The organism is Burkholderia sp. MSMB1498, from assembly GCF_001526245.1.
Classification (GTDB): Bacteria; Pseudomonadota; Gammaproteobacteria; order Burkholderiales; family Burkholderiaceae; genus Burkholderia; species Burkholderia savannae.
On the sequence record NZ_LOYJ01000107.1, the window covers coordinates 1 to 56097 of the forward strand.

56 protein-coding genes and 2 pseudogenes (1 of these 58 only partly in view) are annotated in these 56097 nt (G+C 65.2%); 40 read left to right on the forward strand and 18 right to left on the reverse strand.

Features of this window, described 5'->3' with window-relative positions:
* Positions 1 to 38 precede the first annotated feature (38 nt).
* Complete coding sequence (locus WS91_RS24185) at positions 39 to 1058, reverse strand: replication initiation factor domain-containing protein (protein ID WP_231752084.1); 1020 nt, start codon at positions 1056 to 1058, stop codon at positions 39 to 41.
* A 14-nt stretch (positions 1059 to 1072) separates the two neighbouring features.
* Positions 1073 to 1294, reverse strand: coding sequence for a hypothetical protein (locus WS91_RS36250; RefSeq protein ID WP_011852025.1), 222 nt, complete (start codon positions 1292 to 1294; stop codon positions 1073 to 1075).
* 314 nt (positions 1295 to 1608) lie between these two features.
* On the opposite strand from WS91_RS36250, the gene WS91_RS37585 reads away from it, so the two are divergent.
* Positions 1609 to 2316: a helix-turn-helix domain-containing protein gene (locus WS91_RS37585; protein WP_059671186.1), complete on the forward strand. Its 708-nt coding sequence runs from the start codon at positions 1609 to 1611 to the stop codon at positions 2314 to 2316.
* 29 nt (positions 2317 to 2345) lie between these two features.
* Here the strand turns inward: WS91_RS37585 and WS91_RS36260 are convergent, their stop codons facing one another.
* Together WS91_RS36260 and WS91_RS36265 are read right to left on the reverse strand one after the other, a co-directional pair.
* Positions 2346 to 2573: a hypothetical protein gene (locus WS91_RS36260; RefSeq protein ID WP_156432460.1), complete on the reverse strand. Its 228-nt coding sequence runs from the start codon at positions 2571 to 2573 to the stop codon at positions 2346 to 2348.
* Positions 2574 to 2613: 40 nt separating this feature from the next.
* On the reverse strand, positions 2614 to 3036 hold the full coding sequence (locus WS91_RS36265) for a hypothetical protein (protein ID WP_152611655.1): 423 nt from the start codon (positions 3034 to 3036) through the stop codon (positions 2614 to 2616).
* A 182-nt stretch (positions 3037 to 3218) separates the two neighbouring features.
* Between WS91_RS36265 and WS91_RS24195 the strand changes: the two genes are divergently transcribed.
* From WS91_RS24195 to WS91_RS24220, 6 genes are all read left to right on the forward strand, one after another.
* Positions 3219 to 3581 carry a hypothetical protein gene (locus WS91_RS24195; protein WP_038745704.1) on the forward strand — a complete coding sequence of 121 codons (363 nt, stop codon included), beginning with the start codon at positions 3219 to 3221 and terminating at the stop codon, positions 3579 to 3581.
* Between the two features lie 286 nt (positions 3582 to 3867).
* Positions 3868 to 4680 carry a GNAT family N-acetyltransferase gene (locus WS91_RS24200; protein WP_442854959.1) on the forward strand — a complete coding sequence of 271 codons (813 nt, stop codon included), beginning with the start codon at positions 3868 to 3870 and terminating at the stop codon, positions 4678 to 4680.
* A gap of 153 nt (positions 4681 to 4833) precedes the next feature.
* On the forward strand, positions 4834 to 5646 hold the full coding sequence (minC, locus tag WS91_RS24205; RefSeq protein WP_059671187.1) for a septum site-determining protein MinC: 813 nt from the start codon (positions 4834 to 4836) through the stop codon (positions 5644 to 5646).
* Between the two features lie 58 nt (positions 5647 to 5704).
* Positions 5705 to 6520, forward strand: coding sequence for a septum site-determining protein MinD (gene minD, locus WS91_RS24210; RefSeq protein WP_038745698.1), 816 nt, complete (start codon positions 5705 to 5707; stop codon positions 6518 to 6520).
* Positions 6521 to 6532: 12 nt separating this feature from the next.
* Positions 6533 to 6787 carry a cell division topological specificity factor MinE gene (gene minE, locus WS91_RS24215; RefSeq protein WP_004186076.1) on the forward strand — a complete coding sequence of 85 codons (255 nt, stop codon included), beginning with the start codon at positions 6533 to 6535 and terminating at the stop codon, positions 6785 to 6787.
* Between the two features lie 167 nt (positions 6788 to 6954).
* On the forward strand, positions 6955 to 7329 hold the full coding sequence (locus WS91_RS24220) for a YXWGXW repeat-containing protein (RefSeq protein WP_059584444.1): 375 nt from the start codon (positions 6955 to 6957) through the stop codon (positions 7327 to 7329).
* Positions 7330 to 7446: 117 nt separating this feature from the next.
* Here WS91_RS24220 and WS91_RS24225 read toward each other — a convergent pair whose 3' ends face one another.
* The gene (locus WS91_RS24225; protein WP_059584446.1) at positions 7447 to 9108 is read right to left on the reverse strand and encodes a chloride channel protein; all 1662 of its coding nucleotides are present in this window, start codon (positions 9106 to 9108) and stop codon (positions 7447 to 7449) included.
* A 151-nt stretch (positions 9109 to 9259) separates the two neighbouring features.
* Here WS91_RS24225 and waaC point away from each other — a divergent pair, with 151 nt between their 5' ends.
* On the forward strand, positions 9260 to 10282 hold the full coding sequence (waaC, locus tag WS91_RS24230; protein ID WP_038745690.1) for a lipopolysaccharide heptosyltransferase I: 1023 nt from the start codon (positions 9260 to 9262) through the stop codon (positions 10280 to 10282).
* Positions 10283 to 10325: 43 nt separating this feature from the next.
* Here the strand turns inward: waaC and WS91_RS24235 are convergent, their stop codons facing one another.
* The 4 genes from WS91_RS24235 to WS91_RS36965 form a co-directional block, all read right to left on the reverse strand.
* The gene (locus WS91_RS24235; protein ID WP_038745688.1) at positions 10326 to 10508 is read right to left on the reverse strand and encodes a hypothetical protein; all 183 of its coding nucleotides are present in this window, start codon (positions 10506 to 10508) and stop codon (positions 10326 to 10328) included.
* Between the two features lie 178 nt (positions 10509 to 10686).
* The gene (locus tag WS91_RS24240; protein ID WP_059671209.1) at positions 10687 to 12000 is read right to left on the reverse strand and encodes an MFS transporter; all 1314 of its coding nucleotides are present in this window, start codon (positions 11998 to 12000) and stop codon (positions 10687 to 10689) included.
* Between the two features lie 353 nt (positions 12001 to 12353).
* Positions 12354 to 12848: a TonB family protein gene (locus WS91_RS24245; RefSeq protein WP_038745686.1), complete on the reverse strand. Its 495-nt coding sequence runs from the start codon at positions 12846 to 12848 to the stop codon at positions 12354 to 12356.
* Positions 12849 to 13129: 281 nt separating this feature from the next.
* Positions 13130 to 13483 (reverse strand): hypothetical protein, encoded by a 354-nt coding sequence (locus tag WS91_RS36965; protein WP_197422275.1) that lies wholly within the window; start codon positions 13481 to 13483, stop codon positions 13130 to 13132.
* 30 nt (positions 13484 to 13513) lie between these two features.
* Here WS91_RS36965 and WS91_RS24255 point away from each other — a divergent pair, with 30 nt between their 5' ends.
* Complete coding sequence (locus WS91_RS24255) at positions 13514 to 13984, forward strand: GFA family protein (protein WP_038745682.1); 471 nt, start codon at positions 13514 to 13516, stop codon at positions 13982 to 13984.
* A gap of 527 nt (positions 13985 to 14511) precedes the next feature.
* On the opposite strand, the gene WS91_RS24260 is transcribed toward WS91_RS24255, so the two are convergent.
* Entirely contained in the window at positions 14512 to 14886 is a 375-nt protein-coding gene (locus WS91_RS24260; protein WP_038745680.1) for a hypothetical protein, read from the reverse strand.
* A gap of 135 nt (positions 14887 to 15021) precedes the next feature.
* The gene (locus tag WS91_RS24265; RefSeq protein WP_038745822.1) at positions 15022 to 15297 is read right to left on the reverse strand and encodes a hypothetical protein; all 276 of its coding nucleotides are present in this window, start codon (positions 15295 to 15297) and stop codon (positions 15022 to 15024) included.
* A gap of 1445 nt (positions 15298 to 16742) precedes the next feature.
* On the opposite strand from WS91_RS24265, the gene WS91_RS36970 reads away from it, so the two are divergent.
* The 17 genes from WS91_RS36970 to WS91_RS24345 all read left to right on the forward strand — a co-directional run bounded on the left by WS91_RS36970 (position 16743) and on the right by WS91_RS24345 (position 39364).
* Positions 16743 to 16847 carry a potassium ABC transporter ATPase gene (locus tag WS91_RS36970; protein ID WP_197419483.1) on the forward strand — a complete coding sequence of 35 codons (105 nt, stop codon included), beginning with the start codon at positions 16743 to 16745 and terminating at the stop codon, positions 16845 to 16847.
* Positions 16844 to 16939 carry a K(+)-transporting ATPase subunit F gene (kdpF, locus tag WS91_RS24270; protein WP_038745678.1) on the forward strand — a complete coding sequence of 32 codons (96 nt, stop codon included), beginning with the start codon at positions 16844 to 16846 and terminating at the stop codon, positions 16937 to 16939. Before WS91_RS36970 ends, kdpF begins: the two co-directional genes overlap by 4 nt.
* The gene (gene kdpA, locus WS91_RS24275) at positions 16936 to 18744 is read left to right on the forward strand and encodes a potassium-transporting ATPase subunit KdpA (protein WP_059644937.1); all 1809 of its coding nucleotides are present in this window, start codon (positions 16936 to 16938) and stop codon (positions 18742 to 18744) included. Before kdpF ends, kdpA begins: the two co-directional genes overlap by 4 nt.
* Positions 18745 to 18838: 94 nt before the next feature.
* Positions 18839 to 20923 (forward strand): potassium-transporting ATPase subunit KdpB, encoded by a 2085-nt coding sequence (gene kdpB / locus WS91_RS24280; RefSeq protein ID WP_059584640.1) that lies wholly within the window; start codon positions 18839 to 18841, stop codon positions 20921 to 20923.
* Between the two features lie 15 nt (positions 20924 to 20938).
* Positions 20939 to 21520, forward strand: a complete 582-nt coding sequence (kdpC, locus tag WS91_RS24285) for a potassium-transporting ATPase subunit KdpC (RefSeq protein ID WP_038750976.1) — start codon at positions 20939 to 20941, stop codon at positions 21518 to 21520.
* Positions 21521 to 21792: 272 nt separating this feature from the next.
* Entirely contained in the window at positions 21793 to 22491 is a 699-nt protein-coding gene (locus WS91_RS24290) for a response regulator (RefSeq protein WP_059671189.1), read from the forward strand.
* Between the two features lie 86 nt (positions 22492 to 22577).
* On the forward strand, positions 22578 to 23015 hold the full coding sequence (locus tag WS91_RS36270) for a hypothetical protein (RefSeq protein ID WP_145986740.1): 438 nt from the start codon (positions 22578 to 22580) through the stop codon (positions 23013 to 23015).
* 267 nt (positions 23016 to 23282) lie between these two features.
* Complete coding sequence (gene bcsB, locus WS91_RS24295) at positions 23283 to 25532, forward strand: cellulose biosynthesis cyclic di-GMP-binding regulatory protein BcsB (RefSeq protein WP_059671210.1); 2250 nt, start codon at positions 23283 to 23285, stop codon at positions 25530 to 25532.
* Between the two features lie 3 nt (positions 25533 to 25535).
* A complete protein-coding gene (bcsZ, locus tag WS91_RS24300; protein WP_082754466.1) occupies positions 25536 to 26771 on the forward strand; it encodes a cellulose synthase complex periplasmic endoglucanase BcsZ in 1236 nt (411 codons plus the stop codon).
* Entirely contained in the window at positions 26741 to 30622 is a 3882-nt protein-coding gene (locus tag WS91_RS24305; RefSeq protein ID WP_082758316.1) for a cellulose synthase subunit BcsC-related outer membrane protein, read from the forward strand. Before bcsZ ends, WS91_RS24305 begins: the two co-directional genes overlap by 31 nt.
* 22 nt (positions 30623 to 30644) lie before the next feature.
* Entirely contained in the window at positions 30645 to 32534 is a 1890-nt protein-coding gene (gene bcsE / locus WS91_RS24310; protein WP_059671190.1) for a cellulose biosynthesis protein BcsE, read from the forward strand.
* On the forward strand, positions 32531 to 32743 hold the full coding sequence (locus tag WS91_RS24315; RefSeq protein WP_038750974.1) for a hypothetical protein: 213 nt from the start codon (positions 32531 to 32533) through the stop codon (positions 32741 to 32743). Before bcsE ends, WS91_RS24315 begins: the two co-directional genes overlap by 4 nt.
* On the forward strand, positions 32740 to 33525 hold the full coding sequence (gene bcsQ, locus WS91_RS24320) for a cellulose biosynthesis protein BcsQ (protein ID WP_059671191.1): 786 nt from the start codon (positions 32740 to 32742) through the stop codon (positions 33523 to 33525). Before WS91_RS24315 ends, bcsQ begins: the two co-directional genes overlap by 4 nt.
* Positions 33522 to 36029, forward strand: coding sequence for a UDP-forming cellulose synthase catalytic subunit (gene bcsA, locus WS91_RS24325; RefSeq protein ID WP_059671192.1), 2508 nt, complete (start codon positions 33522 to 33524; stop codon positions 36027 to 36029). The genes bcsQ and bcsA overlap by 4 nt, the downstream gene beginning before the upstream one ends.
* Before the next feature lie 30 nt (positions 36030 to 36059).
* On the forward strand, positions 36060 to 37610 hold the full coding sequence (gene bcsG, locus WS91_RS24330) for a cellulose biosynthesis protein BcsG (RefSeq protein WP_059644885.1): 1551 nt from the start codon (positions 36060 to 36062) through the stop codon (positions 37608 to 37610).
* Between the two features lie 991 nt (positions 37611 to 38601).
* The gene (locus WS91_RS24340) at positions 38602 to 38925 is read left to right on the forward strand and encodes a type II toxin-antitoxin system MqsR family toxin (protein WP_038750970.1); all 324 of its coding nucleotides are present in this window, start codon (positions 38602 to 38604) and stop codon (positions 38923 to 38925) included.
* Position 38926: 1 nt separating this feature from the next.
* Positions 38927 to 39364, forward strand: coding sequence for a type II toxin-antitoxin system MqsA family antitoxin (locus WS91_RS24345; protein WP_082717735.1), 438 nt, complete (start codon positions 38927 to 38929; stop codon positions 39362 to 39364).
* Between the two features lie 511 nt (positions 39365 to 39875).
* Here WS91_RS24345 and WS91_RS24350 read toward each other — a convergent pair.
* On the reverse strand, positions 39876 to 40955 hold the full coding sequence (locus tag WS91_RS24350) for a TadG family pilus assembly protein (protein ID WP_059671194.1): 1080 nt from the start codon (positions 40953 to 40955) through the stop codon (positions 39876 to 39878).
* 28 nt (positions 40956 to 40983) lie between these two features.
* Positions 40984 to 41439, reverse strand: coding sequence for a TadE/TadG family type IV pilus assembly protein (locus WS91_RS34410; RefSeq protein ID WP_231752085.1), 456 nt, complete (start codon positions 41437 to 41439; stop codon positions 40984 to 40986).
* Positions 41440 to 42769: 1330 nt separating this feature from the next.
* Between WS91_RS34410 and WS91_RS24355 the strand changes: the two genes are divergently transcribed.
* From WS91_RS24355 to WS91_RS24365, 5 genes are all read left to right on the forward strand, one after another.
* Positions 42770 to 43123 carry a hypothetical protein gene (locus tag WS91_RS24355; RefSeq protein ID WP_059671195.1) on the forward strand — a complete coding sequence of 118 codons (354 nt, stop codon included), beginning with the start codon at positions 42770 to 42772 and terminating at the stop codon, positions 43121 to 43123.
* A gap of 118 nt (positions 43124 to 43241) precedes the next feature.
* The gene (locus WS91_RS34415; RefSeq protein ID WP_082717736.1) at positions 43242 to 43829 is read left to right on the forward strand and encodes a hypothetical protein; all 588 of its coding nucleotides are present in this window, start codon (positions 43242 to 43244) and stop codon (positions 43827 to 43829) included.
* Between the two features lie 74 nt (positions 43830 to 43903).
* Entirely contained in the window at positions 43904 to 44167 is a 264-nt protein-coding gene (locus tag WS91_RS34420; protein ID WP_082717737.1) for a hypothetical protein, read from the forward strand.
* Positions 44168 to 44234: 67 nt separating this feature from the next.
* The gene (locus WS91_RS34425; protein WP_082758318.1) at positions 44235 to 45734 is read left to right on the forward strand and encodes a hypothetical protein; all 1500 of its coding nucleotides are present in this window, start codon (positions 44235 to 44237) and stop codon (positions 45732 to 45734) included.
* A 167-nt stretch (positions 45735 to 45901) separates the two neighbouring features.
* A complete protein-coding gene (locus WS91_RS24365) occupies positions 45902 to 46483 on the forward strand; it encodes a hypothetical protein (protein WP_063889492.1) in 582 nt (193 codons plus the stop codon).
* Positions 46484 to 46789: 306 nt separating this feature from the next.
* Here the strand turns inward: WS91_RS24365 and WS91_RS36275 are convergent, their stop codons facing one another.
* On the reverse strand, positions 46790 to 46933 hold the full coding sequence (locus WS91_RS36275; protein WP_156432469.1) for a hypothetical protein: 144 nt from the start codon (positions 46931 to 46933) through the stop codon (positions 46790 to 46792).
* Between WS91_RS36275 and tnpA the strand changes: the two genes are divergently transcribed.
* From tnpA to tnpC, 3 genes are read left to right on the forward strand one after another with little or no spacing between them, the layout of a single operon-like run.
* Complete coding sequence (gene tnpA, locus WS91_RS24370) at positions 46920 to 47360, forward strand: IS66-like element accessory protein TnpA (RefSeq protein ID WP_082717739.1); 441 nt, start codon at positions 46920 to 46922, stop codon at positions 47358 to 47360. The genes WS91_RS36275 and tnpA overlap by 14 nt on opposite strands.
* Complete coding sequence (gene tnpB, locus WS91_RS24375; protein WP_059584471.1) at positions 47357 to 47701, forward strand: IS66 family insertion sequence element accessory protein TnpB; 345 nt, start codon at positions 47357 to 47359, stop codon at positions 47699 to 47701. The genes tnpA and tnpB overlap by 4 nt, the downstream gene beginning before the upstream one ends.
* Before the next feature lie 30 nt (positions 47702 to 47731).
* The gene (gene tnpC / locus WS91_RS24380) at positions 47732 to 49282 is read left to right on the forward strand and encodes an IS66 family transposase (protein ID WP_059584473.1); all 1551 of its coding nucleotides are present in this window, start codon (positions 47732 to 47734) and stop codon (positions 49280 to 49282) included.
* A 158-nt stretch (positions 49283 to 49440) separates the two neighbouring features.
* Here tnpC and WS91_RS36280 read toward each other — a convergent pair.
* The 4 genes and pseudogenes from WS91_RS36280 to WS91_RS34440 form a co-directional block, all read right to left on the reverse strand.
* Positions 49441 to 49518, reverse strand: a pseudogene (locus WS91_RS36280) (IS66 family transposase); the annotation flags it as partial.
* A 27-nt stretch (positions 49519 to 49545) separates the two neighbouring features.
* Positions 49546 to 50526: a TadG family pilus assembly protein gene (locus WS91_RS24385; protein WP_226377204.1), complete on the reverse strand. Its 981-nt coding sequence runs from the start codon at positions 50524 to 50526 to the stop codon at positions 49546 to 49548.
* A gap of 1070 nt (positions 50527 to 51596) precedes the next feature.
* The gene (locus tag WS91_RS34435) at positions 51597 to 51920 is read right to left on the reverse strand and encodes a type II toxin-antitoxin system RelE/ParE family toxin (RefSeq protein ID WP_082717742.1); all 324 of its coding nucleotides are present in this window, start codon (positions 51918 to 51920) and stop codon (positions 51597 to 51599) included.
* Positions 51917 to 52153, reverse strand: a complete 237-nt coding sequence (locus WS91_RS34440; RefSeq protein WP_066574974.1) for a ribbon-helix-helix domain-containing protein — start codon at positions 52151 to 52153, stop codon at positions 51917 to 51919. Before WS91_RS34440 ends, WS91_RS34435 begins: the two co-directional genes overlap by 4 nt.
* A gap of 818 nt (positions 52154 to 52971) precedes the next feature.
* Between WS91_RS34440 and WS91_RS24390 the strand changes: the two genes are divergently transcribed.
* The 6 genes and pseudogenes from WS91_RS24390 to WS91_RS24415 all read left to right on the forward strand — a co-directional run.
* Entirely contained in the window at positions 52972 to 54024 is a 1053-nt protein-coding gene (locus WS91_RS24390) for a hypothetical protein (RefSeq protein WP_226377205.1), read from the forward strand.
* A gap of 92 nt (positions 54025 to 54116) precedes the next feature.
* Positions 54117 to 54335, forward strand: coding sequence for a helix-turn-helix transcriptional regulator (locus WS91_RS24395; protein ID WP_059584475.1), 219 nt, complete (start codon positions 54117 to 54119; stop codon positions 54333 to 54335).
* A gap of 2 nt (positions 54336 to 54337) precedes the next feature.
* Positions 54338 to 54794 (forward strand): annotated as a pseudogene (locus tag WS91_RS38025) (hypothetical protein).
* A 539-nt stretch (positions 54795 to 55333) separates the two neighbouring features.
* A complete protein-coding gene (locus tag WS91_RS24405; RefSeq protein ID WP_059584478.1) occupies positions 55334 to 55591 on the forward strand; it encodes a hypothetical protein in 258 nt (85 codons plus the stop codon).
* Positions 55588 to 55929 carry a hypothetical protein gene (locus WS91_RS24410; protein ID WP_059584481.1) on the forward strand — a complete coding sequence of 114 codons (342 nt, stop codon included), beginning with the start codon at positions 55588 to 55590 and terminating at the stop codon, positions 55927 to 55929. Before WS91_RS24405 ends, WS91_RS24410 begins: the two co-directional genes overlap by 4 nt.
* A gap of 140 nt (positions 55930 to 56069) precedes the next feature.
* Positions 56070 to 56097, forward strand: partial view of a DUF927 domain-containing protein gene (locus WS91_RS24415; protein ID WP_059584482.1) — the 5' end (the start) only. 2825 nt of this gene lie beyond the right edge of the window; only the first 28 of its 2853 coding nucleotides appear in the window; it begins with the start codon at positions 56070 to 56072; its stop codon lies beyond the right edge, outside the window.

Consider the following 56097-nt stretch of genomic DNA (forward strand, 5'->3'; position numbering starts at 1 on the left):
CGGTCATTCGTGTCCTTCGACGGACATCATGACATTCGTCATCGAACGCTCCTAGACGGTACTGGTCTCGCGCTTACCTTGATCTCAATCTTTTCCGGCGTACGTGATGCATCGAGTAGCCGCAGGCATGGATACGCACCCACGAAGTAGCTCGAAGGATCAAGCAGCACGTCGAGCGGGATAACCCGCTTGTTGTTACGAAATTCAACCTCGATGCGCAGCCATTCGGAATTCGCGTCACCTTGCTCGCGGCCCTTCTCATAGGCACGGCACAACTTTCCGTTTCGGCGCAAGCCGATGTACACGCTACGACCCTTGCCGTTCGGCTTCTTCCAGTCGCCCTTGTGCTCATGATGCGGGGCGTTCACCGAGCACGTGAACAGACCATCGTCATACCAGTTGTCGACCTGATCGACCGTGTACTCGCCTTGCATGCAGTCATGCGCGAGGTCAACGCGCGTGATCGTCGGCCGAACGGCTGTATCGACAAGGAAATCGTGGAGGCGTGACTCCCAACCGGCTTTGGCTGCAATGCAGCCCTGACCGCTCAGGTTGATGAGCATCGTTCCGCGCTGGCTCGCGCCACCAAAGGCGACGTGACCAAAGTTCTCACCGAGTTCCCACGCATTCGTATAGAAGTCGCGACTCTTCTTCAGGTCGCGCGTGACGCCGAAGCCGAAAATCTTAGTAAGGTGCTTGCTCGCTTCGAAGATAAACGCCTCATCGGCAACAAGCTGAATGCCGGCCGTCCGGTTCCATGTTTCCTCGCCGACCGTGAAACGAAGCGTGTCGACCATTGCGACCTGTTCGTTGGTCGGTCGACGGACGAGGATCGTTTTCAATTCGCCGGTATCCGTCATGACGAGCTGTAGCTCTTGCACCGTCGCGATCGCCGGCCGTTCCGTTCCCCCCCTGTTAGTCCGGGGGGGGCAAAAAGCAGCGGCGGTGCCGCTGCTGTCCTCGCTGCCGCTGCGGGCAGGAGCGGCACCGCCGCTGCGCGAGTCGGATTTAGGAGTGCGAATGGCCCCGGACTGAAGTGCGTTCTTCAACTTGCCCATGCTCGACCTCAGGCTTACTTGACTTGGGACGGCGGCAGGCCGCAGACGCTGCAACCGCGCTCGTCCGCGCCACACCACTCGCAGGAATTTTCGTTACGCATAACGGGAATCAGGCGACGGCGGGCGCGGAAGTTCGCCGCGCGCTGAGCACCGGTCATCGCATTGGGCTTCGCCGGACGCCCCGGTCGGTTGCCGAACATGTCGGCCGTGTACTTGTCAAGCCCTTGCTTCGCCATGAAGGCCCCCGAGACGTTGTAGTTTTCCCGCCGCGTGGGCGGACCGCTTCAAAAAGGGCGGGGGCCAAAAGGCCGCCCGCCAAAACCGTGCACTCCGTGGGGCCGAAAGAGCACGGCTAACGAGGCATAACCGAACACCGAAACGCGCCCCACGAGCCACGCAGACCACCTCAACCCGACCGCCGCCCCGGGCGGGTTTACCTTTCCGCCCAAGCTGATAGACTGCTGGCCGTGACAGATGGGAAAATTTTTTCCCATCTGTGCAAACGAGACGAATTATTTGGACAGTTGGGAAAATTGTCAAGGATATCCGTATGACGATTGGCGAACTACTCGACGCTGCAAAGCGCAAGCACGGCTCGCTCGGCGCAGTTGCCGAGCAAATGGGCATCGAGCAATCGCGCCTCTCCAAGTGGCGGTCGGGCGACCGCAAGCCGGATGCGGGCGAAATTCTGCTGCTGGCCGAACTAGCTGGACTTCCCCCGCTGGAAACCCTCGCAGAGGTGGAGCAAGGCATGGACTCGAAGCACGCGCCAGCGTGGGCACGAGCATTGGGAAACCTGCGCGCGGCGGGGGTCACCGCGTCCGTGACACTCGCACTCGCGACCTCTTTGATGACCTCGACTGACGCGAAAGCCGCAACCGTCACGGCGAACAGCGGCAGCGATCAGTCGCGCGCCGTCGACGCGTCGACCGAAAGCGGCGTTGCGGCAGCACTGGCGGGCATCCTGTCGATTGGCGGCTTTGGGTTCGTAATCCACCCTTTCCGCCAGATGAGAGAGCAATCTCGGATTGCTCTTAAGGAAGCGCCGGATTCTATGGAAGAATCCGGCGTTTTTTTATGCCATACGAGCATCGATTACGCCGGAGTTTCCGCTCAAGAACAGGAAACGCGTGCGCGGATCGAAGCGTCGGCGAAGACCGGCGTCGACGCATTCCACAAGAAAAACGGCTCCGCGCAACGCTGCGACGACCCGTTCCAGACACGCTCCCCAGAAATCTCAAGCGCGGCGACACGCTAGCCGTCTACCAGCTCGACCGCATTGCGCGGTCAAACACATGCTGAGCAGCATCGATGGGATGCAGGAACGCGGCGTGGGATTTTGAGAGCCTGGCCGGGCGCATCGACACCAGTTCCCCCGCCGATGAGTACCGCGTCGCCATCCTTCACGCTGAGCGACGATTCGAACTCGCGCGTGTTCTTCGTCGGCGAATTACTGACGCCGGTCGTCGTGCGCACGAAATCGTTTATCTCCTTTGTCACAGTCAAGCCGATCATGCTCGCCTGAGCGGTTGGCTGAACCGGGAAGATCGCGTCTTCATTCCGATACTTCAGGCTCCATGCCGGCGCGCGCCGTCGCGCCGGGATACGGCGCGGCACCACGATCGGCGCCGATTGCTCGACGTTTCAACATGTCAACGCATACCTGCCTCGATCGCACGCGCAGATTCGGCGAAGTCACAACCTTGAGTCGCGAATCGCGATTCAATGCCGCAATCGCGGCTTCGAACCTACCCGCAAGCAGCCGTGTCACGTTCGAATCATCGCCGACGCGGCCCGCGCCGACGAGGCGCGAGCCCCCGACGCATCCACCCAAGAGACTCAGCGCAAACCGGAACGCGGAGTCGTGATTCGCTTGCTCAGTAACCTCATGCGCCCGCGGCTTTGCCGTCGTCGTTGTAACGTCGCGCGTCGACGAAGCGCCCGGCTTTGCACCGCGCCGGCGCCACGAGTTTTCCATGCGACAGAGCGATGATGCAGGGGCGACTTTCGGTCTCCCTATCATTTCTGGTAGTTGCACCGCCAATTCGATTGCGAGCCCAATGAGAAGAGAGGGCGATGCGTCGGCGATGCGACTGGCCGACGCTTGTCGCCCTCACCAGAGGTTCTAAATGTACGTGTACTCGGTAAAAGGAGAATCACATGAACATCAATGGAACTTATAAATCCCAGGACGGCGCTTTCACGTTGACGATCGCCAACGCAAACGAAGGGAACGGGACATTCGGCGGAAGCTACGTTTCGAAATACACGCCGCAGGGGCAGCAGACCTTCGGCGTGCTCGCCGGAATCTGGAACTACGTGGGCAACGTGACCACGCCCAACAGCATCGCGTTCATCGCGAATATTCGGCCTGCCAACTGGCCTTATTGCATTCAGGACACGTGGAGCGGCGTCATGACTCAGCAAGGGCAGATTTTGCTGAACGGCGTTCGCTCATATCTGAACGCAGACGGCACGTACGTGCTGTCCTCGTTGGGAACGATGCCCTTTAGCGCCCAATAGGGCGGGGCGTGCGCCCGACGCAACGCGAGGTGGCGGTTCGCCCGTGCGCCGCAGCTGTTGGTTCCGGGCGGAAACCGGCCCGCCGCAAGCCGACTGCGCACGCGGCCTCCTGCGTTGCAAGTGGAAAGCCCGCGACGTTGCGGGCTTTTTCATACGCTACGCGGCTTTGCGCCTTCGGGAACCACCGGATTTCCGTGCCGCAGCCGCTCGATGCCCCTGCATCCATGGGGCAGGGCGCTTCGGGCCCGGACGGATGCGCGTCGTTTCGTTCCGCGTCGGCCCGCCGATGAGCGCGGCGTTGCCGTTACCGACACGGCTCGCCTGTTCGGGCATTCGGCGCGGACGTGCGCGGCCGTGCGCATGGTCGCCCTCGTGTCGGCGGACCGGTGAGGCGACGTCCGCGCCCGTGCGACGCGACAGCCGGCAGATCGGTTCATCGCATATTGCTGCGCTGCCGCATAAGCGCGAAATTGCGCGCGATATCGTGCTTATCGACGACATTTCGCAGCCATTCGGAAATTACGATTTGACTCATGCCCCGCTTTCGGTTGAAGCTAACGGCTTGCTGTCCGAAGGGGGCTGTGCCTGCATGAGTTCGACCTTGACTGTTCGTCGTATTGCCGCGGATCAAGGCGGCGTGTATCGCGAACTGCGCGCCGCCTCGCTGCGCGAGCCCTATGCGAGCGGCGAGACGCCGGAAGCCGAGCTGGCCGTCGACGCCGCGAGAGCGGCGGCGATCGCGCAGCAGCGCGCGACGTCCGACGAATCGACCACGTTCGTGTTGTACACCGAAGGCCATCCGGCCGGCATGATCGGCGCGTATTTCGACAGCACGCCCGCGCGTCGCGCGTTCGTGAGCGAGCTGTGGGTCGCGCACGCGGTGCGTCACCTGCGCGGCGGCGTGCTGCTCGTCGACACGGCGCGCTCGTGGCTCGCGTCGCGCGGCGCCGTCGAGATCTGCGCGTGGATCGCCGACCAGAACCGCAGCGCGATCCGTTTCTACGAGCACGTCGGCTTCGCCGACACCGGCGAGCGGGCGCCTATCACCCGCGTGCCCGGCGCGATGAAATCGCTGTTTGTCTGGCGCGAGCACGCGTAAGCGGCGTGCGAACCGATCCCGTTCCCTCCTTGCCGCGCCCGGACCGGGCGTCGCGGGCGGGCGCCGCGCCGCGCGGGCGCCCGGCGCGCCCGAAAATGATGGCCCCCGGCGTGGACGCCTGTAAAATACGCAAAATTTTTTTGCAGGACGTCCATGTCGCTTAAAAAATCGCCATTCTTCGAACTGCGCAGCGGTTCGGTCGACACGTTGCTGTTCATCGTGAAAACCGCCGACCTCGATGCGTTGCGCGCCGAGTTGGTCAAGCGTTTCGAAGCGACACCCGAATTTTTTGCGGACGACGTCGTCGCGATCGACGTGCGGCGGCTCGCGGACAACGAACGCGTCCCGCTCGACGAAATCCGCCGGATGCTGAACGACGTGCGGATGCGGACGATCGGCGTGGTCGCGCAGCCCGGCCAGCACGCATGGGCGGCGGGCGGGGACTTGCCGCTTCTCGAGGCGCGCGATCGGCGCACGTCGGCGCCGAAGGCGGCGGACGACGCGCCCGCGCAGCCGGCGGAGCAGGACGCGCCAGCCGCCGGGCAGGCCGCGCTCTTCGCCGAAGCCGGCCCGTCCGGCGTCGAGGCGCCCGCGCAGTCGGCGAGCGCCGCGCCCGCCGCCGCGCCGCAATCGGCGACGCTCGTCATCGACAAGCCGCTGCGTTCAGGACAACAGATTTACGCGAAGGGAGATCTCGTGGTGCTCGGCCCGGTCAGTTACGGCGCCGAGGTCATCGCGGAAGGCAACATCCACATCTACGCGCCGTTGCGCGGCCGCGCTCTCGCGGGCGTGCACGGCAATCACGACGCGCGCATCTTCTGCACGTGTCTCGAACCGGAGCTGATCTCGATCGCGGGTATCTATCGGACCACCGAGAACCCGCTGCCGGCCGACGTACTCGGCAAGTCGGTGCAGATCCGGTTGGAACAGGAAAAACTGATGATCGAACCGCTGCGCCTCACGTAACACGCGTGGCGCGGCAATCGGGTCGGTCGGTCCTCATTGACGAACACAGGGTAGGTAAATGGCAAAAATCATCGTGGTGACTTCGGGCAAGGGCGGCGTGGGCAAGACGACGACGAGCGCGAGCTTCGCTTCCGGTCTCGCGCTGCGCGGTCACAAGACGGCCGTGATCGATTTCGACGTCGGTCTGCGCAATCTCGACCTCATCATGGGCTGCGAGCGCCGCGTCGTCTACGATCTCGTCAACGTGATCCAGGGCGAAGCGAACCTGAACCAGGCGCTCATCAAGGACAAGAAGTGCGAGAACCTGCACATCCTGCCCGCGTCGCAGACGCGCGACAAGGAAGCGCTGACGCGCGAGGGCGTCGAGAAGGTCATCAACGACCTGATCGCGATGGATTTCGAATTCATCATCTGTGATTCGCCCGCGGGCATCGAGTCGGGCGCGCTGCATGCGATGTACTTCGCGGACGAGGCGCTTGTCGTGACGAACCCGGAAGTGTCGTCGGTGCGAGACTCGGACCGCATCCTCGGCATCCTGTCGTCGAAGACGAAGCGCGCGACGGAAGGCAAAGATCCGATCCGGGAGCACCTGCTCATCACCCGCTACAACCCGAAACGCGTGACCGAAGGCGAGATGCTGTCGCTCGACGACATCAGCGAGATCCTGCGCATCAAGCTGATCGGCGTCGTGCCGGAGTCCGAAGCAGTGCTGCACGCGTCGAACCAGGGCCTGCCCGCCGTCCACCTCGACGGCACCGACGTCGCGGAAGCCTACAAGGACATCGTCGCGCGCTTCCTCGGCGAGGACAAACCGCTGCGTTTCACCGACTATCAGAAGCCGGGCCTGCTGCAGCGCCTCTTCGGCTCCAAGTAACGGAGGCGCGTCATGTCGATTCTGTCGTTTCTGCTCGGTGAAAAGAAGAAGTCCGCGGCCGTCGCGAAGGAGCGCTTGCAGCTCATCATCGCGCACGAACGCGTGGGCGGCCGCCCGCCCGCCGATTATCTGCCTGCGCTGCAAAAGGAGCTCGTCGCGGTCATTTCGAAGTACGTGAAGATTTCGAACGATGACATCCGCGTGAGCCTCGAGCGCCAGGACGATCTGGAAGTGCTCGAAGTGAAGATCGAGATTCCGCAAGCCTGACGCATTTCCCGCCTCATCGCGCGCGGTGCGTGGCCGCCGCGCGAGGCCTTACTTCTCGTTGCACTTTCGGGCCTCCCGTAACGCAGCGTCTGTCCGCCGTTACGCCTTCCCGAGCATTGAATGGATACGCTCTCGTCGCGTATCCAATCACATTCTCGGAGGCAAGGATGTCTTTCTCTCTTCATCGTGTCGTGCTGCCGTTCGTCGTCGCGGGCGGGGGCCTTTGCGCGGTCGCCGCGCCGCTCGCCGCGAGCGCCGGCGAGATCATCGTTGCGCAGGCGGCGCCGGGCGTCGTCGTCGAGCCGGCCGCCGCGGAAGTCGTCGTCGTTGCGCCGAGCGCGCCGCCGCCCGTGCGCTACGAGGTCGTGCCCGAGCCGCGTGTCGGCTATGTGTGGGATCGCGGCCACTGGCGCTGGGATCATGGCCGCTACGTGTGGATCGCCGGGCATTGGGAAGCCGAGCGCGTCGGCCTGCACTGGGAGCCGGGCCACTGGGCGCAGCGCGGGCCGGGCTGGGTCTGGATTCGCGGCCACTGGGCTTGAGGAGGGCCGGGCGATGAAACGAACCTTGTTCGCGCTTGCGCTCGTCGCGCTGACGCTGGCCGGCTGCGTCATCGTGCCGGCGCGGCCGGTGTACTACCGGCCGGCGCCCGTCGTGATCTATTGAGCCGGGCGATGCGGCGGCTCGCGATGCGGTGCGCCGTTCGACTGCGGCGGGGAGGCGTCGGCGCGCGCCGTCGGCTCGCCGTCTGCGTCGAGCGCCGAAGCCGAGTCCGCTTGCGCGAGCGGGGCCGCACGCGAGGCGTCGGCCTCGCTCGCCGCATCGGCGGCGTGCGTCGCGGCATTCGCGCCGCCGAGCTTTTCCATCGTCGCCGTATCGTTCGCGTCGGCGGCCGGCGTGCCGTCGTCGCGCAGCGTATCGAGCGGATCGGCGGGCGCCGACTCGGCGTCTTCGGGCATCTTGAGCGCCGTGATGCCGGTGTGCGCGGGAGCGGCGGCGGCGGGCGCGGCCGCCGCGTGCTTCGGCTGCGGCGGCTTCAGATAGCGCTCGGCGAGCGTTTCGTAGAGGGGCGGCACGAACAGGCGCGACACGCGGCTCGCGATCAGCGCGGTCGCCATCAGCGAGATCACGAGCGCGTGGCCGTTGATCATCTCCATCACGATCACGAACGACGTGATCGGCGATTGCGTGACGGCCGCGAGATAGCCGACCATCGCGAGGGCGATCAGCATCGGCAGATGCATCCCGCTGAACACGTAGTGCAGCAGATTGCCGAAGCCCGCGCCGATCGACAGCGACGGCGCGAAGATCCCGCCCGGAATCCCGGGCAGATACGACGCGACCATCGAAGCCATTTTGAGCAACGGATACAGGACGGGCAGTTGTTCGCGGCCGTCGAGGAGCCCGCGCGCCTGCGCGTAGCCGCTGCCGAACGTCGTGCCGCCGGATGCGACGCCGACGGCGGCGATCGCGACGCCGCACGCCGCCGCGAACACGATCGGACGCTCGCGGTAGAGCGTCAGCAGCCGCGCGGGCAGCCAGCGGCCGGTGTTGAGCAGCAGCCAGCCGAACAGGCCGCCTGCGACGCCCGTGACGAGCGCCGTGAGCAGCACGGCGGGCGCGAGCATTTTCGGAAATTGCAGGCCGATGTCGATCGTGCCGAAGTACGTGTAGTTGCCGTTCATGCCGAGCGCGATCACGCCGGCGATGATGATCGCGGTGATGAGCACGCCGCTCGCGCGCGCCGAGAAGCTGCGGCTCAACTCCTCGATTGCGAACACGATTCCCGCGAGCGGCGTGTTGAACGCCGCGGACAGGCCCGCCGCCGCGCCCGCGAGCACGAGCTGCCGTTCGATCAGCGCGTTCGAGCGCGGGTAGAAGCGGCGCAGGTTGAACATCAGCGATGCGCCGATCTGCACGGTCGGCCCTTCGCGGCCGATCGTGAAGCCGCCGACGATGCCGAGCCACGAGATCAGGATCTTGCCGAACAGGATGCGCAGCGTTAGCAACCGCGAGCCGAACGCGCTAGGCTGTGCGTGCAGCGTGGCGATCACCTGAGGAATCCCGCTGCCTTCCGCGCCGCGAAAGAAGCGGCGCGTGAGCCAGACGGACAGCGCGGCGACGGCGGGCGTCAGCAGGAACGGCAGCCACGGGCGGCCGCGCTCGAGCGTGCGGAACGCATCGTAGCCCCAATCGATGAGCCGCGCATACATGACGGCCATCAGGCCCACCGCGATCGCGCCGAGCCAGAACACGCCGTACTGGCGCCAGATCCGCTGCGTGCGGCGCGTGAGAGTTGGAATCAGGCGAGGGCGTTGCATGGGCAGTGATGCGAGCAAAAACGAAATTATAAGGAGCGCAATGCATGGCCGCGACGACGTCGAGTGATCGTAATTTGATTGTAATTTTTGTCTTCTGCGATTCGATCTAATTAGAATGCCAAACTAACAAGCTGGAGACATCCACATACAAATGAAACGTATTCTCATTGTGAAGGTGACATCGCTCGGCGATGTCGTGCAGACGCTGCCCGTCGTCGCGGACATCCATCGCGCGTTTCCGGGCGTGCAGGTGGATTGGGCCGTCGACGAATCGTGCGCCGACGTCGTGCGCTGGAGCACCGGCGTGAGCCGCGTGCTGTGCGCGCCGCTGCGGCGTTTCAAGAAGGCGCGCAGCCGCGCGGACCTGCAGGTGATCGCGGCTTCGATCGGCGAGCTGCGCGCATACCGTTACGATGCGGTGATCGACCTTCACGGAGTCTACAAGAGCGCGATCATTTCGTTTCTCGCGCGCGCGCGCCGGCGCTACGGCTACCGGAATCAGGATCTCGGCGAGCTCGGCGCGATGTTCGCGTACAACGGGCGCTTCGGCCCGCGCCCCGCTTGCGATGCGTGGCACGGCATGCGCGTGAGCGCCGGCGAGGCGCTCGGCTACGAGCCGCAGGGCCGCGCCGATTACCTGCTCGAAGTGCCGCCGGAGTCGCGCGAGCCGCATACGGCGCCGCTCGCGGCGCACGCGGAGCCGGCCGGGCCGTATGCGCTGTTCTTTCACGCGACGTCGAACGACGACAAGCGCTGGCCGGCCGATCACTGGGGCGCGCTCGCGCGCGAGATGCTCGCCCGCGGGCTGCACGTGCTGCTGCCGTGGGGTGGCGAGCACGAGCGCGAGGAGGCGCAGCGGATCGCCGCGCACGCGCCGGGCGCCGTCGTGCTGCCCAAGCTGACGCTCACGGACGTCGCGCGCAAGATCGATCGCGCGACGCTCGTCGTCGGCGTCGATACCGGCTTCGTTCACATGTCGCACGCGCTCGAGAAGCCGACCGTCATGATCTTTCGCGCGACGTCGCGCCAGCATCTGGGCGTGGGCGGCGCGCCACAGTCGCTGTCGATCGGGGACGAAGGCTCCACGCCGAGCGTCGACGACGTGCTCGGCGCGGTCGAGCGCGTCTATCCGGCGGGCACGATGGAGGAGCCGCGGCGCGTCGCCGCGATGTAGGCGTGCGCGGGCATGCGCGGCCCGTTCGCCGGGCGCGGCGCGCTCAAGACATCAGTAATTCGAACGCGATCACGGCCGCAATGGCCGCGAGGTTCGCGGCGAGCGCTTCGAGCGCGATGCCGAGCCAGCTTTTCGGCCTGAAGTGCGCGGCAAGCAGCAGCGCGCCGCCGAGCGACAGCGCGAGAATCAACACGAGATCGGAGTTCTGCAGGCGAATGAGGTCCATCGCGGCGGCTCCTGTCGGCTGATGCCGAATGCGTCGCGCTCGCCGCGCTGCGCGGCAGGCGTTCGTCCATCGAGTATAGGCACGGCGACGCGTAACGAAAACGCGGCCGGCCGCCGCTCGTTCGACGCGGGCGGGGGGGCACGATCCGGATCGCGCGGCCCGCCCGTCGCTCGCGCGTTCAGGTCAGCTTCGCGTCGCGCGTCTCGCGCATCAGCAGCACGCCGACGAGGCTGATCGCCGCCGCGACCGACACGTAGCCGCCTACCCACGCGAGCCCGCCGCGCGCGGCGAGCAGCTGCGCGATGTACGGCGCGATCGACGCGCCGAGAATGCCGCCCAGGTTGTACGCGACGCCCGCGCCCGTGTAGCGGACGTTGGTCGGAAACAGTTCCGGCAGCAGTGCGCCCATCGGCGCGAACGTCACTCCCATCAAGAACAGCTCGATCGTCAGGAACAGCGCGACGAGCGCCGTCGAGCCGCTGCCGAGAAGGGGCGCCATCGTGAAGCCCGACAGCAGCGCGGCGATCGAGCCCGCGATCAGCACAGGCTTGCGGCCGAAGCGGTCGGCGGCCGCGGCGGCGAGCGGCGTCGCGAGCGCCATGAACAGCACCGCGAAGCACAGCAGGCCGAGAAAGCTCTGGCGCGAGAAATGCAGCGTCGCGACGCCGTACGACAGCGAGAACACCGTCGAGATGTAAAAGAGCGTGTAGCAGACGACCATCGCGAGCGCGCCGAGCAGCGTCGGCCGCCAGTGGTGCGCGACGAGCGCGGCGATCGGCACGCGCACGCGCTCGTGCCGGTCGAGCGCGGCCTGGAATGCGGGCGTCTCGGCGATCTTCAGGCGCACGTACAGGCCGACCGCGACGAGCGCCGCGCTCACGAGAAACGGAATGCGCCAGCCCCACGAGCGGAACTGCTCGTCGGACAGCGTGAGCGCGAGCGCGAAGAAGAGGCCGTTCGATGCGAGAAAGCCGATCGACGGGCCGAGCTGCGGGAACATCCCGAACCAGCCGCGCTTGCCGGCGGGCGCGTGCTCGGTCGCGAGGAGCGCGGCGCCGCCCCATTCGCCGCCGAGGCCGATGCCCTGGCCGAAGCGCAGCACGCAGAGCAGCACCGGCGCGAGCGCGCCGATCGCGTCGTAGCCGGGCACGAGGCCGATCGCCGTCGTCGACACGCCCATCACGAGCAGCGACGCGACGAGCGTCGATTTGCGGCCGATCCGGTCGCCGAAGTGGCCGAACAGGAACGAGCCGATCGGCCGCGCGATGAACGCGATGCCGAACGTGACGAACGCGGACAGCGCCTGCGCGGTCGCCGAGCCGTGCGGGAAGAACACGGGACCGATCACGAGCGCGGCGGCCGTCGCGTATACGTAGAAGTCGTAGAACTCGATCGCCGTGCCGATGAAGCTCGCGAACACGATGCGCCGATGGCTCGTCGTGCCGGCTGCGCGCGGCGCGGCGGCGGGAGCGGAAAGACGGGTATCCGACATGCGGGTCTCCGGTTGTGGCGGTACGACGCCCGGCGGCTCGCGCATCGCTCGTCGCGCGCGAGCGGCGGCCGTCGCTCCTTGATTCGAATCGAGAGTCGGGTGCGACGCGAAGCGGGCGGCGCATGCCGGCGGTTCGCGCGCGGCCGTGCGACGGCGCACGCCATGCCCATGCGGGCCTTTGCGTGCCCGCGTGTCGTCGATGCGTGGCGCGGCTTGCCGGATAGGCGCGACGCGCTAGCGGGCCTTGCGGCCGAACGGGGTGCGGGAAATTATAGCGACGCGGGCGCGAGCCGTCGCGCCGCGTGCGGCGGCGCGCGGGCGGACGGGAACGGCGGTTCGCGCCCGCGTCCGGTTCAGTTGAGCGTCTGCGCTTGCGGCGCCGCTTTCGTGCGCAACTGGAACTGGCCGTTGTCGTTGAAGAGCCAGCTTTCCATCAATTCGACCTGGCCGCGCCCGTCGAGCATCTTCGCGGGCGGCGGCGGCAGCGGCGCGGCGCGGCGCAGCGACGCGAGCGCGATGCCTTCCGCTTCGTCGTCGCCGTTGCTGCGATAGACGGCCGATTTCACGAGCTGCCCGTTGCGATCGACGGTGAACGCGACGACCACGAGCGAGCGCAGCATCGCCTGGGGCGTGCCGCGCAGGATGCGATCCGAATTGCGATTGGCGATGCGCTCGGCGACGGCCGCACGGTATTCGGTGGCGCTCATCGACGGCACGCTCGGCACGACGACTGCGCCGTGCGGCGGCGGCAGCGTGATCGTGCATGCGGCGAGCGCGGCCGCGCACGCGGACAACACCGCGCCGCGCCATGCGGTTCGGATTCGGACGGAGTCGGAGCGCGTCGTCATGATCGCCTCCCTGGGGATCGGCGGAGCACCGATTTCATGATAGGTCCGCGCGCTCGGCGGTGCATCGGGACAAACGATCGACGTGATCGCGAGAACCGGTTCGCCCCCGCCGCGTAATCGCTCCGTTCGCGGTGGCGGCCGCGTTTGCGCTCGCGGCGTAAGGCAATTGTCGCCGCGGCGATGTCGACGAGGCGGTGACGTGGAGCCGCCTCGCGTCGCCGCCGATCGAGCGCCGAATCGTGTGCTCGCGGTCGCATCGATCGAGAGGTTTCTTCAAGCCGCTATCGGCGGCAGCCGGAAGTTCGTGCTGGTGCGAGCGATGTCCGAAGCGATATCCGATGCGCGCCCTTCGACAATGCGACGATGCGATATGGCGGCGCTCGCCGTGCCGCGCGATTTCGCCGTCGAACGGAGCGAATCTGCGCGGCTTGTTCGATCCGCACCGCGCTCGAAAACGGGTTTTCGACCGGCACCGTCACGCCGAACACGAAACGCATGCGCTCACGCCGGCGGTTTCGTCGGCGAAGCCGCGACGCACCGGCATCGGCATCGGCTGCGGCTTCGGCTTCGGCTTCGGCTTCGGCATGCGCGATGCGCGTTGATCGCCTTTCCCGATCCGTAATAGGATGGCCCATCCTCGATTGTCCACCAACGAAGAGAGCGCAATGGAAGACTGGAAATTGCCCTGGACGGGCGGATGCCGCTGCGCAAGGCTGCGCTTCGAGATCACCGCACCGCCGCTGCTGACGATGGCGTGTCACTGCACCGGTTGCCAGAAGATGAGCGCAAGCGCCTTCTCGCTGTCGATGGCGATTCCCACGCAGGGTTTTCGCGTGACTGAAGGCGAGCCGGTTGTCGGCGGCCTGCACGGCGAGCAGATCCGTCACCGGCATTGTGACTGGTGCAAGAGCTGGGTGTTCACCGAGCTCGAACCCAGCATGGGATTCGTCAACGTTCGCCCGTCGATGCTCGACGATTTCGGATGGTTCACACCTTACGTCGAGACCTATACCAGCGAGGCGCTGCCTTGGGCGAGGACCGGCGCGATGCACGGTTTCGCGACGTTTCCGCCGCTCGAGGATTATGGCCCGATCGTCGCCGAGTTCGCGCGGAAGGGGCCACGCCCTGGGCGATAGGCGGCACATCATGGGCCGCCGCCGGGAGATCGATGCGAGGTTCTCATCCCGTGCGGCGCGCGACGGGAATCGTCGCGCTCGTGCTCGGTGGCTTCGCGGCGCGATGCGCGAGCCGAGGAACCGCCGCGGGGAGCGAGCGATTCGCGATAGAGGCTCGTTGCTCGTTCGCGAAGGACGGTCTTCCCGAATTCGCGGTCGATCGTTTCCGGTTCGTTTCCGATGTGTTTCCTGCGGCCTCGAGTCGTTTCGCACGTCGACGTCGCCATTGTGTTGCGAGCCCCCGGCCGGAGTTTGCTGATCGCGCGCGCAACGCGGACATGCGCGTTGCGCGAAGAACGCATTCGCAGGCGTGCCGATCAGTGCGGCGAAAGCCCCAGCGTTCGTGTCGCAGGCGATCGCGCGCCAGCGCGACGACGGAAACGCCGCGCGGGGCGCAAGCGCCCGAGCCGCTCACCGGGAATCGCGCGGCGGCCGGACGCCGAACGCTCGTCCGCGCCGCCTTCACTCGCGCCTATTTTCACTCGCGCCTATTCGCAACGTTTCATCTTCAGGACGCGCGAAACCTGACCAGTCGTGAACCCGCTGTTGCGCACAAAAGGCGTGCAGTCGAGCGGTGCGGTCAACGATTCGCTGACCGCAAACAGGCCGATGAAACGAAACGCGTCCGTCTCCATCTTGATGAACACGGGAATGGCGCCGCCCTGATTGGCGAGCGTCCTGCCGGCGGCTCTTGCCGAAGCGCTGCCGTCGCAGATGATGACATCGGGCGCTTGCGGATTGAGATCCGTCCGCAGGCAGGCGGCGACGACCTTGCCGTTCTTCGTGGGCAAAAACGCCTGCTTGCTGCCGCCGCAGGCCGTGTGGATGAATTCGCGCGTGTAGTTCTTGTTGATTTCAAACATGTCGATGCTCCAGATTCGTCGAATGCAATGCATGCGAGCGGGCATGCCCGTGAATCAAAATCGCTCGAGCCGTCCGGCGCGTGTTGCGGCGATGCACATGTTGCCTCTCACGCGTTCGGCGACGCGCGCTCGAAATCAGGATCGCCGGCTCGGCCGCCCGACGCTCTCCCGCGGGATCAATTCGCTCAGGATGCGCAGCAGGACTTTTCCTTTCCGCGTGATCGAGAACTTGGGCGCGCCCTTTTCCCGATCGATCAGTTCCGCCAGCCCTGCGTCGCGGAGCATCGTCATGTCGAGCGTTCCCCGCTCGATTTCGACGGGCGCATGTTCGAGCAGCATCAGCGCCGCCATTTCATGCGCGCTCAGCCGCGGCATGCTCGCCGGCGCCGAATTTCCATGGAACTCGTTCATCAGCAATCCTTTCTTCAACACGCATGGCGCACATGCGTATCGCATCGTTCGCCACGCGCAAAACGATGCGAAGTCCGAAGGGGCGGGCGAAGAGCAGGAGCCGCGTCGTGTCGACGGTCGGCCCGTCCCGGCTCTCGGGATTCGGCCCGGGCGCGTCGACGCCGTCGGAAGGCCATTGCCAGATATCAGCTCGATGGCGACGTGCCGCGCCTCGGAACGCGGGCATCGTGCGCGCGTTGCGGTTTCCGCGAGCGAACGCAGCCCCGCATGGCGCGCTGCCGCCGGAGTTGCGGCAGCCGGGCCATTCCTGCGGGCCGAAGGACACTCGGGAAGGGTAGCTAGCGGTGCGCACCGCCCGCCTTTCGGCAGGACGATGGCTCGAGGAAAAGAGCTTGCGTCCTGCCTGTCAGGTAGCGATGCAACTTGGGGGACGAGGACATCGGATGGTCATGTCGCCGGCTCTCGGTTGGATTACGGTTGATATTTTATTGAGCCGCGATCCGGTGACAAGTAAAAAGGTCGTAAATGAGGATGGGGCGGCGCGCTTGTCGATGCGTGTTCCGCGCGTAGCGCGGGGCGGCGGAATGTCGAGAGCGCGATGCAGGCGCACGCGCTCGGCCGTCGCCGCGGCGCCGCCACGTTCGCGCCGGCGCGCCTCACCGACACGCGGCGCATCGCATCCGGACGAATCATCGTGGTCCGCACGCGGTCGCGGCATCGCCGACGGTGTGCGTTCACGGTTGAAGAGAGGCGATGGCGTGCCTCTTGCGAATCCGCACGCCTTGCGGATGCCGCTTTCCGTCACCTGCAGTCAGGCGCGGGTGAATGCGCATTCATGCATTCATGCACTCACGCATTCACGACTTGAGCGCGGGAGCGCTAGCGCTCAGGCGTCCCGTCGAAAGATCGCGAATTCTCGCTATCCATTCTTGATTGAGCTCCGAAACGTGAACGGCTATGCATGGCGAGATTCGTGGTGGTCCAACGCCGAACGCCGAACGCCGAACGCCGAACGCCGAACGCCTCCGAATCCGAATCCGAATCCGAGGCGACCCCATCGATACGTCTGCCGGCGTATTGAAGTTCGAACAGAAAACGAAACGAAGTCGAACCGCGTTCGACGCGGCGATGCAAAATTTCGGCGTTGGTCACAGAGTTGACTCACGTCAATTGTCTGTAAAAACGCGTGACTAAGCTACGTCCGAGCGCGGGACGCCGACGCAGGCGTGCTGCGCCGAAGTGATCAGGGGTTCTATTCATTTCGCATCGAGCCGCTCGAAGTTGCTCGACGCTCCGATGCGACGGCGCGCATTCGCTTTCTCTCACCCGACGCCTCCGCCGTTTCTGTTTACGCAACTTTTATAGTCCCGCGCTTCGGTTTTTCGGGAAGTTTACCGTGGCTCTCATACGCTGGGTTTAGCGGGTTTCCGCTTGGAGGCGCGACCATGGATCTCCTTTACCTCATCGCCATCGGCGTATTCGGCGGCTTGATCGCCGCGATGATCGCCGGTTGCGACAAACTGCGCCGCACGTCGGGAGGCCGCTCATGAGTGCCTGGATGATGTGGCTCGCGGGCGCCGCGACGGCCGTCTTGTTCGTCTATCTCCTCTATGCGCTTCTGCGCGCGGAGGATCTCGAATGAACCTGAACAATTCGATCCAGACGGGCATTTTTATCGTCTTATTGATCGCGCTGGCGATTCCGCTCGGGCGATACATGGCGAATGTGCTCGACGGCAAGTCGGCGATCGTGCTCCGCGTAGGGCGACCGGTCGAGACCGCGCTGTACAGGCTAGCCGGCGTCGATTCCGCCGCGGAGATGTCGTGGCGGCAATACGCGATGGCCGTCGTCGCGTTCAACGCGCTCGGCGTCGTCGTCGTGTACGGCGTGTTGCGCATCCAGCAATGGCTGCCGGGCAATCCGCAAGCATTCGGCCCGATGACGCCGGACGCCGCGTTCAACACCGCGGTGAGCTTCGTCACGAACACCAACTGGCAGGACTACACGCCGGAGCAGACCGTCAGCTATCTGACGCAGATGGCCGCGCTGACGGTGCAGAATTTCTTTTCGGCGGCCACGGGCATTGCCGTCGTGGTCGCATTGATCCGAGGCTTCGCGCGCCATACGTCGAAGACGATCGGCAACTTCTGGGTCGACTTCACGCGCATCACGCTCTATATCCTCATGCCGGCCGCGCTCGTCGTCGCCGTCGCGCTCGTGAGCCAGGGCGCGATCCAGAACTTCTCGTCGTATGTCGACGTGCCGACGTTGCAGGTCACGCACTACCAGGCGCCCAAGACGGACGCGCAAGGCAATCCGGTCAAGGACGCGAAGGGCAATGCGGTGATGGCGGACTTCACGGCCGACAAGCAGACGATCGCGATGGGGCCCGTCGCATCGCAGGAAGCGATCAAGATGCTCGGCACGAACGGCGGCGGATTCTTCAATGCAAACTCCGCGCATCCTTACGAGAATCCCACGCCCGTCGCCAATTTCACGCAGATGATCGCGATACTGATCATCCCCGCCGCGTTGTGCGTCGTGTTCGGCCGCATGGTGGGCGACCGCCGGCAGGGCCATGCGATTCTCGCGGCGATGACGATCGCGTTCGCCGTTGCGTGCTGGGGCGAAATATCCGCGGAGCAGGCCGGCAATCCCGTCTTCACGACGCTGAACGTCGATCAGCGCGCGTCGCCCGTTCAGGACGGCGGCAACATGGAAGGCAAGGAAACCCGATTCGGCATCGCGCAGTCGGGCATCTTCACCGTCGCCACGACGGCGGCGTCGTGCGGTGCGGTGAACAACATGCACGATTCGTTGACGCCGCTGGGCGGATTCGTCCCGCTGATGCTGATCCAACTCGGCGAAGTGATCTTCGGCGGGGTGGGTTCCGGACTCTATGGAATGCTCGTCTTCGCGTTGCTGGCGGTGTTCGTCGCCGGGCTGATGATCGGACGAACGCCGGAGTACGTCGGCAAGAAGATCGAATCGTACGAGATGAAGATGGTGTCGATTGCCGTTCTGCTGACGCCGCTCCTCGTGCTCGTCGGCGCGTCGGTCGCCGTGCTGTCGGCGGCCGGCGTGGCGGGCGTCGCGAATCCGGGCCCGCACGGCTTCTCGGAGATTCTCTACGCGTACAGCTCGGCCGCGAACAACAACGGCAGCGCGTTCGCGGGCCTCTCGGTCAACACGCCGTTCTACAACGTGACGCTCGCGATCGCGATGTGGTTCGGCCGCCTCGGCACGATCATTCCGGTGCTCGCGATCGCGGGCTCGCTCGCGGACAAGAAGCGCATCGCGGTGACGGCCGGCACGCTGCCGACGCACGGTCCGCTGTTCGTCGTGCTGCTGCTCGGCACGGTGCTGCTCGTCGGCGCGCTGACCTATGTGCCGGCGCTCGCGCTCGGCCCGGTCGTCGAGCATCTGATGATGATCGCCGGTCATTGACGTCGTTCATGGCGAGGTAGACATGATTCAGGATAACCAAGCATCGCAACATCGCCCCGACAACCTCGGGCACGCGCGCCTCGCGGCGCGCTCGATGTTCGATCCGGCCATCGTCCGGCCGGCTTTGGTCGATTCGTTGCGCAAGCTCGCGCCGCGCACGCAGTTGCGCAACCCGGTGATGTTCTGCGTGTACGTCGGCAGCATCCTGACGACGGTCCTGTGGATCGCCGCGCTGCGCGGCGACGCCGAGGCGCCCGCGGGCTTCATTCTCGCGGTCGCGCTGTGGCTGTGGTTCACCGTGCTGTTCGCGAACTTCGCCGAGGCGCTCGCCGAAGGGCGCTCGAAGGCGCAGGCGGCATCGTTGCGCGCCGCGCGGCACGACGTGATGGCGAAGAAGCTCGAGGGGCCGCACCCGAAATCGCCGATCCGCATCATGACCGCGAGCGACCTGCGCCGCGGCGACGTCGTGCTCGTCGAGGCGGGCGATGCGATTCCCGCGGACGGCGAGGTGATCGAAGGCGTCGCGTCGGTCGACGAATCGGCGATCACCGGCGAATCGGCACCCGTGATCCGCGAATCGGGCGGCGATTTCTCGTCGGTGACGGGCGGCACGCGCGTGCTGTCCGACTGGATCGTCGTCCGGGTGACGGCGAACCCGGGCGAGGCGTTTCTCGACCGGATGATCGCGATGGTCGAGGGCGCGAAGCGCAAGAAGACGCCCAACGAGATCGCGCTCACGATCCTGCTCGTCGCGCTGACGATCGTGCTGCTGCTCGCGACGGCGACGCTGCTGCCGTTCTCGATCTTCTCGGTCGCGGCAGCCAAGGCGGGCCATCCCGTCACGATCACCGCGCTCGTCGCGCTGCTCGTGTGCCTGATTCCGACGACGATCGGCGGCCTGCTGTCCGCGATCGGCGTGGCGGGCATGAGCCGGATGATGCAGGCGAACGTGATCGCGACGTCGGGGCGCGCGGTCGAGGCGGCGGGCGACGTCGACGTGCTGTTGCTCGACAAGACGGGCACGATCACGCTCGGCAACCGTCAGGCGTCGGCGTTCTACCCGGTGTCGACCGTGACCGAGGAGGCGTTCGCCGATGCCGCGCAACTGGCGTCGCTCGCCGACGAGACGCCGGAGGGCCGCAGCATCGTCGTGCTCGCGAAGCAGCGCTTCAACATCCGCCAGCGCGACATGGCCGCGCTGCACGCCGTGTTCCTGTCGTTCTCCGCGCAGACCCGAATGAGCGGCGTCGACCTGTCCCCCGCAGGGGCTTCCGCCGGGGCGCCGAGCCGCGAGATACGCAAGGGCGCGGCCGACGCGATCAAGCACTACATGGAAGCGCACAACGGCAGCGTGCCCGCCGAAGTCGACAGCATCGTGAAGGACATCGCGCGGCGCGGCAGCACGCCGCTCGTCGTCGCCGAATTGCGCGACGGCATCTCGCGCGTGCTCGGCACGATCGAATTGAAGGACATCGTGAAGGGCGGCATCAAGGAGCGCTTCGCCGAGCTGCGCAAGATGGGCATCAAGACCATCATGGTGACGGGCGACAACCGGCTCACCGCCGCGGCGATCGCGGCGGAGGCGGGCGTCGACGATTTCCTGTCCGAGGCGACGCCGGAAACGAAGCTCACGACGATTCGCGAGCATCAGGCGCAAGGGCGGCTCGTCGCGATGACGGGCGACGGCACGAACGACGCGCCGGCGCTCGCGCAGGCGGACGTGGCCGTCGCGATGAACACGGGCACGCAAGCGGCGAAGGAAGCGGGCAACATGGTGGATCTCGACTCGAACCCGACGAAGCTGATCGAAGTCGTCGAGATCGGCAAGCAGATGCTGATGACGCGCGGCTCGCTCACGACGTTCTCGATCGCGAACGACGTCGCGAAGTATTTCGCGATCATTCCGGCGGCGTTCGCGACCACGTATCCGCAGTTGGGCGTGCTGGACATCATGCGTCTGACGTCGCCGTCGTCGGCGATCCTGTCCGCGGTGATCTTCAATGCGCTCATCATCGTCGCGCTGATCCCGCTCGCGTTGAAGGGCGTGAAGTATCGCCCGCTCGGCGCGTCGGCGCTGCTGCGCCGCAATCTGCTGATCTACGGGCTCGGCGGCATTCTGTTGCCGTTCCCGTTCATCAAGCTGATCGACGTGATCCTGACCGCGCTCGGTTGGGCATAACGGGGGAGCGACATCATGAAGACGCTGATTCGGCCGGTGCTCGTGCTGTTCGCCGCGCTGACGCTGATCACGGGCGGCCTCTATCCGCTCGTCGTGACCGGGATCGGGCAGGCCGTGTTTCCGTGGCAGGCGAACGGCAGCCTGCTCACGCGCGACGCAAGGGCGATCGGCTCGGCCGTCATCGGTCAGCAGTTCGATGCGCCGCAGTATTTCTGGGGGCGTCTGTCGGCGACCACGCCGAATCCGTACAACGCGCAGGGATCGAACGGCTCGAATCTCGGGCCCACGAACCCGGCGCTCGCCGAAGAAGCGAAAGGGCGGATCGACGCGCTCAAGGCCGCGGGAACGGACGTGTCGAAGCCGATTCCGGTGGATCTCGTCACGTCGTCGGGCAGCGGCCTCGATCCGGAGATCACGCCGGCCGCGGCGGCCTATCAGGCGGAGCGGGTGGCGAAAGCGCGGGGCTTGTCCGTCGATCAGGTCAGCCGCCTGATTGCCGGCGGCACGAGCGGGCGCCAGCTCGGCGTGCTGGGCGAACCGCGCGTCAACGTGTTGAAGCTGAACCTGGCGCTCGACGAAGCGAAGCCGATGCGCTGACCGGCGATCGATGGCGGGCCGTCGTGAGCGATCCGGCAGGGCGCTCCAGGCCGGGCGTCGCGCGCGGGGCCGGCGAGCGGGCCGTCGCGCGGCGACGGCGAGTGTCGGGCGCGACGGCATCCGGAGATCGGCGGCGCGAACGCGAACCGAACGCGGCGGGCTCGACGCAACGTCGTCTGCCGCGCATGAGCCTGGAGAGGTGGCAACGACATGATATTTTCGCCGGCTGCCGGCCACGCGCGGTCGACTCGAACGATTCGACAAGGTCGAGCATGAGCGAGCCGACCGCTACCGTCATGCTGATCGACGGCGAAACCTGCATCCGTCACTTCGTGCGCGCGGCGCTCACGCACGAGGGCTTCGCCGTCTACGATGCCGGCACGGGCGCACGAGGGCTCGACGAGGTCGCGCGGCGGCATCCGGACCTCCTGATCGTCGACGTCAACTTGCCGGATGTCGACGGCATGGACCTGATCGGGGAGATTCGCCGCGCGTCGCGTGCGCCGCTGATCGTCCTGTCGTCGCGGGATCGGGAATCCGACAAGGTGGCCGCGCTGAATGCCGGAGCGGACGATTATCTGACGAAGCCGTTCGGGGTGCCGGAATTGATCGCACGCATCCACGCGCGTCTGCGGCGGCTGACCGGCAATCCTCGTCATCGCGGCGGCGTCGTGCGCTTCGGCGGCGTCACGATCGATCTCGGCGAGCGGAGCGTGATGCGCGAGGGCGGGGTCGTGCACTTGAGCCGCACGGAATATCGGCTGCTCGCGTTGCTGGCCCGGCACGCCGGACGATTGCTGACGCATGACCAGTTGCTGACGGAGATATGGGGGCCGTCTCACATGCAGGATCAGCATTACCTGCGCGTCTACGTGGGGCATTTGCGCCAGAAGCTGGAGCGCGACCCTGGGCGTCCGGAGCACATCGTGACGGAAGCGGGCGAGGGATATCGGCTGATCGGCGCGTGGTAGCGGCGTTGCGCGCGTGGCGGAGGGTTTTCTGGATCGGCATCGCAAACGGAATGCACGTTCGACACGCGACAGCGCCGCCGTATCGAATGCTCGACGCACGTGCGCTGATGAACGCGCGTCTCGGCAGCATTGCCCGAAAAATACGCAATGGAAATTTCGGATCGCTACGCTTTGCGACGAGATGTCGCGATGCCGGTTTCAATTGCAAAAAACGCGGTCGATTGCGCGCGACGCTCGATTCGTTCAGCAAAAGATTGCCGGCGGCTCGTGGCCCGGCGATGCCGGCTCCAGGTCGAATTCCCCAGGCGGTCCGCGGCTTCGCTCGCGGGACGCCGCGCCTGATGACCCGCCGCGCCGCCTCGGCCGCGATGAGGTTCGCGAGCGTTGGCGATTTCGGCGGCGATTCGAAGCGGCGCCCGTCGTTCGTCGCGGCATCGCGGCGAGAACGTCATGCGCGCCCGTCTTGCAACCGGGAAAATCGAGACAAAAATATTGCTCACACAGTGAGACCGGATGAATTATAAAAGTTGAAGCAGATCCGTTTTGCAGCGCCGAAGAGGCGAGGGAATCGATTCCGATTTTCGAATCGGCATGACGCTTACGAGATATTCGGTGTCGATTCGGCAATCATGATGCCGATTATCTAATTCGCTCCAATTGTTGCATTTCGTTGAATTAAAAATAAATCAATGCGCAATCTGGGATTTTCTGCAGAAGACCGATGCGCCACGCGACGGCGGCTTCGCGAACGATTGCGGGCGGCGCTCGCGTCTGCCGCCGTCGCGTCGACCATGGCGGCGGCGCTTCAAATCGCCGAAGCCGCGCCAGCGCCGGCGCCCGCGTCCGCTGCGGACTTCTCCGCGTCCCGGCGTCCGGACGCCGGCGTTGCCGACGGTCGCGCCTCGCAGGCGCAATCGCAAGCGCGATCGGAAGCGCACCTGCCGTTCTCGTCGCTCGGCGCATACGACGTGCTCAAGTTCCGAGGCGTCGACGCGACGCGCATCGTCAACGCCGGCGTGCGGCTCGATCGAGTGGTCAATGCCGCACGGCTGCGCCTCGTTTATGCGTATTCGCCGGCGCTCGTGTTTGCCGTTTCGCATCTGAAAGTGACGGTCAACGGCGAAGCCGTCGCGACCGTGCCGTTCGCGCCGGAGCGCGCGGGCCGCACCGTCACGCAGGACGTTCCGATCGATTCGCGCTTGCTCAGCGATTTCAATCAGATCGGCCTGCATCTCGTTGCGCACTACACGCTCGATCATTGCGAGGACCCGAACCATTCGTCGCTGTGGGCCGACGTCAGCCCGTCGAGCGAATTGATCCTCGACGAGGAGGCGATGCGCCTGCCGAACGATCTCGCGCTGCTGCCCGTGCCGTTCTTCGATCGGCGCGACAACGATCGGCTGACGCTGCCTTTCGTACTGCCCGCGGCGCCCGACGACGCGACGCTGCGCAGCGCGGGCGTGCTCGCGTCGTGGTTCGGCGCGCTCGCGAGTTACCGTCACGCGCGCTTTCCGCTCGCGTCGGCGCCGCCTGCCGGCGCGCACGCGGTGGTCGTCGGCATTGCGTCCGCGCTGCCTGCCGGGTTGAGCCTGCCGGCGATCGACGGCCCGATGCTGATCGTCGCCGACAATCCGTCTGCCGCGGACAAGAAGCTGCTCGTCGTCACCGGGCGCACCGCGGCCGAAGTCGACGAAGCGGTTCGTGCGCTCGTGCTCGGCAAGGCGGCGCTGTCCGGGCCGTGGGCGCGGATCGCGCGGGTCGATGCCGGCCCGCCGCGCAAGCCGTACGACGCGCCGCGCTGGCTGCCCGTGACGCGGCCCGTCGCGTTCAGGGAGCTCGCCGAGCAGCCCGACGCGCTCGAAGTGCGCGGCAGCGCACCCGATCCGATCCGGCTGAACCTGCGTCTGCCGGCCGATCTGCATTCGTGGAGCGGGGCGGGCGTGCCGCTGCTGCTGCGCTATCGTTACACGGCGCCGACGGTGCCGAACAACTCGACGCTGTCGGTCGAGATCAACGAGCAGCTCGTCAAGTCGTACCGTCTTCCGCTCGCGTCGGCCGACGACGCGCGCGGACGATTGCAACTGCCGCTGCTGTCCGATCCGGACGCGCGCAGGACGAGTGCCGTCGACATCCCCGCGTTCCGCGTCGGCAGCGCCAACCAGTTGCAGTTGCGCTTCAATCTCGATTCGCAGCAGACCGGCTGGTGTTCGGGCGTCGCGTCGCAGCCGCAGCGCGCGGCGATCGATCCGGATTCGACGATCGATTTCTCGCACTTCGTTCATTACGCGGAGTTGCCGAATCTCGCGTATTTCGCGAATAGCGGGTTTCCGTTCACGCGCTACGCGGACCTTTCGCAAACGGCGGTCGTGATCGCGGATGCGCCGTCGCCCCAGGAAATCGAAGCGTTCCTCGCGATGCTCGGCCACATGGGCGAATGGACGGGCTTTCCGGCGCTGCGCGTCGCGCTCGCGCGCGAGCGCGACGCGGCGGGGCTCGTCGACAAGGATCTGCTCGTCGTCGACGGCGGCTCGTCGTTTCCGCTGCTCGACCGCTGGCGCGCGGCGTTGCCGGTCGTCTTCGGCGCGCGGCCCGCCGACGGCATAGTGTCCGCCGCGTTCGCGGTGACGGAGCGCTGGCGTGTCGGCGACAGGCGGCGGGAAGGCAGCGCGCTGCTCGAGCAGCGCGGCGCGCTCGGCGCGCTGCTCGGCTTCGAGCTGCCCGGCAGCCGCGGGCGCAGCGTCGTCGCGCTGACGGCGACCGACGCGCAGCGCCTGGGCGATCTGCTCGACGTGTTCGACAAGCCCGGGCTCGTCGCGCAGGTGCAGGGCGACCTCGCGCTCGTCCGGGCGGATGCGGTGGACAGCATGCGGGTGAACGACACCTACATCGTCGGCTATGTGTCGTGGTACGAACGGCTCTGGGGCCACGCGGCGAAGCATCCGCTGCTGCTCGGCATCTCGGGCGTGCTCGCCGGCCTGCTGCTCACGCTCGCCGCGTTCGGCGTGCTGCAGCGGATCGCCGAGCGGCGCCGCAGGAGCTGACGGATGGCCCGCGAGCCGATCGACCCGACGCGGCGCACCGGCTTTGCCCGACCGATGCGGCGTGCGGCGACGGCGACGGCGGCGCTCGTCGGCGCGGCGACGGTGGCGGGCGCCGCCGCCGTTCGCGCGCAAGCCGTCGCCGTGGGCGACGCGAGCGTTTGCGCGGCCGCGTCGGACTGGCCCCGCTGGGCGCGCTTCAAGCGCGATTTCATGTCGATCGACGGCCGCGTGATCGACGTCGGTTCGGCCGACGAGCGGACCGTGTCCGAGGGCCAGGCGTACGGCCTGTTCTTCGCACTCGTCGCGAACGACCGGCCGGCCTTCGACGCGCTCCTTCGCTGGACCGAGAACAATCTCGCGCAAGGCGACCTGAGCGCGCATTTGCCCGCCTGGCTGTGGGGCCGCGCGAGCGACGGCGCGTGGCGCGTGCTCGACGCGAACGCGGCATCCGACGCCGATCTGTGGATCGCGTACGCGCTGCTGGAGGCGGGGCGCTTATGGCGCGAGCGCAGCTACATCGCGCGCGGCGCGGCGCTCGCGAAGCGCGTGCTGGACGACGAGACGGCGACGCTGCCGGAGCTCGGCGTCGCGCTTTTGCCGGGGCCGGAGGGCTTTCAGCCGGCGCGCGACCGATGGCGGCTGAACCCGAGCTACTCGCCGCCGCAGGTGATACGCGGCATCGGCGCGCATCTGCCGGACGACGCGCGCTGGCCGCGCCTCGTTTCGAGCGCGCGCCGCGTGCTGCTCGACGCCGCGCCGCGCGGCTTCGCGCCGGACTGGACGGTCTATCGCGCGGGCGCCGGCTTCGGGGCCGATCCGGCCACGCGCGGCGCGGGCGCGTACGACGCGATTCGCGTGTATCTGTGGACGGGCATGCTCGCGGCGGACGATCCGCTCGCGAAGCCGCTGCTCGCGCGTTTCGCGCCGTTCGCGAACTACGTGGCCGCGCACGGCGCGCCGCCGGAGACGGTCGATACCGAGACGGGCGTGCCGGGCTCGAGTGCGGGCAATGCGGGCTTTTCGGCGGCGGCGGTGCCGTTTCTCGACGCGCGCGGCGAGCGCGCGCTCGGCGACGCGCAGGTCGAGCGCATCGCGCGGCTCGACGGCGAAACCGCGCCGGGCTATTACACGGCCGTACTGACGCTGTTCGGGCTCGGCTGGCGCGACGGGCGTTATCGGTTCGCGGCCGACGGCATGCTGAACGTCCGATGGAGCGAGCCGTGCGCGGCGGGCCGCTGATGCGCGCGGCGGCGCTCGCGCCGCGGTTCGCGTGGCTCGCATCGTCGGTCTGGGCGACGGCGGGGATCGCCGCGACGCCGCCGGCCCTGCGCGCGCCGAGCCAGGCCGACGCGCGCGCCGACGCGAGGCGTCTGTTGGAGGCGGCGCGGATGTGGTCCAACAAGCACCGCGACGACCTCGCGCGCGACGCGATCCGCAAGGCGCTGCTGATCGCGCCCGGCGATCCGGCGCTGCTCGCGGAGCAGGCTCGCATTCTGCTTCGCCTCGGCGACGCCGCGGGCGCGCAGGCGGCGCTCGCGCGCCTGCGGTCGGTCGCGCCGGGCGCGGCGGCGACGCGTCAGATCGAGGACGAGTATCGCGTCGCGACGAGCGGCCGCGAGGAAATGGCGCAGATCCGCCTGCTCGCGCGCAGCGGGCGCGGCGACGAAGCGGCGCGAAGGATCGTCGCGCTGTTTCCGCACGGCGCGCCGTCGGGCGCGCTCGGCGCGGAGTATTACCAGATCGTCGCGCGCGCGCCGGACGGCCGCGCGCAGGCGATCGACGCGCTGCGCCGCAGCGTGGCGGCCGATCCGGACGACGTCGCCGCGACGCTTGCGCTCGTGCGGCTGCTGAACGAGCGCGCCGATACGCGCGCGGAGGCGAACCGCATCGTGTCGGCGCTCGCGCGGCGGCCGGACGTCGACCGCGCGGACGTGCTCGCGCTCTGGCGCAGAGTGCTGCAGTCGGCGGGCCGCGATCCCGCCTATCTCGATGCGATGCGCGCCTACCTCGCGCTCGCGCCGGACGATGCCGAGTTCGGCGACGCGGCCGCCGCGATCGAGCGCGAGCGCGACGCGCAGCGCCGCCTCGAGCGCGATCCGGACTACGTCGCGCAGCGGCGCGGCTTGCAGGCGCTCGCGCGCGGCGACGACGACGCGGCGCGGCCGCTGCTCGAGCAGGCGGCGCGCGCGCGGCCGCGCGATCCGGAGGCGATCGGCGGGCTCGGTTTGTTGCGGCTTCGCGAAGGCCGGCACGACGAAGCGCGCGTGCTGTTCGAGCGCGCGGCCGCGCTTGCGCCCGACAATCGCGCGAAATGGGAGAGCCTCGCCGGCACCGCGCGTTTCTGGGGCCTGCTCGCGCAAGGCCGGGCCGCGGCGGCGCAGGGCCGAACGGAAGACGCCGAGCGCGCGGCGCGCGCGGCGCTCGCGATGAAGCCCGGCCAGGCCGACGCCGAACTGATGCTCGCCGACGCGCTGCTCGCCCGGCGCGACTGGCGCGACGCGGAGCCGCTGCTGCGCGAGTTGCTGGCGGCGCACGCGCCGAGCGTGTCGGCGGTGCGCAGCGAGACGACGCTGCTCGAGCAAACCGGCCGCGCCGATCAGGCCGAATCGCTGCTCGACGCGCTGCAACGCCGTTTTTCCGCAGCGGGCGACCGGCACGCGCTCGCGCGCTTGCGCGCCGACATGATCACGCAGCAGGCGGGCGCGCTCGCGGCGGCGGGCAAGCGCGGCGCGGCGGCCGAGCGCTACGAAGCGGCGCTGCGCGCCGCGCCCGACGCGCCGTGGACACGTTTCGCGCTCGCGCGCTTGTATCGCGACATGGGCCTGCCTCAGCTCGGCCGGACGGTGATGCGCGACGGGCTCGGGATTTCCGATGCATCCGACATGCATTACGCGAGCGCGCTCTATCTCGCGTCGATCGACGACACGGCGGGCGCGCAGGCGGCGCTCGCGCCGGTGCCGCGCGGCGAGCGCACCGACGGAATGAACGCGCTCGCGCGCAAGCTCGACGCAAGAGAGGCGATCGACGCCGCGCGTGCGGCCTATGCGCGCGGCGAGACGCGCGCGGCCGCCGCGGCGCTCGATCGCGCGGCGGCGCTCGCGTCGGACGATCCGGACATGACGGCCGCCGCCGGCGCGCAATGGATCGCCGAAGGCGACGGCGATCGCGGCGTCGCGCTGCTGCGCGACTGGATCGACGCGCATCCGCAGCGCGCGGACGTCGACGTGCGGTTGCGCTACGGTGATCTGCTCGGCAGCGCGGGGCGCGACGACGAGCTCGCCGCCGCGCTCGCCGCGCTGCGCGACGAGCCGAATCTGACCGTCGGGCAGAAGGCGCGCGTCGACGACCAGGCGCTGCGGCTCGTGCTGCGCAAGACGGACGACGCGCTCGCGCGCGGCGACTATGCGCGGGCGCGTCGGCTGCTCGACGCCGCGAGCCCGGAAGAGAAGGCCGACAGGCGCTATGCGCTCGAGCTGGCCGACCTCGAGCGCGAGCAGGGCCATGACGCGGCCGCGCGGGACGCGCTCGCGCCGATTCTCGCGCGCGCGCCCGACGATGCCGACGCGCGCCTGTCGCTCGCCCGCATCCTCGAGCGGGCCGGCGATCGCGACGGCGCGCTCGCGATCGTGCGCGACGTGCTCGCGCGCGCGCCGGAGGACGACGTCGACGTCCGCCTGTCCGCCGCCCGCCGGTTCACCGCGCTGCGGCGGCCGGACGAAGCGCGGCGGGTGACCGATGCGCTTCGCATCGCCTATCCGGCGCGCGCCGACGTTACCGTCGAAGCGGGCCGCGTCGCGCAGGACGAGGGCCGTTACGGCGAAGCCGAGTCGCTCTATCGCTTGTCGCTCTCGCAGGAGCGCGCGGAAGGCGTCGCGCCGGGCCGCGACGGCGCGACGCCCGCGCAAGACGCATGGGGCGATCTGCGGCAGCGGCGCAATCCGGAAATCGAGGCGGGGTGGCTTCCCGCATACAAATCGGGCGACGCGGGCGTCTCCGAATATCACGCGCAGCAGGGAACCGTCTATCTGCAGATGCCGTATCGCTACGACGGCCACTTCTTCGTTCATCTCGACGCGGTGCATCTCGACGCGGGCACGCTCGACACGCGCGACCCGAACGCGTACGCGCTCGCCACGTTCGCGACGTATTCCGCGTTCGCGTCGCAGAACGTGAATCCGCCCGGCTCGCTGCATCAGTCGGCGACGGGCGTCGGATTCGGTGTCGGCTATCAGTCGGAGGCGTGGCGCGTCGACGTCGGCACGACGCCGCTCGGCTTTCCCGTGCACTACGTCGTCGGCGGCGTGAGATATCGATTCGGCGCCGGGCCCGCGCGCTTCTCGATCGGCGCGTCGCGGCGGCCCGACGACACGGGCAGCGAGCTGTCGTATGCGGGCTTGCGCGATCCGTGGACAGGCGCGGCGTGGGGGGGCGTGCGGCGCGACGGCGTCGACGTGCACGCGAGCGTCGACGTCGGCGCGGCGAACGTTTTCGCGGATGTCGGCGCGGGCGTGCTGACCGGGCGCAACGTCGCCGACAACGCGGAGATCACGTTGCGCACGGGCTTCACCGTGCCCGTCTACCGGCGCGCGGGCATGCGCGTCGACGCGGGCCTCGTCGGCAATGCTTGGCACTACGCGAACAACCTGCGTTTCTATACCTACGGGCAGGGCGGCTACTACAGTCCGCAGCGTTACCTGTCGCTCGGCGTGCCGATCGAGTGGCTCGGCCGGCGCGGCGCGCTCACGTGGGATCTGACCGTCACGGCCGGCGTGACGAACAGCTACGAGAGAAACGCGCCGTATTTCCCGAACGGGCTGCCGAACGTCCCCGGCCTGAAGCCGCCGCAGGCGCTCGGCGGCCTCGTGTTCGGCGGCGGATCGACGCGGGGCGTCGCGTTCTTCTACGGCGTCGACGGCATCGTCCAGTACCGCGTGAATCCGCATCTCGTGATCGGCGCGCGCATCAGCATCGATCATTCGCATGACTATGCGCCGAGCTCGGGGCTGCTGTACCTGCGCTATGCGTTCGACGCGCGCAAGAACGAGAGCCGTCTGTCCCCCGAGCCGGTTCGGCTCTATTCGAGTTACTAGACGTCGGAAGGAGCATTCGCGCGTGAACACCGAATCCGATTCCGCCCGCTACTCGACCCTCGGCGCCCGGCTGCTCGCCGGCGTGCGCGCGTTCGGCCGAACGCGCACGCCGCCGGCCGGCGCGGACTGGGGCCGCCTCGCGATCGACGCGCTGCCCGGCGAATGGACGAAGCTCGAGCCGGGCGGACTATACGCGGTGTACGCGGCGGCGCGCACGCCCGGTTGCGACGCGCTCGTCTGGGAAAGCGCGCGGCAAGCGGGCGCGCGCGACGTCACGGTCGTGCTTGCGTGCGACGCGCGGTCGGCGTCGGCTCGCTTGCGTGAGCGCGGCTTCGCGAACGCGGCGCGCGGCTGGCCGCGCCGCCTGAACGTGCTCGCGATGCCGGTGCGTTCGGGCGGCGAAGCGGGCAAAACGGGCGAGGCGGTCAAATCGCCGTTCGCCGCGCTCGCCGGCGGCCTCGCCGCGCTGAAACGATTCGGCTTTCGTGCGAATGCGCTGTATTTCGTCGAGGGCGCCGAGCGTTGGTTCGACTGGAGCGATCCTGCGGCGCTCGCGGAAGAAGGGCGCGCGCTCGCCGCCTGGTGCCTCGCGCGCCGGATCGCCGTCGTGCTGCTGCTCGGCGACGCATCGCCCGACGGCGCGAGCGGACAGGCGCGCGACGCCGCGCCGGACGATCGTCCGATCGTGCGCGATGCCCGCCGCGCGCAGCTCGGCGGCTTCCATCGCGCGTGCGCGGGCGTCGCGCAACTGCAGCGCTCGCACGGGGAATTGCTGTGGGTCGTCGATTTCTGGCGCACGCGCGGCGCGCTCGCGACGGGCGAAGCGCGCGCGCTGCGCTTCACGCCGGCGGGCCGGCTGACGGCGGCGGACGACAGCGCCGCCGACGCGCGCGAAGCGCAGCGCCTCGCCGCGGACGAGGCGCGCGTCGTCGTTTCGCGCGCGGTGGTCGGGAACGAGACGTGGACGCCCGACGAATGGGAAGTCGTCTCCGACAACGACGCGGTGCTCGCGGCCTGCACGGCGGCTCACGCGGCGACCGCCGTGCTCGCGTACGCCGGGCATGCGCAGCTCGAGGCGCTGTGCGCGATCGTTCACGCGCTGCGCCGCGGCTGCGGCGGCGCGCTGAAGATCGTCGTGGTCGAGCGCGGGGAAGTGCTGCGCCATCACTTCGAGCTGCTGATGCTGAGCCTCGGCGCGAACCAGGTGATCGCGCGCGACTTGCCGCATGCGCGCGTGCTGGCCGTGCTGCGCTCGCTGCAAGGCCAGCTCTATGCGCGCCCGGTGCCGTCGGACTATCGCGCCGCGCTTGCGGCGTTGCTCGGCGAAGGGGCGCTCGGCTATCTGCCGGTGGGCGCGTTCTGCCTGCACGTGCGCGCGGTGCTCGAGCGCAGCGCCGCGCTCGCGTTGCCGCATGCGCTCGTCAAGCTGACGCTGCTGCCGGGCGTCGCGCACGCCGATGCGCTGCGCGCGTGCGTGCCGCGCCGCGCCGGCGACGTGCTGACGGCCGACGCGCAGCACGTCTACCTGTTTCTGTTCGCATGCGAGCTGCCCGACGTGCGGCGCGTGCTCGACCGCCTTTTCCAGGTGCCGGTCGAGCGCGTGTCCGATCGCATCGTGCATCTCGCCAACGAGAGCATCAAGCTCGAACTGGATCGCCTGCTGGCGGCGAACCGGAGCGCGCCGATCGCCGACTACAGCGACCTGTTCCCGCGGGCGCACGCGGCGCGTCCGGCGGACGAGCCCATCGCGGAAAAGCCGTCGGCCGACACGGCCGGCCGGCGATCCGACGCAATCGAGGCGTGCGCGTCCGCGCCGGCCGCCGTTTCGCCGCAGCCGGAAGCCGCCGTCCGCCATCTCGGCGATGCGACGCGCTTCGCGATGCCGCTGCGCGATCCGAAGGGGCGGCCATGACTTGGATGCTGATCGGTTTCGTGCTCGGCGTGGCGATCGCGATTCCCGCGTGGATCGCGTCGCGGCGGCTCGGCATCGGGCGCGGCCTGCAGGCGCCCGCGCGGTTTCGCCGGCATGCGGCCTCGACGTTCGACGTCGCGCCCGTCGTGCTGCGCGGCCGCTATGTGCCGGGCGCCGGCGAGGCGGCCGAACGTGAGGACGCGCGATGAAGACGATCGCCGTGATTTCGACGGCGGGCGGCGCGGGCCGTACGACGCTGACGGCCGCGCTCGCCGTGCTGCTCGCGCGCCGCGGCCGCCCGGTCGTCGCGCTCGATTTCGATCCGCAGAATCTGCTCGGCGTGCCGCTCGGGCTCGACGCATTCGCGTCGGCGGGCATCGCGCACGCGCTGTCGGGCGCGGCCGCCGCATGGCACGCGCACACCTGGCGCAGCGCGGACGGCGTGCTGTTCGTGCCGTATGGCGACGTCGATCCCGCGCAGGCGCTCGCGTGCGACCTGCGGCTCTCGGCCGAACCGGAGTGGCTTGCGCGTTCGCTCGTCGACGTCGATTTGCCCGGCAACGGCGTGACCTTGATCGACGCCGCGCGCTATCCGTCGCAGCAGGCGGCGCACGCGCTGCGCTGCGCGGATCTCGCGCTGTGCGTCGTGCCGCCGGAGCCCGCCGCTTGTGCGACGGTCGCCGCACGGCTGCCCGAACTGCGCGCCGAGACCGGCACTGCGCTGCACATCGTCGTCAATCGCCTGAATCCCGCGCGCGACATGCAGCGCGATGCGCTCGCGATGCTGCGCGCGGCGGCGGGGCCGGGCGTCGTGCTCGAGCAGCGCGTGCATTTCGATGCGGCGCTGCCCGAGTCGCTCGCGCGCGGCACGTGGTTCTTCGACGATGCGCCGCATTCGCAGGCGTCGCACGATATGCACGGCGTCGCGGGTTGGGTCGACGCGTGGCTCGATGCGCCGGCCGGGGGCGAGACGTCGGGAGCGCGGCAATGACATCGCGCGTCGCGCTCGGCCGCCGGATCGGCGACGCGGCCGCCCGCATGCGCGACTGGATCGCTCGCGGCCTTGGCGTGCCCGCCGAACGCTCGTCGTTCGATTGGCTCGTGCGCGCGTTCTTCCATCCGCCGGCGCCCGGCCGGCGCGACGCCGCGCGCGACTGGCTCCGGGCGGCGATACTCGCCGTGGCGACGCAGTGGGGGGTGATGCAGCCGCACAGTTCGCGCGAGTGGCTTTGGCGCGTGGTCGTGCGTGCGCCGCGCCCCGCCTCGGCGGTTCGTCGTCGCGCCATTGAGCGGCATTCGGCTCGGTTCGCGCCGGCGCGCCGCGTCGCCGTCATGCTGGGCGCGCTGCCATGGGAGCGATGGAGCGCGCGGATGGAGCGCGGCGCGACGCGCGTTGCGCGTTCGCGCGTGACACTGTCGATCGTCGCCGCGGCGGGCGCCGCGCTGTGGCTTTGGGCCGCGACGTCGCCGCTGCTGCCGGGCGCGCAGTTCGCGTTCTTCGCGGCCGTGCTCGGCCTCGCGCTCGTGATCCGCCGCATGCCCGGCCACGTGTCGACGCTCGTGCTCGCGATGCTCGCGCTGCTTTCGATGATGCGCTACGTCTGGTGGCGCAGCACCGAAACGCTCGACTTCCGCACGCCGGTCGAGGCGCTGGTCGGCTATCTGCTGTACGCGGCCGAGGCGTACACGTGGCTCATCCTCGTGCTCGGCTTCGTGCAGACGATATGGCCGCTCGACCGGTCGGTCGAGCCGCTGCCGGACGATCCGGCCGGCTGGCCGAGCGTCGACGTCTACATTCCGACGTACGACGAGCCGCTCGCCGTCGTGAAGCCGACGATATTCGCCGCGCAGAGCCTCGACTGGCCCGCCGGCAAGCTCAACGTCTATCTGCTCGACGACGGCCGTCGTCCGGAGTTCGAAGCATTCGCGCGCGACGCGGGCGTCGGCTATCTGACGCGCGACGACAACCGCCACGCGAAGGCGGGCAACATCAACAGCGCGCTTGCGCGAACGCACGGCGAATACGTCGCGATCTTCGATTGCGATCACGTGCCGACGCGCTCGTTCCTGCAGACGACGATGGGCGCGTTCCTGCGCGATCCGAACTGCGCGCTCGTGCAGACGCCGCACCATTTCTTCTCGCCGGACCCGTTCGAGCGCAACCTCGGCACGTTCCGCCGCGTGCCGAACGAAGGCAGCCTGTTCTATGGCCTCGTGCAGGCGGGCAACGACCTGTGGAACGCGGCGTTCTTCTGCGGCTCGTGCGCGGTGCTCAAGCGCGGGCCGCTCGAAGAGGTGGGCGGCGTCGCGATCGAGACCGTCACCGAGGACGCGCACACCGCGCTGAAGCTGCATCGCCGCGGCTATACGAGCGCGTACCTGCCGACCGTGCAGGCGGCGGGCCTCGCGACCGAAAGCCTCGCGGGCCACATCAAGCAGCGCATACGCTGGGCGCGCGGGATGGCGCAGATCTTTCGCATCGACAACCCGTTCGTCGGGCGCGGCCTCGGCCTGTTCCAGCGCATCTGCTACGGCAACGCGATGCTGCATTTCTTCTACGGCATCCCGCGGCTCGTGTTCCTCACGGTGCCGATCGCATACCTGTTCTTCCATCTGTATTTCATCAACGCGTCGGCGCTCGCGCTCGCGAGCTACGTGCTGCCGTATCTCGTGCTCGCCCAGCTCTCGAATTCGCGGATGCAGGGGCGTTTTCGCCATTCGTTCTGGGCGGAAGTGTACGAATCGGTGCTTGCGTGGTACATCGCGCTGCCGACGACGATCGCGTTCCTGAGCCCGAGGCACGGCAGGTTCAACGTGACCGCGAAGGGCGGGCGGATCGACGAAGCCTACGTCGACTGGGCGACGTCGAAGCCGTATCTCGCGCTGCTCGCGCTGAACGCGGGCGCGATTTGCGCGGGAGTCGTGCGGCTCGTCGTCGCCCAGGGCGACGAAGCGTCGACAGTCCTGCTGACGATGAGCTGGACGCTCTACAACCTGATGATGCTCGGCGCGGCGATCGGCGTCGCGTACGAGGCGAAGCAGGTGCGCGTCACGCACCGGATCGCGATGCGGGTGCCGGCGACGCTGCTCTTCGCCGACGGCACGACCATCGCGACCGTCACGCACGATTATTCGAGCGGCGGCCTCGGCCTCGAGGCGCCGGCCGGCCTGATGCTCGAACCCGGCACGCCGCTTCGGATCTGCATCACGCGAGGCGATCAGCCGTTTCACTTTCCCGTGCGCGTCGCGCGCTCGCGCGACGGCTATCTCGGCGTTCAGTTCGAGCAATTGACGCTCGAGCGCGAACGGCAACTCGTCGAATGCACGTTCGGGCGCGCGGATGCGTGGCTCGACTGGCGCGACGACGAACCGTCCGACGCGCCGCTGAGCGGCCTCGTTCAGGTGGCGACGGCGGGCATCGCGGGCTACGCACGGCTCGCGAGACGCACGCTGCGGATGGTGCGCTCGCCGCGAGAGGCGGAGCGTGCGCGCTGACGACGAGACGAATCACACGGAGCCGCGGCTATGACGATCTGGAATCTGTATTTCATCCTGAAGATCGTGCTGTTTGCGACCGGGCACTTGAAGCCGCTCTGGCTCGCGAACGTCGGCCTGGCGCTTGCGCTCGCGTTGACCGCGCCGATTCGTCGGCGCGGATTGCAGGCGCTGCGTCACGTGATCGCGCTCGCGCTCGCCGTGCCGCTGATCTACCGCGAGGCCGGCTTGCCGCCAGCCGCCCGCATCGTCGAAGCGTTCGGCGGCCTCAAGTCGTTCAGTCTCGCTTACTGGATGGAACTCGCGTCGCGATACGTGCCGCCCGCACTGCTGTTGGCGACGATCGCCGCGATCGTCGTCTATGGGATCGTGAACCGCTGGGTGCGCGTCGCGACGTTCGTGCTGGCGGCGCTGATCGTGATACCGATGTGGCAGGCGGGCGAGGCGATCGTCGCCGGCGCGCGGGCGGGCGCCGGCTCGTCTGCCGCCGACGCTCGCGACGCCGCGCGTGCGCTCGATCACAACGCGGCGCTTGCCGCGTTTCGCACGCGCGAGTCGCAGCGCGTCGTGACGTTCGGACATCCGCGCATCGATCCGGCCACGCAGTTCGACGTGATCGTGCTGCACGTGTGCTCGCTGTCGTGGGACGATCTCGACGTGGCGAAGCTGCGCAATCATCCGCTGCTCGGACGCTTCGACTATCTGTTCACGAACTTCAGCACGGCGGCGAGCTACAGCGGGCCGGCCGCGATTCGCGTGCTGCGCGCGACGTGCGGACAGGAGGCGCATGCGGACTTGTACAAGCCGGCGTCCTCGTCGTGCTATCTGTTCGCGCAACTGGCCGAAGCCGGCTTCGCGCCGCAGACGCTGCTCAATCACGACGGCCATTTCGACAACTTCCTGCAGGTCGTTCGCGACAACATCGGCGCGCCGAACGCGCCGGTGTTGTCGAACGCGGACGCGCCCGTCGCGATGCACGCGTTCGACGGCTCGCCGGTCAAGGACGACTACGCGACGCTCGCGAGCTGGTACGCGAAGCGCGGCACGACCGCGGGCCCCGTCGCGCTGTACTACAACACGATCAGCCTGCACGACGGCAACCAACTGCCGGGCAGCCACTTGACGAGCCTCGATTCGTACCCGCTGCGCGCGCGCAAGCTAATGGACGACTTCGATCGCTTCGCGGACCTGATCGCGTCGTCGGGCAGGCGAGCCGCGATCGTGGTCGTGCCCGAGCACGGCGCGGCGTTGCGCGGCGATCGCAACCAGGTCGCGGGGCTGCGCGAAATACCGACGCCGCGCATCATCCACGATCCCGTCGGCGTGCGGCTCGTGGGTTTTCCGGGCAATCACGGCGCGACGACGGTGATCGACGAGCCGACGAGCTTTCTCGCGCTCGCGCAATTGCTGTCGAACGTCGTGAGCGGCGCGCCGTTCAGGCCGGGCGCGACGCTGTCGCGCTACGCGGCGGATCTTCCGCAGACCGAGATGGTCGGCGAGAACGAGGGCACGGTGACGGTGAAGACCGCGGACGGCTACGTGGTGCGAACGCCCGACGGCGTATGGGTGGGGGAGCGATGAGCACGCGAAACGGAAAGCCCGACAACGACCTGACGGGGCTTACGCAGTACGTTGCGGGATTCGACGCGGGGCACTACGTCGACGAGCAGGCTCAACGGATTTATGAGGATGCGCTCGTCAAATGGCCGCTCTTGGCTCGGCTGATGGGGCTCGAGGCCACGTCACGCGCTGACCGGCGGGCGGTAGGGTAGATGCGTTCGCGCGGCTTTGCCGAGCGGAATTGAAGGTCACGCGGGAGGCTCTCGGGCACCGTCGTTGCAGGTTCCGATCCCGAAGGCACCTGAAAAAGTATCCGGCGGATTTTGAAAATCTGCGACTTTTCTTGGAAGCCAATGACAGCTTGGGTGGCCCGCAAACCCTTGTCCGGCTTGGCTTTGCGGCATTTCTTGAGAGGCGGGGGAGGCGTGTGCTGGCGGAAGCGGTGTCATGCAAACTGCCTTGTGTATCAACGGTTTTGTGGAAAAAAATTGAAAAAGTACCCAACCAAGTACCCAGAAAAATAGGCCCTTTCGTCCTATAAGGCTTTGACCGGCTTCGATAATGTCGTCTCCGCCTTTTGTTCCGCCAAACTGCCTTATTTGGCAAGGCGTTCGGGATTTCTGGTTCCGAAAGTACTCTATTTAGTACCCGGATAAGGCGTCCATTGTGCAAATGATGCCAGGCGTCTTTGCTTCACCGCAGGAGCAGAAATCGTTGGAGAGTTGGAGATAATCGTCAAAATCGGCCGAAAAGCCTTTTCCAGTAAGACTTTCCTTGTCTCCAAGTGTATCTCCAGAACACCAATTTTCTTGGAGAGAGAGTTGGAGGCAGATAGTCGAGTTCATCGATCGCACTTGGTTGCTTCGAGAATTGCTTCGCTGTCTGGAGCGCTGCGCGCAAAGAAATTTCTCCCCCGCCACGGTGCTTGAAGGGGCGGAAAGCGCGGGCGATGTGTCCGCCGCACGGAGATCGGCAGCTTGCAAAAATAACCCTTATAGGGTAATGTTTGTGCATGGAGAAGAACACGCCGCACTACAAACTCGCCACCGTTCAGGCCACCGTCGCCAGGTTGGGGGCAGCCGCGTTCACGAAGACTGCCCTTGATGGCGGAAGAGCCATGGGGCTCACCAGCGCGGACATGCTTGCCGTCGTTGCTGGCTTAAGTTCCGTGTCACATAGGCGTGGCGGCAATTTCTTCAAATCCATGACCACCTACGGCGATCACACGGTATGGCAGGACGTGTATCACGCGGGCACGCCCAACGGCAAGTTGGCCTACATCAAGATTACCGAGCGAAGCGACGGGGCGCCGGTCATTCAGTTCAAGGAGAAGTGACATGAAACATCGCAACTGCGCGAACTGCGGCACCCGGAATGGCATGACGCGGTTCGAGAACGAATCTTTTACGATTCAGCACGAAACATTCAGCGCCCAAGTTCACGGACTGTCCGGCTGGCGCTGCAAGGCATGCGACGAGGTCGAATTCGATCCGCAAAGCGCGATGCGGTACGCAGAAGCCGGTGACGCGCTGGTGCTCCAGGCACGCGAGCACACGCAGCATGAAATTCGTCGCATTCGCAAGAAACTGCATCTGAGCCAAGTGCAGGCCGCTCGCTTGACCGGTGGCGGACACAACGCCTTCTCGCGTTACGAGAGCGGCGATGCCACGCCCGTGGCGGCCGTGGTCAATCTGCTGAAGCTGCTGGATCGTCAGCCGGAGCTCTTGAAGGTGTTGGTGGATGCGCCGGTTGTCGAAGTGCAGTTGGATAGATGAACGCAACGGACTGCATCAGACGACGAGTTGCTGATGCTGTTCCGATGCCAAATTGAGGCGGGAGGCTGGCGGCGTAGCCGCCAGCTTAGCTGATGTTTATTTGCCCGCATTGCGATCAGCGAATCGCGCTTGCGACGGATAGAGGGCATACCTGCGCTAGGAAGCGGGTAGGGCATACTTTGCGGCGCTGCCTGCGATCAAATCGGCAGCATGGCTGCCTCGGGTGGTCCACTCAAAAATTTCAGAAAACTGTCCGAACGAGCGAGGCCACTTCTTTCTGTCCCGTGGCTTCCTTCCCAGACGCGCCTGCAGCAGTCGTGGGGTTCATCCTTCGGGGTTGGGCAAAACCCGATGAATCACTCTCACGAGTTGGAGCCTCCACAAAACACGGAGCGGTTCAACTCGTGGACCACGCCCGCGTCGAGGCCAGGCGCGGGCGTTCCGCACCACGACAGCGGCGCAGGCGGCTGAGCTGGTGCGCGCGAAGCGCGTGAGTCGTCCAACCTCAAATCTATTGCACGAGGCTTGCCGGCGTGTATGCACCATAATATGGGCCGCTGCTACTTCCGCCCGTGGTTCCTTGCGCCTTCATTCCTCCCAAGAAATGACCTTGAAGGTATTTGCCGCTGCCCCCCACCGACTGATCGATTTGAAATGCGACGAAGCCAATGATGGGCGCTTGAGCGTGAGTCGTGATATTCGCCACAACCGGTAACAAAACTTGAGCGGGCAGGCTGATGTAATCAGTCATATGGTTGTAGATTGACGTCTTGGTGCCCGGCTCAATCCAAGTATTGTCACCAATCGACATAGGTGTGGGGTTGCCGTTTTGAATCAAGCTGTCGATCGTTGGCACGTTGTTGGCATCGGTGTTAAATGAGGTCCATTGCCCGAAGTTACAGCCGTCCTCCGGATGGTACGAGGAGTCGATATTCAATTCCTTGGGCTTCCCCGAAGAATCCGTGATGGGCATCCCGGTCGTTGCGTTCCAGTAGTTCGGATCGCTCATCAAACACTTGCTGATGACCATCGGAAAGAGCGTGCCAGATTGTGTTGCCCCAGGAGCGGATATCGCTGCTGCGGCTGTTGCACTGATAGGTAATGTCGAGATCCCAATCATGGGTGCAAGTAGCATTGGTAGTGGTCCGCCGTTGCTGCCTTTCGACAAGCTCACGGTGACAAGCACTGCGGGTTTATCGAATTTCCCGGGACTGGTGGTGCTGCTTTGAAGCCCAGACGGTGTGCCACTGACGTTCCAGTAGCCGGTATCGATTGTTGCATTTGATAGAGCCACACCGTTTGCAAGATTCTTCGAAAGCACCGCTTGGGCGGCATATTTGGCCGCTGCGTCTGCCGTCGTCCACGAAGTGGACGGCGCACTGACTGTTAATGCGCCGCTCAACGCTCCAGCTCCCGCAAGAGCGGCAGCATCGGCCGCATTCTGCAATTCGTTGCGCACGATCATTGCTCGCGCGATATCAAGCGCTAGTGCAGCAAAACCGATTATCGTGGCAAGAAAAATTGCAGCCTGGATGGCAACGACACCCCGTTCGCGCCTTGTCCGATGCCGGCTGAAGGGTCGATTTTTCATATCTCACCTGTCGAAGTTAGGTGCTTCGTTATTCGTAATTCATGGTCGTTGAGGCTGACATCTGGAGCACCTTCGACAAGGGGTTAAACGATGACTTTAAAAGTAAGCCTGTAAACGAATAGCTTACGGTCACAGTCAGTGGGCTGCCTGACGACGTGCCAGAACCCTGATCAACGTTCACGGTGGGTGCTACGGTACCGCCAAATGTAATAAGGCGTCCTTGTGCATAATTCGTTGCAACACTCTGAATCTGAGTGGCAGTAAGCTGCGGTACTTTGTACACGATGCCAGCTCGTGCCGCCTCCCTACTTGCATTTGTGATTACTGCCTTGTCGTAGAGCGCCAGACCTAATTCGACTATGCCGATTAGAAGTAGCAGAATCAGGGGCAGCAAGAGCGCAAATTCAACTGCCGCTCCTCCCCTTTGTGAGTTCAGGTGTTTCTGTTTTGAAACATGCAACCTACGCCTCAGTTCCATTTTCATCTCCCCGTCTCCTCTATTTTCCACCTGCGGATAAACCTGTTCATGTATCACAGATGGGTGGCCCTGCTATGTCGAGGCAGTCATCAGAGGTTGTGCAAAAAATGTGCCAAACGGTCTTGCAACGTGTTCACGCCAAGCACTTGGCAAACTCGTTCCGTCGCGACCGGCTCAGATGGAGAAAAGTGTTACAGCGCTGAAACGCCGGGTTTGATATCGCGAGTGAACGACGATCAGATCGTCCGGCTGTCCCCATGTTTCAAAATCTGATGCGAACCGCGCATCCCGAAAAACACGGAGGAACGACGCGTATCACGTCGACGAAATGCACTTTTCCACCGCTTACGTGGCGAGTTGAGGGTGATCATTTCGCGCCAGATCAATGACCTCGAACAAAATAGGGGCGTCTTTGTTCGTGGCGAGTATCAAAATCGAGACAATATGCGAAGGATGTGGCTCAAAACTCGACATATGGCACTACCCCAAGCGCTGTCTACTGCTCGCCGTGCCATCTGAGGTGATTTACTCAAATCAATCTGGTCACCGCGTTTCATTTTTGAGGCCAAAGTCTAAAGGCGTCGTGCTTTCCCTGGCCCGAACGGGGCGCATCGTTGTGGAAATCCAATCAGTTCAATACTTGGCGCGCTGTTTGCTTATCAAGCCGTGCGTCGAGAATTTATGTGAATTCAGATGCTACGACTTGCGAATTAATTTAAGACAATGCCTCGGGGATATTGCGATGGAAACTGCAAGCAACAGTGTGAGGTACATCACATTTTTGCGTTGTATAAGCAATGGATTTGTGTGGATATCCGGGTTTTTACTCATTCGATTCGTGAAAAAACAGTCGCGATCATGGGTAATATCCGAGCGAATCGTTCAACGCGCACTGTCACCGCTAGTTTCGGATGCCGTGTGAATACTCACCCCTGTCGATGCCGCCGATCGGCGTGCAAAATCACGCTGCCGCATGTGAGTGGATGGCCGATCCAACATGCTACGAGTGCGATATTGATCGATACAAGAGGGGCATCAATCCAACGGATGCTTGCGCTCCGGTATATCTCGCCTCATCCATTTTCGCATACTCAGAAGCGTGGTTACGGCATGATTCCATGCTGGCAACACGCGCCTGCCATCATCGCGCCTGTCGGAGCTATAGATAGTTACTAACTCGTCGCCATTGTATGACGCACGAGTTTAGAGATGTTAAAAACAGTTTTGTTAAATGCAATTTCAAAAAAATATCAATTTGTAATCCTAATTGATATTTGGAAGACTGATGGCGTGCGGCCTTCCTTTTTCTCCACGTTCACGCCATAGGAGTTATGCCATGAAGAAGCTTCTGATCGCAGCAGCAGTACTCGCGGTGTCGGGTGCGGCATTCGCAAGCGGTACCGGCACGTCCACGTCGAGCGATGCCACCAGCGGTGGTGCAACGTCGGCGGCGGTGTATGGCAAAGGCACCTTCACCGCGACCGACGAAGGTGCAGCCCTCGGTGCAGCCGGCGCCGTCGCTGGCTCGGGCAAGAACGTGACCGGTAGCGGCACGATCTCCTTCGCCGGCCATACGAACACCTCCTCGGTGAGCGGCAAGGGCGACGGCAACGCACAAGCGCAGGGTATCAGCGGCGCCGATGCGAACGCGCAGGCATGGTCGACCCTCGGCATGAGCCGCCACTACTAAGGCGCGTTCCGGGAACACGACATCAGGTAGCGAAGTGGAGGCTGAATCCTGACCAGGCCATCAGGGAGGACGGATTCAGTCTCCTTTCTTGCCAATCGTCCTTCAAAAAGGGATCGTCATGAAAGCGAATGTTATTTTTGCGGCGGCTCTCGCAGTGCTTTCGACCGCTGCGACGGCAGGGCCGACTACGTCGAGCCAGACGCAATCCGTCACAGGCGGCGTGTCCGGATCGGTACTCATCGGTTCGGGAAGCTATACCAGCAACTCGACATCTGTTGCAGGATCGGCGGCAAACAGCACGGCCACGCCTGCAGGCTCGACCGCAACGGCCTCCGCGATGCACAACTCGACTTCGACCGCCAGTGGTTCTGGAAAAGACGGGGGCGCGTTCGCAGCCGGCGGTGGGATCGGTGTCGCCGGCGCCAGCGGAACAACCCAGGATACGAATGCAAACGCCGATGCGCTATCCGGCGGCGTCACTGCAACGATCGTTCTGGGCGCGAGGAAATACACGACCACCACCGCGAACGACAAGGGCAATGCGAATGCGGGTGCAATCGCGCTGACCGGGAGGAACGGCTCTGCCACGATCGCCGGCGCAGATCACATCAATACCTCCAACGCCAACAGCACGGGTTACGCCGGCTCGCCGTCTGCATCTGGCGGAAGCCAAGGTGACGCCAGCGCCATCTCGAGCAGCAAGTGATGCATCCGTTGGGGACCAGCTTCTCACGAACGCTGGTCGTCAGATTGGTTCTGTTGTCATTGTGAGGACTTTGCATGAAGCAGACATTGATTGCCGTCGCGCTGGCGCTTGCCACGACATCGGCTTATTGCGTCGACCGAACTTCGGCCGGCGATGCGCAATCGTCTTTGCAAACGCCAAACGACCAAACTCAAACGATCATCTCGCGGGAACGGGCGACGCCATCAAAAAGCAACCCTGCCGAGGAAGCAGGTGCTCAACAGGATCGGGGTTATTGGGTCGATTCGTGGCGCGAGTTGGGCAACGGCTGGAAACAGCTCGGGGAAGCAAAAAAGTAGGTAGAGCAGGAACCGGGAAGTGATTCGGTTGTTAGGGTCGGGAGGTTAACCTAATCCGGAGTATCGTATGAACAGCGAAAAGATCAAGGTGGCGTGCGCGACAGTATTTGCATTGGCCACGATCAGCGGGCACGCACAGACGACATCAAACTCGAATTCGAGTGCGCAGTCCGCGTCCAATTCCGTGTCGATTGGGCAAGGGGGAGGCTCAAGCCTCAACACCATCAACACGACGACGTCGTCGCGCGGCGGGAATGCGCGGGGGGGAGACGCTACGAGCAACAGTTCGTCGCAGGTGCACGGCAGCGGGAATTCGAACGTTCAAGTCAATGTGTCGTTGCCGTCAAGCGGCACCAGTTCATCGCCAGCGGCGACCCTCGCGGCCCAGGATGTGGGAACCCCAGGCTCGAGCCCGTACAACACGCAGACTACCGACAACGTGAATTATTCCGGCACGCAGACTATCAAGACGAACCCGACCATTCAGGCGCCGGGTTTAACCACGACGCTGTCGGACACGTGCATGGGTTCCCTCAGCATCGGATTGTCGCTTCCCGGGTTCGGCGCAACAGGTGGGACAACGCTGGTCGATCAGGCTTGCGTTCGTCGCCTCGACGCCCGCGAGTTTCGGGCCATGGGGCTGACGGATGTCGCGCTCGCCCTGCTATGCCAGAGCGATGCCAATCGGCGCGCTGTTGAGGCGACCGGTCATCTTTGCCCGGGCACCACGGCACCGCTCGCGCGCTCCAACAATGCAGCCAACGTCGAAGCGGTTGCGGCGGATGACGAAAAGTACCGTGATCCGCTGGTGCGCCATCGTTTAGGCTTGCCACCGCTCGAGGGAGTTGGAAACAACGCGGCCGCCATCAGTACAGTTGCGCGCGCTAGCACGCAACGCGAAGCAGCCAGTGTTCCCGCACGCATCGCAGCGCCTGTCGTTTCGGCCGCGCAGGCAGCAACTGCTGCCGCGGTACCCAGTGCGGCGCCGGTTGCCTCGGCTGCACCAGTCGCGGTGCCGGTACCCGCGGAGCTCACCGCGCCGGCACTGGCGATCGCGGCTGCGCCCGTCAATGCGAAACCGTCTCAAGCCGAGACGAAGCGAGCGTCGGAGTCCAGTCACGAAGTCGGCGCTGCATCGGGGGCGCCTTCGTCGCAGGCAGATTCGAGCGTAGCGCCGGCGGATCAAGGCGACAACGCGAAACAGCAAGCGATGAGCACCACGATACCGAACAGCGCTCCGTTATTGTCGGTCGAGCCGGCTGCCACTCCGACCCCGGTTTCTGCCCCGATTGTCGCGCCGGTAATTACCGCTGGCCCGGCAGGTGAAGGCGTCGGTGCACAGAAATCCGCGCCAGTCGTGGACGCCCTGCCCGAAACCGACTCACAGCCTAACGGCACTTTGGCGACGGATAGCGACGCAAGGGCCACGCAGCCCCCATCAGAGCCTCAGGCAGCGCCAGTTGCCGCTCCCGCGTCGGACGGGACAGGTGGACCCGCAACGGAGCGAAGCGCAGCACCGGCTACCAACGTATCGCCGAAAGTCGTGTCGACGAGCACCACATCCTAAAATATGCAAAGGAGTTGCCATGTGCGAGATTCTGCGTCTTCCGTGGAAGTTGGTTGGCCGGGTGCGCACGTAGGGGGATAATGCTTCCCATATTCCCCTTACTTTGAGGGTGTTGGCTCCCCCGGGCCCGCACCCCTTTTTGCCTAGCAAGTTGTATGGAGGCGACCATGAGGAGCGCATTGTTTATGTTGGCATTCTGTAGCGGGCAGGCGATCGCCCAGGCCAACTTGTCGAACCAAGCGTTGCTCGCCATTCTCAGCGAACAAAATGCTGCGAATGCACTCAACGTTCAACAGACGATCGCCATGCTGCCGCGAGCTGAAAACTCGGGGTGTGTTCCGATGGTAATGATGAGCGAACCGCTAGTTGTTTATATTGATCCGCGGGAAGGCCATGCGCTTGCATGGCAACCCGAGACCTTCGATCGCCCGCCAGCCTTCGAAGCCCGTTCATGGACTGTACCCGATAAGTTGAGCTCAGTACGGCATCGTACCGAGAAGATGCAGGCCAAACCCTGGTCCGATGCTGACATTACGACAAAGCACATCGCGGAGTCGTCGCACGCTTCCGCGTCTGGGACGGTGCGCCAATGGAAAACGAGCAACTTGGCGATGACCGAACGCTCGACGCAGGGCGAGGTATCCGTGAACGGTAAGACGTATCGCCAGTTCAGTGCGGACGCTTATACGAGCAACGAACAGCCCCGGGAACCACTGACTTCCGGTGTGCGGGTCATATTCTGCCGGTAACAGCCCTCCGACACGTGATGGGTTCCAGTGATACGGCGGGCAAGCCCGTGAATACCGTCAGACAACCGACGCACCGAACGACGTGAAGACGATCAGCGCACCATTGCCCCCTTGTCGAGGTATTCGTCCTTTTCGTACTAAATCTGGCGGTTTGTTTTGAATCACATTTTAAATCAATAATTTGAGAAGTCCTCGACTTTACCGAGCCGCGCCATTTGGATGCAAAATCCGGCACTTTCACCCGGTCGCGCCCACTAGCCCCAGTCGCATCCGGTAGTCCGTCAGCAGTTGCTGTTGCGTGGTAAGTCATATCAGCGCCTCGTGGAGGCCGTGGTAGACGGAGTCGAGAACCGGCACCAAAGTGATGCCGATCATTTTCGATTTGATGGACATCACTTCGACAGTAAGCACCTCACGACGGCCGTCGTAGACGGCGATGAAGAGCGACATCAAAGTGGTGCCCATCATTTTGGATTTGATGGACATCACTGTGACGGAGTCGGAAGCCAAGCCGGGTAGCCGCAAGGGACGCCCGAACCATGATCCCGAGTTTCGACGCCGGCTTGCGGCCGCGGCCTGCGAGCCTGGTGTGTCGGTTGCGAAGTTGGCGCGGGAGAATGGCATCAACGCAAACATGCTGTTCACCTGGCGGAGCCGGTATCGCGCGCAATTGCAGGTCGAATCGACGTCGCTGATTCCAGTGGCGGTGGTTCATGAGACGCCGCCGGTGACAATGCCACCGGATGCCCCCGACGTCGACCATCCGACGCCGCGAACCGGGACGATCGAGATTCGGATCAGCGGGGTGATCGTCAAGGTCGACGGCGTGGTCGATGCCGATACGCTGCGGGTCGTACTGGGGAGTCTGCGGTCGTGATCTCCCTGCCCACGGGTACACGCGTCTGGCTTGTTGCGGGCATCACCGACATGCGCTGCGGATTTCAGGGGCTGGCGGCGAAGGTGCAGACGGCGCTCGAGGAGAATCCGCTGGGTGGCAACGTGTTCATCTTCCGGGGACGCCGGGGCGATCTCGTGAAGGTCATGTGGGCAACCGAGGACGGGCTCTGGCTTCTCGCGAAGCGGCTTGAGCGTGGCCGCTTCGTCTGGCCGCAGGCCGATGGCGGCAAGGTTCATCTGACGGCGGCGCAGCTGTCGATGTTGCTCGAAGGCATCGATTGGAGGCAGCCGCGTCGTACCGCGGCACTGTCGATGTTGTAAACCGCGCGGAAGGCTCGTAAACTGCGCCGCATGTCGAACGGCGCCGAACTTCCTGACGATGTTGAAACGCTGCGGGCCTTGCTGGTCGAGGCCCGTGCTCAGCTTGCCGAGCGTGATTTCGAGATCGAGCATCTCAAGGCGCAGATCGCCAAATTCAAGCGCATGCAGTTCGGGCGCAAGTCCGAGCAGTTGGACCGGGAGGTCGCGCGGCTCGAAACCGCGCTCGAAGATCTGACGGGTGAGCGTGGCGTCGCGGATATGCGACGCGCCCGCCAATCGAGTGCGGGCACGCCGGCCGGCGACGCGTCGCCGAAGGAAGCGCTGCCGCCGCATCTGCCACGCGAAGAACGCGTGCTGGAAGCTGACGCGACCTGTCCGAAGTGCGGCGGCGCCATGCAGCCATTCGGAGAAGACGTGTCCGAGCAACTCGCCCGGGTCGCGGCGGTGTTCAAGGTGATTCGCACGATCCGTCGCAAGTGGGTCTGCCCGTGCCACCACATCTCGCAACCGTCCATGCCTGGCCTGCCGATCACGCGCAGCATCGCCCATCCGAGCCTGCTGGCCGACATCCTCGTCTCGAAGTACGCGGACCACACGCCGTTGTATCGGCAGTCGCAGATTGCCGCGCGCGACGGCGTGAAGCTCGATCCGGCCAGCATGGGCCGCTGGGTCGGTCAGTGCGAGGCGCTTTGCGAGCCGCTGACCGAGGCGCTGCGCCGCTACACGATGGCAACGTCGAAGCTGCATGCGGACGACACGCCGATCCCGGTGCTTGCGCCGGGCAACAAGAAGACGAAGACCGGACGGCTCTGGGTGTACGTGCGCGACGACAGCCGTTCGGGTTCGGCGGAATCGGCTGCAGTGTGGTTTGCCTACTCGCCCGACCGTAAAGGCATCCATCCCCAGACCCATCTCGCCGGATTCGCGGGCATCCTGCAGGCCGACGCCTACAGCGGCTTCAACGAACTGTACGAGCGCGGCAAGATCCGTGAAGCGGCATGCTGGGACCACGCGAGACGGTACATCTACGAGGTTCACGACCGCACGCCGACCGACGCGACCCGACAGGTACTCGAATTGATCGGCGAGCTCTACGGCGTTGAGGTCGACATCCGAGGCCGACCTGCTGCTGAACGGCTGCGCGTGCGGCAAGAGAAAAGCGTGCCGTTGCTTGCAGCCATCAAGGCGTGGATGACGGGCAAGCTCGCCACGCTGTCGAAGAAATCCGAGCTGGCCAAAGCGATCCGTTACTCGCTTAACCAGTGGGATGCGCTCGTGCTGTATGGCAAAGAGGGCTGCGCCGAGATCAGCAACGCCCTGGCTGAAAACGCGCTGCGCTGTGTGAGTTTGGGGCGCAAGAACTTCTTGTTCGCCGGCTCCGATAGCGGCGGCGAGCGGGCTGCCGCGATGTACGGTCTGATCGGGACGTGCAAGCTCAACAGGATCAACCCGCGCGCCTACCTCGAATACGTCCTGACCCATATCGCTGACCATCCGATTAACCGCATCGACGAACTGTTGCCCTGGAACGTGGCCACCAAGCTGCCTCGGCAGGCTGACCCATCGGCGTCTACTGATTGATTGCCAGCCAATGATAACCAGGTAGTCCGATGCCCGATCATGCCTCACGCGGCCGTCGTGTTGCGGACGGCCGCCGCGAGGTGCTTACCTTCGACAGAATCCGAAGAGAAACCGGGTAGCCGCAAAGGTCGGCCGAACCATGATCCGGAGTTCCGGCGGCGACTCTGGTTTTCGCACCAGTTGTTATCGATCGGGACTTGCGGATCGTCGAGGTAACGCATCAGCGCGGCCCATCGCATCCTGCGTCGCGTGCGAATCTCGGCTCAAAACGCGAGCCTTGGCGGCGCGTAGACGCCGTAATACGGCCCGACGCCGGTTGCGACGCCGGTCAGTTTGACGCCGCTGACGAAGTGCCCCTGGATGTACTTGGCGCTCCCGCCGACCGATGCGTCGATATGGAAGGCGGCGAAGGCGACGATCGCGACATAGGTCTTGCTGGACGTCTGCGTGACGACCGGCAGCACCACGGTCGTCCCTACCGGAACCGATCTGTAAAGCGCCGTCTTCGCCCCCGGGACGAGCCAGATACTGTCGCCGATGGCAAACGGCGACGGATTGCCGGTCGCCATCAGGTTCGTCATCGTCGTCACGTCGTTCGCCGTCGACTGAAATGAAGTCCATTGGCCTGCCATGCAGGACATGCCGTATGTCTGTCCGTTCGTCACGATGAATTCGTACGGCAGATTCGTCGACGGATTGACGAGCGGCTGATTGGTCGCCAGGTTCCAATATTGGTTGTAGACGCACTGGTCCAGCGCGATCGGAAACAATCCGCCCGAAGCGACCGCCCCCGGTGCCGCGATCGCCGCCACAGCGGTCGCGCTGCCGGACACGCTATCGATCCCGAGCAGGCCTCCCAGCAGTAACGGTATCGCCCCGCCGTTGACGCCCGTCGCGCGCGTCATCGTGACCTGCACCGCCGGCGCGTCGTAGGTTCCAGGTGTAATGGTCGTCGCTTGCATGCCGGCCGGGCTGCCGGCCAAGTTCCAGTAGCCCGCCTTGACCATGCCGGCCGAAAGCTTCACGCCATCCGACGCGTTGAGAGCCACCGCGCCGTTCGCCGTCGAGACGGCCTGCGCCCAGTTCGGACCGGTGTCGATGGATTGCATCAACGCCGCCGCACCAGTCAATGCCGCTGCATCGGCTGCGTTTTGCAGCTCGTTGCGCACCACCGCCACGCGCGCGACGTCGATCGCGAATGCGCCGAACGACAGCAGCGGTATGAGGAACAACAAGAAGAACAACGCGATTGATCCGTCCTGCTGTTTCGCAACCTGCCCGCTCGCTCGAGGATCAAGCGCAAGCCGATGCGTATATCCGGCCCACCCAGGTCGAAGCCCGCTGGCCCCAATGGAATCCGCTGACTCATTCGTCATTTTTGCCACGGACCGTGATGTCCAGAAGACGATGCAGGTTTGATGAGTCCCGATCTTACCTGTTTGCCATTACAACACTACCTTGCGCAACCTTGGACTACGGGGTGGTGATCGGATGCGATACGATGCCGAGGCACATCAAGCCGCGGTGACTGGAGGCGGATAGACGATCCTTTCCCTCATAGCGAAATTCCAGACATGGCATCTCCTGCCTCCCGTCAAGTTCGCGCGATCCGTAATCGCGGGCAGGTATGTTATCGCAGACGTATTTTTTGCCTACTGACAATAGTCACAGGCCTCTGAGAACCTTATAAATAAAGGCTCTGAGGAGAAACTGCCAGATTTAGTACGAAAAGGACGAAAATCCCTCGTCGCCCGGCAAGTACACCGTGCACGGGGTGGCCGTAGCCTCCGACAAGCATCGGACCCAGGGCGACATGCGTCCAAAGTGAAATGACGAAGGCCGATGTTGCATACCAGCATCATTTTTCCTTGTTCATCGCGTTTCGCGTCACTCACGAGTAGTCGTCCAATACCTCGTACTGACGGCACGCCGACGTCGACTTATTTCGTCACGCGATGTCGCCACATCATCGCGCCCGAACTCGTCATGTCTTCGCAGCAATGGAAACGCGCCACCCTTCGCGCGTCACGTATTAACACTGCGACATTTTTCGCCGATTCCGAAAGGCGACGGTATCCCCGTACGCCTGGCTTCCCCATGCATCCGGCAAGCGGCCGCCTTGGCACGTTGCCAGCTTCTTTCGACGCGCTGCCAATGGCGGATTCGACGCGCGTTCGAGGACGACTGGCTATCAGTTGGTCGGGGTACAGTAGCTGCGCGTTGTATATGGTGGGCCGCTTTGGGGTATCGGCGTATCCCGAATTCGTTTCTTGTCGCGTCGGCCCTTGAAGGCGGTTTCGGCTAAACGGGTCTCTTAATGCTCACTGACGAGCCAATCGGCGAAATTTCTCTGGCCATGCAGAACACGCCAGACATCGATGTGGTCGTCCCTTTCCACATAGCAGACTATGTACGGGTAGCGCTTCAACGACCAACAACGTAATTCAGGAATGCCAAGCTCGTATGCATAGCGCGTCGAACCTGAGGACGGATGGCGACATATGTGAGCGTAGGCTTGTTCCAAAGCATCAATGAAGCCCAACGCGGCTCGTTCGGCGTCTTCGTTCACATACCAGCTCACTGCGTCATCGACATCTTGCCTAGCCAACGCTCTCGGAATAAGTGGCTTAACCTTCATCCGCGAGCGTTCCGTACGCGTGCACGCAAGGAGTCAAAATATCCCTCATCGACGGCCGGCGTCTGCGCTGCTGCAGCTCCCTGCAACAACAGATCGCGAAGTCGCTGACGGTCTTGATCCTTACGAATAAGCTCGCGGACGTACTCGCTGCTGGTGCCGTAGCCACGCTGACTGACTTGTTCGTCGACAAATACTTTCAGCGCTTCCGGCAAGGAAATGTTCATCGTGCTCATGCGAGCATCCTACTTAGTTTGGCAAAATTTGGCAAGTCCATAATTTCCCCATAATTTCCCAAGAAAAATGGATCCAGATTACGAGCTTCTCGTGGGATTGTTGCAACTCACGGGTGTTAGGTCTCAGCGAGGACCTGCACGGGGCAGATCACTGCACGGCTATATCGATGAGGCGCGTGCCGATGTGTTCGACAACAACGAATACTTCTACAATCCTCACCGGCGGCATTCAACATTGATCTTCGTTAGCACAGAGCATGGCGTGTCATTACATCCGTCCGGGAGAACGGGGGAAGGTCACGCACACCAGATGACTCAGTCAGGCCTTTGCTGCGCGATTGCCAAAACTCCGAGCCAGGCTGGCCTCGCGGGCCTAGCGTGCGTTATTTCTGTTTTCTGAAGCGACCACTATGGCCGATATGAAGAATGTGCCTGTTCCGCTAGTCTCGCAGTCTCCACGTACCGTCGGTGGTATGCCGCTGGCCATCTGGGCCGCGAATCGTTAGTGGTGCCTGTGGGCGGCAACCTGGGGCGGCGCGTGCTGCTGAGTCTATTCATCCTGCTCTACAAGAACGAGTTGGATGTAACTGCCCAATTAGGTCTGCCGCCAAACCGCGTCGTGGAGATGGGCGCACGGTCGGACTTGGCCTGAGCGAAGCCATCGTCACGGCCGGCGCCGTTGCGCGGGGCTTTGCCGAGGGGTGGTGATGGAGGGGTGTCCTGGATTCATTCTAACGTCGCAGAGGCTCACGTTTTCGTTCGAATTGGGCTTGCCAACCCGCCGCGTCTATTCACACACATTTTCTCAGGGAGGCTACTTGCTGCTACAAGGGCTGTACAGATCGTTTGGCGCGGTCGTTGATGACGTTGGCTATGAAGTGAATTGCCTTGACACAATCGCGCTGCGTAATCGGCACGTCGCGATCAATCCGCTCTCTGATTACTTCTTCGCTGATCTACTCGCTCCGCTCGATCGCCGTGATGTAATCCGCCGCCGCCCCGAATGGCAGGAAATGGCTCTCAGCCTGGCGCGATTTATTGAGACCACCCTCGGACGGTACTGGGAAATCGAAGGCGCTTGTCGCCGAAACGTGTATTGCTGGCGGCGGGCCGAAGTCGTGGAAAGATGGGATTACCCGGCCTGGGCACAACGCGCCGCAACAAACTTGATGTACAAGGCGTATAGCATCTTCAAGCGCGGTGGCGAAGCCGATGCTGATGACGGCAACTTGTTGATGATGGCCCGACAGTACATCGGTGCGCATGATCTACTGACTGATGCGCAACTGCTGTCGGGGCTTGCGATTCGCGAGGCTGCTCGTGCCATCGAGCATCTCGTCCGGCTCGCGCGGGACGTTGAGCATGATCCGAACGTCGCCTTTTGGCTCAAAGCATGGCTCAGGTCGGACGTGCAGAGTAACGATTACGCACGAGACCAATTTGGTGCTGAACTGGATGCTCGCATCGATCGCGCGGCACTGGATATCTTCTACCCCGATCTGGAAACGGTGACGGACTACCGCATCCACGCGGAAAAACTGCTGCTGCTCGCGAGCGTATGCGCGACAGGACGCCTGTCTTCCACCGAGGCGAGCAGACTGTTCGCGCAGTTGGAAGCCCGCGAACAGCACATCGAGGAGCTTGGCTCGACCGTTGACGAGATGCGCGCGAAGCGGGCGAGCTTCCAAATCAAGGGAACCCTCGCGCGAACGAAGCTCACGGCGGCTGACAAAGACGAAGTGAAACGGCAGTACGACGACCTAGTCGCCGCGCACCCGGACAAGCAAGTCAAAGATATCGAACTGACACTTGCCGACCAATGGGGCGTTGCACGCAGTACCATTCAGCGCGCGGCTGGAAAGAAGCACTAGCCGATGGCATGCCAATCATATGATTGGCATGCGCGAGCCTTCTAGACTCCGCTCCAATCCTTGCGATTGGCAGGGAGCATCTAGGAGGCTTTATGACAGTTCAATTCCAAGCAACCGCAATCCAACCGCGCCGCATCGTGCGAATGCCGGCGCTGCTGGAGCGCGTTGGCCTCAGCGAAAGCGAGGTCCGTCGCCGCATCAAGGCCGGCACGTTCCCGCGCCCCGTGAAACTCGGCCCGCGCGCCATCGGCTTCGTGGTCGCCGACGTGGACGCGTGGCTCGACGCCCTGACGACGCGGGAGGCAGCGTAAGCATGACCCAAGGTGAAGCTCGCCGAACCGCTGCGATGTGTCGCGCGTGGCTCGACGCTTGCACGGCGTTCGAAGATGCGCGCGTGACGTGCGGCAATCTCGATCTGCTTCGGATGGCCGTGTTCCTGGAGCGCGTGTCGACCGCTCTTTGGGCGTCGGATAGCCACGCCTGCCAACTGGCGGCGATTCATGCGACGCAAATTGCCCAGTTGCTCATCGCGCCGGGCAACCTGTCGCCTGTGTCGCGTGTGATTTTCGCGAGCGAGCTGGAAGGCTCGGTGCTCGACGTGGGCGACGCGTTGGACGATGCAGGCCGGCCACTCGCCGATCCAATCGGTGCAGCAAATCGACGCCATTATCGACGTGCTGTGGTCGCGTGGCGACGACCAGCACGCCCGCTCCGCCGTGCGGCTGCAACGCATCGCGGTCACGCTGATCGAAAACGGGCTCAGCGCATGACGATCGCGCGCACCCAAAGTCGCTTTGCCATGACGCGGTGTGGCCGGCTGCGGCTGCGCCGCTTCGTCGTTTCGGGTTTGTCGCTCGGCAAATTTGCGCCGCGCGGCCTCGCGCGGTATCCTATGCGTGTCGCTGAGACAGCAGCGACCCGGATTGGCGTCCGGAATCTGAAAACGGCGGACGACCGCCATTTGGCGGTATTTTTTCGTCCGCGCGTCAACGCACGCCTTCAACGGTCGGGCCTTGGCGGGGGTGCCCTCGGGCACGCCGGTTTCCGTTTTCGCCGGTACGCCAACCCTGTCATGTGCCCGGCCACCCCAATTGGCGTTGGGAGCCGGGTTCGTTACCACGAAAACGGAGGTCGCACCCAATGCGCAAGTGCACACACGCCTATTCCGGGCGAAATGTTCCCCTTATCCACTCGATCATCCGCGCCGCGCTGCGCGAAGCAGCCACCGCCGACACGTACCCATCCACGCTCGATGCGACCGGCGCGGCCCTCGTCGCCATCGCGGCGCTCGTGCGTGCGGAGGTGCGGCGTGGCTGATGCGTTGTCGATCCACATGAACGACGGCCGCCGCATCGAATTCGCCGGCACGCTCGCGTTGTCTCACTTCGTCGCGAGCCGTGCGATGCACCTCGAATCGCTGCTGCTGGCGTTCGCCGACGACGGCTTCACGACGTTTCAAGACATGAGCGAGGGCGCGCGCGTCAACCTGCTTTGGCTGGTGCAGGGCATGGCGAGCGAACTGCGCGAGCTGGCCTTTGCGATGACCGTTGTCGGAGGTGCGCAATGAGCCAGTACGTCCGAACCGCCGTGATTGAAGGATTCGACAACGCGCCGCCGCTCGATACCGGCGCACCGATCGAACTGCAATTCGCCGTCGACCTCGGCGCGGTCTGCGCCGACGCATGGCTTGAGCTGAAAGGCGAAGTGCGTCTGTACGACTACGCCGCCTTTCAGGTCGATGCCTTCGTGCGCGGGCTGAAAGCCGGCATGCGCGACGACGGCGAGGTCGATGCGCATCGCGTCACGGTCAGCCGCCACGCGTTCGCCGCCGGCCTGATGGGGCGTGTGCAACAGCACCTGTTCGCGGCGCTCGGTGTCACGCGCGATCCGCGCACGACGCACTGAGGCGACCATGATGCTCGGCCGCTAGGCGGCCGTCAGCATCATTCAATTCTTCGCGCGCCGGTAACTGGCTACCCGATATGGACTACTAATCGGATAGCTGGCCGGCGCGCGTCCAATGGGAATCTATGAGTAACACACCCATGTCCGAATTCGAGCGGGCGAGCGTCG

Excerpts from the sequence above, each read along its gene's own strand:
- WS91_RS24365 (WP_063889492.1), top strand. The coding sequence starts at position 45,902 with ATGAGGAGCGCATTGTTTATGTTGGCATTCTGTAGCGGGCAGGCGATC.
- WS91_RS24340 (WP_038750970.1), top strand. The coding sequence starts at position 38,602 with ATGGAGAAGAACACGCCGCACTACAAACTCGCCACCGTTCAGGCCACC.
- kdpB (WP_059584640.1), top strand. The coding sequence starts at position 18,839 with ATGTTCGATCCGGCCATCGTCCGGCCGGCTTTGGTCGATTCGTTGCGC.
- WS91_RS24235 (WP_038745688.1), bottom strand. The coding sequence starts at position 10,508 with ATGGACCTCATTCGCCTGCAGAACTCCGATCTCGTGTTGATTCTCGCG.
- minE (WP_004186076.1), top strand. The coding sequence starts at position 6,533 with ATGTCGATTCTGTCGTTTCTGCTCGGTGAAAAGAAGAAGTCCGCGGCC.
- WS91_RS36970 (WP_197419483.1), top strand. The coding sequence starts at position 16,743 with ATGGATCTCCTTTACCTCATCGCCATCGGCGTATTCGGCGGCTTGATC.
- kdpF (WP_038745678.1), top strand. The coding sequence starts at position 16,844 with ATGAGTGCCTGGATGATGTGGCTCGCGGGCGCCGCGACGGCCGTCTTG.
- tnpA (WP_082717739.1), top strand. The coding sequence starts at position 46,920 with ATGAAGAGCGACATCAAAGTGGTGCCCATCATTTTGGATTTGATGGAC.
- minD (WP_038745698.1), top strand. The coding sequence starts at position 5,705 with ATGGCAAAAATCATCGTGGTGACTTCGGGCAAGGGCGGCGTGGGCAAG.
- WS91_RS36275 (WP_156432469.1), bottom strand. The coding sequence starts at position 46,933 with ATGTCGCTCTTCATCGCCGTCTACGACGGCCGTCGTGAGGTGCTTACT.
- WS91_RS24225 (WP_059584446.1), bottom strand. The coding sequence starts at position 9,108 with ATGCAACGCCCTCGCCTGATTCCAACTCTCACGCGCCGCACGCAGCGG.
- WS91_RS24355 (WP_059671195.1), top strand. The coding sequence starts at position 42,770 with ATGAAGAAGCTTCTGATCGCAGCAGCAGTACTCGCGGTGTCGGGTGCG.
- WS91_RS34420 (WP_082717737.1), top strand. The coding sequence starts at position 43,904 with ATGAAGCAGACATTGATTGCCGTCGCGCTGGCGCTTGCCACGACATCG.
- tnpC (WP_059584473.1), top strand. The coding sequence starts at position 47,732 with ATGTCGAACGGCGCCGAACTTCCTGACGATGTTGAAACGCTGCGGGCC.
- WS91_RS36270 (WP_145986740.1), top strand. The coding sequence starts at position 22,578 with ATGCTCGACGCACGTGCGCTGATGAACGCGCGTCTCGGCAGCATTGCC.
- bcsA (WP_059671192.1), top strand. The coding sequence starts at position 33,522 with ATGACATCGCGCGTCGCGCTCGGCCGCCGGATCGGCGACGCGGCCGCC.
- WS91_RS36265 (WP_152611655.1), bottom strand. The coding sequence starts at position 3,036 with ATGGAAAACTCGTGGCGCCGGCGCGGTGCAAAGCCGGGCGCTTCGTCG.
- WS91_RS24245 (WP_038745686.1), bottom strand. The coding sequence starts at position 12,848 with ATGACGACGCGCTCCGACTCCGTCCGAATCCGAACCGCATGGCGCGGC.
- WS91_RS24350 (WP_059671194.1), bottom strand. The coding sequence starts at position 40,955 with ATGAAAAATCGACCCTTCAGCCGGCATCGGACAAGGCGCGAACGGGGT.
- WS91_RS24305 (WP_082758316.1), top strand. The coding sequence starts at position 26,741 with ATGGAGCGAGCCGTGCGCGGCGGGCCGCTGATGCGCGCGGCGGCGCTC.
- waaC (WP_038745690.1), top strand. The coding sequence starts at position 9,260 with ATGAAACGTATTCTCATTGTGAAGGTGACATCGCTCGGCGATGTCGTG.
- WS91_RS24240 (WP_059671209.1), bottom strand. The coding sequence starts at position 12,000 with ATGTCGGATACCCGTCTTTCCGCTCCCGCCGCCGCGCCGCGCGCAGCC.
- WS91_RS24260 (WP_038745680.1), bottom strand. The coding sequence starts at position 14,886 with ATGTTTGAAATCAACAAGAACTACACGCGCGAATTCATCCACACGGCC.
- kdpC (WP_038750976.1), top strand. The coding sequence starts at position 20,939 with ATGAAGACGCTGATTCGGCCGGTGCTCGTGCTGTTCGCCGCGCTGACG.
- bcsG (WP_059644885.1), top strand. The coding sequence starts at position 36,060 with ATGACGATCTGGAATCTGTATTTCATCCTGAAGATCGTGCTGTTTGCG.
- bcsB (WP_059671210.1), top strand. The coding sequence starts at position 23,283 with ATGGCGGCGGCGCTTCAAATCGCCGAAGCCGCGCCAGCGCCGGCGCCC.
- WS91_RS24290 (WP_059671189.1), top strand. The coding sequence starts at position 21,793 with ATGAGCGAGCCGACCGCTACCGTCATGCTGATCGACGGCGAAACCTGC.
- WS91_RS24345 (WP_082717735.1), top strand. The coding sequence starts at position 38,927 with ATGAAACATCGCAACTGCGCGAACTGCGGCACCCGGAATGGCATGACG.
- WS91_RS24315 (WP_038750974.1), top strand. The coding sequence starts at position 32,531 with ATGACTTGGATGCTGATCGGTTTCGTGCTCGGCGTGGCGATCGCGATT.
- WS91_RS34415 (WP_082717736.1), top strand. The coding sequence starts at position 43,242 with ATGAAAGCGAATGTTATTTTTGCGGCGGCTCTCGCAGTGCTTTCGACC.
- WS91_RS24255 (WP_038745682.1), top strand. The coding sequence starts at position 13,514 with ATGGAAGACTGGAAATTGCCCTGGACGGGCGGATGCCGCTGCGCAAGG.
- WS91_RS34425 (WP_082758318.1), top strand. The coding sequence starts at position 44,235 with ATGAACAGCGAAAAGATCAAGGTGGCGTGCGCGACAGTATTTGCATTG.
- WS91_RS34435 (WP_082717742.1), bottom strand. The coding sequence starts at position 51,920 with ATGAAGGTTAAGCCACTTATTCCGAGAGCGTTGGCTAGGCAAGATGTC.
- WS91_RS24185 (WP_231752084.1), bottom strand. The coding sequence starts at position 1,058 with ATGGGCAAGTTGAAGAACGCACTTCAGTCCGGGGCCATTCGCACTCCT.
- WS91_RS36250 (WP_011852025.1), bottom strand. The coding sequence starts at position 1,294 with ATGGCGAAGCAAGGGCTTGACAAGTACACGGCCGACATGTTCGGCAAC.
- WS91_RS24265 (WP_038745822.1), bottom strand. The coding sequence starts at position 15,297 with ATGAACGAGTTCCATGGAAATTCGGCGCCGGCGAGCATGCCGCGGCTG.
- WS91_RS34440 (WP_066574974.1), bottom strand. The coding sequence starts at position 52,153 with ATGAGCACGATGAACATTTCCTTGCCGGAAGCGCTGAAAGTATTTGTC.
- WS91_RS24220 (WP_059584444.1), top strand. The coding sequence starts at position 6,955 with ATGTCTTTCTCTCTTCATCGTGTCGTGCTGCCGTTCGTCGTCGCGGGC.
- WS91_RS24200 (WP_442854959.1), top strand. The coding sequence starts at position 3,868 with ATGAGCGCGGCGTTGCCGTTACCGACACGGCTCGCCTGTTCGGGCATT.
- WS91_RS36965 (WP_197422275.1), bottom strand. The coding sequence starts at position 13,483 with ATGGGCCATCCTATTACGGATCGGGAAAGGCGATCAACGCGCATCGCG.
- minC (WP_059671187.1), top strand. The coding sequence starts at position 4,834 with ATGTCGCTTAAAAAATCGCCATTCTTCGAACTGCGCAGCGGTTCGGTC.
- WS91_RS36260 (WP_156432460.1), bottom strand. The coding sequence starts at position 2,573 with ATGATCGGCTTGACTGTGACAAAGGAGATAAACGATTTCGTGCGCACG.
- bcsZ (WP_082754466.1), top strand. The coding sequence starts at position 25,536 with ATGGCCCGCGAGCCGATCGACCCGACGCGGCGCACCGGCTTTGCCCGA.
- WS91_RS24195 (WP_038745704.1), top strand. The coding sequence starts at position 3,219 with ATGAACATCAATGGAACTTATAAATCCCAGGACGGCGCTTTCACGTTG.
- WS91_RS34410 (WP_231752085.1), bottom strand. The coding sequence starts at position 41,439 with ATGAAAATGGAACTGAGGCGTAGGTTGCATGTTTCAAAACAGAAACAC.
- WS91_RS24395 (WP_059584475.1), top strand. The coding sequence starts at position 54,117 with ATGACAGTTCAATTCCAAGCAACCGCAATCCAACCGCGCCGCATCGTG.
- WS91_RS24410 (WP_059584481.1), top strand. The coding sequence starts at position 55,588 with ATGAGCCAGTACGTCCGAACCGCCGTGATTGAAGGATTCGACAACGCG.
- WS91_RS37585 (WP_059671186.1), top strand. The coding sequence starts at position 1,609 with ATGACGATTGGCGAACTACTCGACGCTGCAAAGCGCAAGCACGGCTCG.
- bcsQ (WP_059671191.1), top strand. The coding sequence starts at position 32,740 with ATGAAGACGATCGCCGTGATTTCGACGGCGGGCGGCGCGGGCCGTACG.
- kdpA (WP_059644937.1), top strand. The coding sequence starts at position 16,936 with ATGAACCTGAACAATTCGATCCAGACGGGCATTTTTATCGTCTTATTG.